Source organism: Mycolicibacterium holsaticum DSM 44478 = JCM 12374 (genome assembly GCF_019645835.1).
In the GTDB taxonomy this organism is placed as follows: Bacteria; Actinomycetota; Actinomycetes; order Mycobacteriales; family Mycobacteriaceae; genus Mycobacterium; species Mycobacterium holsaticum.
In genome coordinates this window covers 3,590,838-3,647,327 of sequence record NZ_CP080998.1, presented here as the reverse complement: position 1 = coordinate 3,647,327, position 56,490 = coordinate 3,590,838, and the positions used below count along the sequence as shown (strand labels likewise).

The window sequence follows — 56,490 nt, the reverse complement described above, 5'->3', positions numbered from 1 at the left end:
CGATGACCACCGATCCGACCGCCGTGCGGGCGTCGGACTCCGGGCCGAACGCGACGGCGAGCAGTTGGGTCACACCCAGCGCCACCGCCGCGGCGGCGAGCCCGGCCAGCATCCGCGTTTCGCGAGCGGGTTCGGCCATGTTGCCAAGGTACTGCCAGGACCGACCCGAACCGCTGAACGCAGGAGGCGGTCGGCTAAGTTGCTTTACGATTCGACGAATTTTTGGAAAGGCGGCTAGATGGAGATCGAGGGCAAGAAGGCCATCATCGTCGGTGGGGCGTCGGGCTTCGGCAAGGCGACCGCCGAATTGCTGGCCAAGCGCGGCGCGAGCGTGGCGGTGCTGGACCGCCCGCAGTCGAAGGGCAAGGAGGTCGCCGACGCGATCGGTGGGTCCTTCTACGAAGTCGACGTCACCGATTTCGAGGGCACCGAGAAGGTGCTGCAGCAGGCGATCGACCAGCTCGGCGCGCTGCACATCATCGTAACGACCGCGGGCGGCGGCGCGGCCGAGCGCACCGTCAAGAAGGACGGGCCGCACAGCCTGGACACCTTCCGCAAGTGCGTCGACCTCAACCTCATCGGCACCTTCAACATCAGCAGGTTGGCGGGCTGGCAGATGAGCAAGCAGGATCCGGTCGACGACGAACAGGAGGAGCGGGGCGTCATCATCAACACCGCCTCGATCGCCGCGTTCGAGGGGCAGATCGGGCAGGTGGCCTACACCGCGTCCAAGGCCGCGATCGCCGGGATGTGCCTGACGATGGCGCGCGACATGGGCAGCCTGGGCATCCGTGCGCTCGCGATCGCGCCCAGCCTGTTCGCGACCGGACTGACCGAGGGCATCCCCGACGAGTTCGCCAAGGCGCTGACCAAGGACGCGGCGTTCCCCAAGCGGCTCGGCAAGCCCGAGGAGTACGCGAAGCTGGTGACCGCGATCGTCGAGAACCCGATGCTCAACGGCCAGTGCCTGCGGTTGGACGCCGGCCAGCGCTTCGCCCCCAAATAGAGCGGCTTGTGTGCGTTTAGGGGCGCTCAACGCTCCTAAACGCACACAAATCGCTACCCTGGCGGCGTGGCGACCGTCGCCGAACACCTCATCCAAGCATTGCGGGTCAGCGGTGTGCGCCGGATCTACGGCCTGCCCGGGGACAGCCTCAACGGGTTCACCGACGCGATCCGCCGATCGGGCGAGATCAGCTGGGAGCACGTCCGCCACGAAGAGACCGCGGCGTTCGCGGCAGCGGCCGATGCCGCGCTCACCGGCGGGCTGGCGGTCTGCGCGGGCAGCTGCGGTCCCGGCAACTTGCATCTGATCAACGGTCTTTTCGACGCGCAGCGCAGCCGGGTGCCCGTGCTGGCGATCGCTGCGCACATCCCGCGCACCGAGATCGGCTCGGACTACTTCCAGGAGACCCATCCGCAGGAGCTGTTCCGCGAGTGCAGCGTCTACTGCGAACTGGTCAGCACCCCCGAGATGGCGCCGCGGATCCTGGAGATGGCGATGCGGGCCGCCGTCGAGGACAGCGGGGTGGCGGTGGTGGTCATTCCCGGCGAGATCTTTCTGCAGCGCGCCGACGCGTCGGCCTGGAGCACGCGGCCGATCACCGCGACGCGGTCGGTCGTGCGGCCCGACGACGAGTCGCTGCGGCAGGCCGCGGCCATCCTCAACGACGCGCGGGCGGTCACGATCCTCGGCGGTGCCGGGGTGGCAGGCGCGCACGACGCGCTGATCGACTTGGCGGGCACCCTCAACGCGCCGGTCGTGCATGCGTTGCGCGGCAAGGAGTTCATCGAGTACGACAACCCGTTCGACGTCGGCATGACGGGTCTGCTCGGTTTCGCCTCCGGCTACAAGGCCATCAAGGAGGCCGACGCGTTGCTCATGCTGGGCACCGACTTTCCCTATCCGCAGTTCTATCCCGACGGCGCGAAAGTCATCCAGGTCGACGTCCGCGGCCGCCACCTCGGCCGTCGCACCCCGGTCGATCTCGGGCTGGTGGGCACCGTCGCCGACACCGCAGCCGCGCTGCAGCCGCTGCTGCAGCAGAAGACCGACAGCCAACACCTCGACCGCTCGCTGCGCCACTACCGCAAGACCCGCAAGGCGATGGACGAACTGGCCGTCAACGACCGCGATCGCACCCCGATCCGCCCGGAATATGTTGCGGGCCTGGTGAATCAGCTCGCATCCGAGGATGCGGTGTTCACCGTCGACGTCGGCTCTCCGGTGGTGTGGGCCGCGCGATATCTCACCATGAACGGACGTCGGCGGCTGATCGGCTCCTTCAACCACGGCTCCATGGCGTGCGCGTTACCGCATGCGATCGGTGCGCAGTCCGCGCTGCCCGGCCGCCAGATCGTCGCGCTGGCCGGTGACGGCGGGCTGACGATGCTGTTCGGTGAGCTGGTGACGCTGATCCAGAACAAGCTGCCGGTGAAGGTCATCGTCTTCAACAACTCGTCGCTGAACTTCGTCGAGCTCGAGATGAAAGCCGCGGGCATCGTCAATTTCGGCACCGACCTCGTCAACCCCGACTTCGCCGCCGTCGCACAGGCAATGGGCATCTTCGGCCGCCGTGTCGAGCGGCCTGCCGATCTGCAGCAGGCGCTCGCCGATGCGTTCGCGCACGACGGACCGGCCGTCGTCGACGTGGTCACCGCGCGTCAGGAACTGTCGATACCGCCGGCCATCACCGTCGAACAAGCCAAAGGCTTTTCGCTGTACGCCATTCGGACGATCTTGGCCGGGCGCGCCGATGAACTGCTCGACCTCGTCACCACCAACGTGGCCCGGCGCATCCTCGACTGACTTTCACGCCGGTCGCGGGACCGCCGACAGCAGCGACTGGCCGATCCACTTCGGGACGGCGCGGCGCACCTGGGCCGGCCCGGACACCGCGACGCTGCCGTCGAGCAGCGCCTGCTGCCATGACACGTCGCCGCGCCAGATCTGGGTGAGGGTGCGCAGGCTGGTCTCGACCGAGCCGGCCACCTCGTAGCCGGGATCGAAGTCGCACACGTCGGCCTTCCCGTCGGCCACCACCAGCCACCATCGTGCGGCCTTCGATGCCACACCGGTCAGCCGAAATGCCAAAGTGGTCCGCTGGCGCGGCCATTCGGCGATCGGGATGGTGCGCCGCATGTCCCACATCAGCAGGTGTGGGTCGAGGTCCTGCTCGCCGAGTTGGCTGATCCAACGCAGGCCCCACGCCCCGAGCGCGTCCACGACCTCGGCGAGCTCCTGCCCGCATTCGGTGAGGGTGTAGGTGGTGCGGCCGTCGACGTCGGCGCGTTCCACCACACCGGCCCGCGTCAGCGACTTCAGCCGTTTCGACAGCAGTGCCGGCGACATCTTCGGCACCCCGCGACGCAGATCGTTGAAGTGTCTGCTGCCGAGCAGCATCTCGCGCACGACGAGCATGGTCCATCGCTCGTCGAGCAGCTCCATCGCCTTGGCGACGGGACAGAACTGGCCATATCCGGGCATGTGGGTGACCTCCGGTGCCGCAACGGGCAGTACAGATATCGAACCAGGATGGGTACAGATTTGGAACTGGATTGGCTGATCGGCGCGCGTCACGATTAAGTGCACCGCTCATGGAAGGTACCGCGATGAACAACCCTGCCACCGCCGTCGACGACGGTCAGATCGCCGCCACCCACCGGGTCATGTGGGCCTCCGGGAACTATCCGAAACTCGCGGCCGAGCTCGTGACACCGCTGGGCCCGGTCCTGGTGGATGCGGCCGGAATCGGCCCCGGTGACCGTGTCCTCGACGTCGCAGCGGGTACCGGCAACGCGGCGATCCCGGCCGCACTGCGCGGAGCGCGCGTCGTCGCCAGCGACCTGTCTCCCGAACTCCTGGAAGCCGGCGCTGCGCTGGCCGCCGAACGCGGCGCCACCCTCGAATGGCGCGAGGCCAACGCGCACGAATTGCCTTTCGCCGACGCCGAATTCGACGTGGTGATGTCATGCATCGGGGTGATGTTCGCCCCGTTTCACCAACGCGCCGCCGACGAGCTGATCCGGGTGTGCAAACCGGGCGGCAGGATCGCGCTGCTGAGCTGGACACCCGAAGGCCAGATCGGTGAACTGTTCGCCACGATGAAGCCCTACGTCGCACCGCCGCCGCCGGGCGCCCAGCCGCCACCGCTGTGGGGCGACGACGAGCACGTGCGCGCGCTGCTCGGCGACCGCGTCACCGACGTCGTCACCGAGCGACGCGCCCTGACCGTCGAACACTTCGGGAACGGCGCGGCGTTCCGGGACTACTTCCGGTCGACGTACGGGCCGACGATCGCGGCGTACCGCAACATCGAGGACGATCCGGACCGGGTCGCCGAACTCGACGCGGCGCTGGCCCGCATCGGTGACGGCTTCCTGCACGGCGGTTCGACGATGGAATGGGAGTATCTGCTGCTGACCGCGCGCAGGGCCTGACACCATGGCGGTATGTCCGACGCCGTACAACAGCTACCCACCCTGACCGACGACGACCAGAAGGCGCTGCAACGCTGGGTGCGACAACAGCGCCTGGGTGCGAAGGTCACCGACGTCGAACCGCTGACCGGCGGCACCCAGAACATCGTCGTACGCATCCGGGTCGACGGACGGCCGATGGTGTTGCGCCGGCCGCCGCTGCACCCGCGCCCGACCAGCGACAAGACGATGCTGCGCGAGATCGCCGCGCTTCGCACGCTGGCAGGTACCAACGTCCCGCACCCCGGGTTCATCGCCGGCTGCGACGACCTCGACGTGCTCGGGGTGGTCTTCTACCTGATGGAGGAGGTCGACGGCTTCAACCCCGGCAGCGAGGTCGACGACGCCTACGTCCGCGACCCGGACATGCGCCACCAGGTCGGGCTCTCCTACGCGGCCAGCCTGGCCCAACTGGGCAACGTGGCGTGGGAGGGCAGCCCGCTGGCCGAACTCAAACGCCCAGGTTCCTTCCTGCAGCGCCAGGTTCCGCAGTTTCTGCGGCTGCTGGAAAGCTATCGGCACGACCGGTACGACCCCGCATCGCTGGCCGTCGGCGAACTGGCCGAGTGGCTGGAGACCAACCGTCCACCCGACGGGCAGCCCGGGATCCTGCACGGGGACCCGCATCTGAGCAATGTGCTGCTTCGCCGCGACAAACCGGAACTGGCGGCGTTCGTCGACTGGGAGATGTGCACGATCGGCGACCCGCTGCTGGACCTCGGGTGGATGCTGATCTGCTGGCCGCTGGAGACCAATACGATCACCGCGGGCGCCGCGCTGGCCGCGCTCGGCGGGCTGGCGAGCCGTCGCGAGCTGCTGGACGCTTATCTCGACGCCGGGGGTCGCGAAACCTCAAGGCTGGATTGGTATGTCGCGATGGCGTGCTTCAAACTCGGCGTCGTGATCGAAGGCACCTGGTCGCGATTTTTGATCGGGCAGGCCAGCCGGGAGGCGGGGGAGCGGTTGCATGCCAACGCGCAGAACCTGATCGACATCGGTACCCGCGTGGCCAAGGGCGACAGTCCGTTCGGGGTCTGACGCGGCGGCATCAGCCGTAGGTGTCGAAGGCCAGCTTGACGGCCACCGCCAGACCGGCCACGCCGATGAGCACGCGCAGCGGCCCGGCGGGGGCGTGGCGGACCACGACGGGCCCCAGCCGGGAGCCGATGAGGCAGCCAAGCCCCAGCGGTACGACCGCCCACCACTGCACGGGCGCGACGAGCGCGAACACCACGGCCGCGACGAGGTTGGCGACGCCGAGCAGGAAGTTCTTGCTGGCGTTGGCGCGTGCCAGGCTGGCGTGGCCGATCCGCAGCAGCAACGCCAGCAGCAGCACACCCGCCGCCGCGCCGAAATAGCCGCCGTAGATGGCGATCAGGAAGATCGCCGCGGCCTCCAGGATCACCCTGCCCGCGCGACGTCGCCCATCTGCTCTGCTCTGTTCGGGCTTATCGCCGCGCGGCAACAGGATCGCCAGCGACGCCAGCCCCAGCAGCACCGGCACCAGGCGCTCGAAGCCCTCCGGCGGCGTCGACAACAACAGCACCGCCCCGACCGCGCCCGCCAGTGCAGCGACCGGGGTGATCCGCATCAGCCACGGACCCTGACCCCGCAACTCCGGCCGCGAACCCAGCACCGAACCGACGCCGTTGAACACCAACGCCACCGTGTTGGTCACGTTGGCGGTCACCGGGGGCAATCCCGCGACAAGTAGCGCCGGGTAGGTGGCTACCGACGCGAGTCCCGCGATGCTGCCGGTGAGCCCGCCGACCACACCCGCCGCGAATAGCAACGCCCAGTTCATCGGCGGCTCACGTTACGTCCTGCGGTCTGGGCGGGCATGTCGTGGTGGGCGCCGACACGCGACCGGAAAAGCGATTGCACTCCGGCTCGCCGAGCGTCTAGCATCGGCACCGTGCCAAGGCGACTCGTAGTAGCAACCCGCAGCGGGGTCTGATCTGGACCGACCCCTCGCTGTGGGTCGAAGCTATTACGTCGGTCACTCGTCAGAGCAGAAGACCGGCACACATGTCCTTCGCAGTCACCACACGACCTGCCCGTACCGCGGCGGCGCGCTTTCAGTGCCCGTTGCCCCGCGGCCTACGTGAGGAGGCAGACGCGATGCCGTTCGAGTCGTTTCTCGCCGAGTACTCGCCCAGCGCGGGACCGCTGCGGCTAGCCAACTGGTCGTGCGCGGACGGTAACCGTCGCGCCACCCGGATCGGCCCCCAGGCGCGCACCTACCAGGCGACCCTGGCCATCGGCGACCAGACCAGCACGTCGTCGGCGGCGGCCTCAGGCCCGGTTGCGGCACTGACGGCGATGCTCTACGACCACGGCATCGCGGTCGAGACGACGGCGTTTCACCAGGTCCCCGCGGGTGGGCGCACCGCGACGTTCATCCAGGGCTCCAACGGCGCCCGCTCAGAGTGGGCGATGGGCTTGTCGGATGACCCGACACGGTCGGCGCTGGACGCGGTGATCGCGTGCGCCAACCGGCTGCTGACGTCCGCGTGACCCCACGCCGAAACAGACTCCGGCGTGCGAACCGCGGCGTGGAACGTAACTAGTTCAGCGGGCGCAACACGATCGGCATGCCGTCCATCGGCACGGGCATGCCGGCGTAGTCGTAGCGCGGCTGGTAGCCCGGCCGGGGCAGCTCGAGGCGGTACTTGCGTAGCAGCCGGTGCATCACGGTCTTGATCTCCAGCTGGCCGAACACCATGCCGATGCACTTGTGCGCACCGCCGCCGAACGGCGCGAACGCGTACCGGTGCTTCTTGTGCTCGGCCCGCGGCTCGGCGAAGCGGTCGGGATCGAACTTTTCGGGGTTCGTCCACAGCTCCGGCAGCCGGTGGTTCATGCCGGGCCACGTCACGACGTTGGTGCCTGCCGGGATGTAGTACCCCAGCAGGTCGGTGTCGCGGACCGCTTGGCGGACGTTGAACGGCAGCGGGGTGACCATCCGCAGCGATTCGTTGATCACCAGGTCGAGGGTCTCCAGCTTCTCCAGCGCCTCGATGTCCAGCGGGCCGTCCCCGAGCCGCGCGGACTCGTCGCGGCACCGCTCCTGCCACTCCGGGTTGGCGGCCAGGTGGTAGCCCATGGTGGTCAGCGTCGACGTCGAGGTGTCGTGGGCGGCCATCATCAAGAAGATCATGTGGTTGACGATGTCCTCGTCGCTGAAGCTGTTGCCGTCCTCATCCTCGGTGTGGCACAGCACCGAGAGCATGTCGGTGCCCCCGGAGCTACGGCGCTCCTTGACCCGCTCCTCGAAGTAGTCCTCGAGCACCTTGCGGGCCCGCAGCCCCTGCCACCACTTGAACGGCGGAATGCTGGTGCGGATGATCGCGCCGCCGGCGCGGGTGGTGATGGTGAACGCCTCGTTGACCTTGGTGACCAGGTCCTGGTCGGTGCCGGGCTCATGGCCCATGAACACCACCGAGGCGATGTCGAGCGTGAGTTCCTTGAGCGCCGGATGCAGTAGGAACCGCGCGTCGTTGGCCACCCAATCGTTGGCCACCACCTTCGACGCCACCTTGTCGATGTGCTCGACGTAGCCGGTCAAGCGGGTGCGCGTGAACGCCTCCTGCATGATCCGCCGGTGGAACATGTGCTCTTCGAAGTCGAGCATCATCAGGCCGCGGTTGAAGAACGGGCCGATGACCGGGTGCCAGCCCTTCTGCGAGTAGTCCTTGTTCTTGTTCGAGAAGACGGCCTGCGTGGCGTCGGGTCCCAGCGCCGACACCGACGACAGTGCGGGCGAGTGCGAGTAGTGCACCGGGCCGTACTTGCGGTAAATCTGCAGCACATAGTCGGGTCCGCCGCGGAACGCCTCCACGATGTGCCCGAGGACCGGCAGTCCGGAATCGCCCATGACGGGTTTGAGCCCGCTACCCGCCGGCGGCTCCGCCAGCACGAACTGCGGCCACTCCCGCTCGTTCAACCGGCGCTCGATCGGGCCGAGCGGCAGGTTGTTCAACGTCGGGGTGAACCGTCGTTTGGCCTGATCGAGCAGATAGTCCTTGGTGCTGATGGTCGGCATCTGGATACTCCTGAAAAAGGCAAGCTGTGGTGGATGTCACCTGACCCCCATCCTGGTATCGTCACTTGACGCCTGTCAAGTTTGGTGCGGGTGCGCCGCGATGAAAAGGTCTTAAACCATGACGGCCGAAGTACGGCAGACACGCCGCAGTCGCGGTGATCGCCAGCGCGATGCGATCGTCGGCGCGGTACGAGAACTGCTTCAGGAAAGATCCTTCGCCGACCTGTCGGTGAGCACGATCAGCGAGCGCGCCGGGGTGGCCCGGTCGGGCTTCTACTTCTATTTCGACTCCAAGTACGCGGTGCTCGCGGTGATCCTCGCCGATGCCGGCGAAGAACTCGCCAAGCTCACCCACAACTTCGCGCCCCGGGAACCCGGTGAGTCGCTCTCCGATTACGCCAAGCGGATGGTCGGCAGCGCCGCGGCGGTCTATGCGACCAACGACCCGATCATGCATGCGTGCGCGGTGGCCAGGAACACCGACGCACAGATCCGGGAAATGATGGACGATTTCGCCGACGGCATCATCGACAAGATCGTCAGCCTGGTGGAGCAGGACGCCGACGCCCGCCCGATCTCCGACGACCTGCCCGCGCTGGTGCGCACCCTGGCGGCGACGACGACGATGACGCTGACCCACGACAGCGCGTTCATCGGCCGCGGGCGCGACCCCGCGCGGGCCATCGAGGTCGTCGAGCGGTTGTGGCTGTACGGGTTGTGGGGCGGCTCGCACCTACGCGAGGACTCGCCCGACCGGTAGGTATCCTCACCGCCATGGCGCAGCGAGGCGGTTTCACCGGGAAGCGTTGTTTTCTCACCGGGGCCGCCAGCGGCATCGGCCGTGCGACCGCGCTGAAACTGGCCGCCGAGGGCGCCGAGCTCTACCTCACCGACCGTGACGCCGACGGCCTGGAGACGACGGTGGCAGACGCAACGGCGCTCGGCGGCCACGTGGCCGAGTACCGGGCCCTGGACATCTCCGACTACGACGCGGTGGCGGCCTTCGCCGCCGATATCCACGCCGCGCACCCCGCGATGGACGTGGTGATGAACATCGCCGGGGTGTCGGCGTGGGGCACCGTGTCGACGCTGACCCATCAGCATTGGAAGTCGATGGTCGACATCAACCTGATGGGTCCCATTCACGTCATCGAGGAGTTCGTTCCGCCGATGGTCGCGGCGGGCAAGGGCGGGCACCTGGTCAACGTGTCGTCGGCGGCCGGGCTGGTGGCGTTGCCGTGGCACGCGGCCTACAGCGCAAGCAAATACGGGCTTCGTGGACTGTCCGAGGTACTGCGGTTCGACCTCGCCCGGCACCGCATCGGGGTCTCGGTCGTGGTACCCGGCGCGGTGAAAACCCCTCTGGTGCAGACGGTTCAGATCGCCGGCGTCGACCGCGACGATCCCCGCGTCAAGAAGTGGACCGACAGGTTCAGTGGGCACGCGGTGTCACCGGAACACGCCGCGGACAGGATCGTCAAGGGCGTGCGCCGCAACCGGTTCCTGATCTACACCTCGGCCGACATCCGGGCGCTGTATCTGTTCAAGCGGGTGGCCTGGTGGCCCTACACCGTCGCGATGCGACAGGCCAACGTCTTGTTCACCCGCGCGCTGCGGCCCGGCGCCCGCCGCCGCTAGCGACGGCCCCAGTCCCAGCGCGGGGCGCTGAGCAGGCCCAGCCCGTCGACACGTGTCTCGCCGAGGTCTTTGTACAGGCCGATCTCGACGGCGGACGCGTCGTTGTCGGCGTCTGCGACGGCCACGGTATCGAGGAACTGCAGCAGCGCTTTGGAATGCGTGACGACGACGACCTGCGTGGTGGTCGCGGCCGCACGGATCAACGACGCCAACGGGCGCACCAGTTCGGGGTGCAGCGAGGTCTCCGGTTCGTTGAGCACCATGAGCGACGGTGGCCTCGGGCTCGACAGCGCGGCGGCCCACAGCAGGAATCGCAGTGTGCCATCGGATAACTCGGTTGCGCGCAGGGGCCGCAACATGCCGGGCTGGTGAAGCTGCAGATCGAAAAGCCCGTCGTGCACGGCCACCGACACCGCCGCCCCGTCGAAGGCGTCCGCGACAGCGCGCTGCAGATCGTCGAAGCCTGCCTCGATAATCGTCTGGATTGCCGCAGCCAGGTCCCTGCCGTCATCGCAGAGCACGGGCGTGCGGGTACCGACCTGACGCTGTCGTGACGGCGCGGCTGCGTCCACCCGAAAACCGTCGTAGAACCGCCAGTCGCGAAGGCGATCGCGTACCGCGGCGAGTTCTGGATGCGTGCCGGGGTGGGCGTACTCGGCGAGCACGCTGCGGTAGGGCGGGAGCGCCTGGGACAGCTTGTCGAACCCCCGGCCTGATTCCGCGCTCGCCTCGGCGTAGTCGCGCGTGCGGCGCACGAGTGTCGAGCTGGTGCGCATCACCGGGCCGACGAACACCGCCTCGCGTTTGATCTCGGGGTCACGCGCGAAAAGCGAATTGTGCCCGGCCATCTGGGGCAGTCCGAGGTCGACCAGGTAGCCGAAATCGTCGGAGGCGAAGCCGAGCTCCAGCGAGACGGGGCCGGAGCGGGTGGTGCCCTCGACGCGGCCGGTCCGCCGTGCACCGCCGAGCTGTTCGGGGCCCGCCCACAGCACCGATTCCAGGCCGCCCTCGCGGGCCAGCGATCCGATCACCTCACCGCGCCCACAGTCGGCCAGCAGCCGAAGCGCCCGGTACAGCGAGGACTTGCCGGTGCCGTTGGCGCCGGTGACCACGGTGAGCGGGGCCAACGGCAACACGATGTCGCGAAGCGACCGGTAGCCGCGGATCGCGACTGTGCGCAGCATCTGTCAGTACCCACCTTCCGGCGGTGCGAGTTCCAGCCGCACGCCCAGCAGGCGCACGGGCCGGTCCAGTTCGAACTGGTCGAGCAGGTCAAGTGCGGTCGCGGTGATGGTCTGCGCATCGACGGTCGGAGCGGGCAGCTTTCGGATCTTGCTTCGGGTGTAGAAGGTTTTGGTCCGCACCGTCACCGCCACCCGGGTGACGACGCGGTCCTGCTCGACGACCTCGGTCAGCGTCTGCTGCGCCAGATCGATGACGGCGGAGTTCATTTCGGCGCGCTCGGTGAGATCGGCGGGAAAGGTGACGACGTGGCTGCGCGAGCGCGGCACCCACGGTGTCGCGCTGACGTCGGTATCGCCGCCACCCTTGGCCAGCAGCAGGATCCACAGCCCGGTGGTCGGCCCGAACGTCGAGGTCAGCCTGGTGGCGTCGGTGGCGGCCAGGTCGGCGACGGTGCTGATACCCATGGTGGCAAGCCTTTTGGTGGTCTTGGGGCCGACGCCCCACAACGCGTCGACCTCACGGTCGCCCATCACCGCCATCCAGTTCTCGTCGGTGAGCACGAAAACGCCTGCGGGCTTGCCGAAACCGGTCGCGACCTTGGCGCGCTGCTTGTTGTCGCTGATGCCGACCGAACACGACAGGCCCGTCTCGGCGGCGACGGTCTCGCGGATCCGTGCGGCCAGTTCGACGGCGTCGGCAGCGTCGTCGAGATCGGCCCCGACGTACGCCTCGTCCCAGCCCCAGACCTCCACCGGGTGGCCGAAGTCGCGCAGCAGCCCCATGACCTCCTCGGAGGCCGCGTCGTAGGCGTCGGTGTCCAGCGGCAAGAACGTCGCATCGGGACACTTGCGGGCCGCGGTGCGCAGCGGCATGCCCGCGTGCACCCCGAACTTACGCGCCGGATACGAGGCGCACGTGACGACCTTGCGGGGTTCGTGGGGAATGCCGTTGCCGCCGACGATGATCGGCAGGCCGTCGAGTTCGGGGCGACGGCGCACTTCGACGGCCGCCTGGAACTGGTCGAGATCGACGTGCAGGACCCAGCGCTTCATTGCCCGCACAGTTTGCGTGCCAGCGACTCCCACGCATCACCGAGGCTTTCCAGCGTCGCACCGCGCTCGGTGAGTTGGTGGTGCACGTAGTCGGGGTCGAGCAGGGCGAGCAGCGCGGCCGCCTGCGCATCGAGGTCTCCCGAGGTGTCCGCATTCTCTAGCAGCACGCTGACGTGGCGGTGATGCAGCGTGGCCGGCGGGCTGAACCGCGTCTGCGGATCGCGGTTGGCGTCCGACATCAAGGCGTGGTGGGTGTGGACGAACTCGAGCCGGCTGCGCCCGTAGGCCAGCAGCCGGTCCAGTGGCGGTGCGCCGGGTCCCAGCGGGGGCGGGCCGAACAGGAAGGCCGCCTGGGCGGCCTTCTCGTCCTCGTCGAGCAGCACGATCATCAGCCCAGCCCGGCTGCCGAACCGACGAAACAGCGTGCCCTTGCCGACGCCGGCGGCCGCGGCGATGTCGTCGGTGCTGATCGCGTCGGCGCCGTGTTCGGCGATCAGGCGCCGTGCGGCATCGACGATGAGCATGCGATTGCGCGCCGCGTCGCCCCGCTCGTGCGGCGCTTGGTCGGTGACCGGCAGCTCGATGAGGGGACGAGAAGCGGCCATCGCACCAGTTTAGGCCAGCCGGAATTAATCGGACTATAGTCCGGTTCTGTCGTGTGAAGATGTGGACCGACCGAAGGAGACGTGACCATGTCGGACATCACCGTGCTGGTTCTGCTGGGCAGCCTGCGTGCGGGTTCCATCAACCGCCAGTTGGCCGGGTTGGCGGCCGAAACCGCACCGGAAGGGGTGACCCTGCGGCTCTTCGACCGGCTCGGGGAGCTTCCGTTCTACAACGAGGACCTCGACAACGACGCCGAGCACGGAGGCGTGGCCGAACCGGTTGCGGCGCTGCGTCAGGCGGCTGCCGAGGCCGACGCAGCCTTGGTCGTCACACCCGAGTACAACGGCTCCATTCCGGGGGTGCTCAAGAACGCGATCGACTGGCTCTCGCGGCCGTTCGGCGCCGGTGCGCTCCAGGACAAGCCGTTGGCCGTGATCGGCGCCGCGCTGGGTCGCTACGGCGGCGTGTGGGCGCACGACGAGACACGCAAGTCCTTCGGGATCGCTGGCCCGCGTGTGGTCGAGGATCTGAAGCTGTCGGTGCAGACCACCGCCTTCGACGGCAAGCACCCGCGCGAGAACGCCGAAGTGGCCGCCAACCTGCGCGACATCGTCGGAAAGCTGGCCGCCGAGGTGGATTGACCGACCTCGACAAGGCGTCCGCCGGCCGTTCCTTCTGGACCGGCCGGCGGTTTGCTGAGCGGGGTGCGCGACGGGCCGGTGCGGCGTGTCGTGTCGGTGCCCGGTGGTAAACCGACAGGTGTGCGCGGCCGGTGGCAGGAATGTGATGTGCGACACGCCGAGGGCGGCGTGGGGCGGGGCTTACGACCTGGGAATTTCAGAAATGTCATTCAGAACATCTGGTATCCCTTCGCAATGTCGGCCACTAGGTGTAGTGTTTCGAGCACCGACAGGCCACCGCGGTACGCGTACCGCCCCGGGTCAGCCGGAGCCCCCGAATTCGGCACGGTCGGTACCCGACACTCCGAAGAGGGAGTACCGGTCAGCCAGGAATTTCGGAGGTCTGCGGGCCGCTGAAGTGTAAAACCCGACGAGTTGCCAGTCTCAGTGCAGTGACAGTTGTAGAGGAGCCGTACCGAAGATGAGCCAGCCATCGATCACCGTGTACACCAAGCCCGCTTGCGTGCAGTGCAACGCCACCTACAAGGCGCTGGACAAGCAGGGCATCGCCTACCAGACGGTTGACATCAGCCTCGACAGCGAGGCTCGTGACTACGTCATGGCCCTGGGCTACCTGCAGGCGCCCGTCGTCGTGGCAGGCAACGACCACTGGTCGGGGTTCCGGCCCGACCGCATCAAGGCGTTGGCAGGCGCGGTCGCGGTCACGGCATAGCGGCCGCATCCGCGGCACAGACATAGAGGTATCCGGATATCCAAAGGCGCAGGAAGGAGTCGAGATGAGCAACCTCGTCTACTTCTCCAGCGTGTCGGAGAACACCCACCGCTTCGTCGAGAAGCTGGGCACAGCCGCCATCCGGATCCCGCTGCACGGACGGATCGAGGTCGACGAACCTTATGTGCTGGTGCTGCCCACTTACGGCGGAGGGCGCGCCACACCGAACATCAACGACGGTGGCTATGTCCCCAAACAGGTCATCGCGTTCTTGAACAACGAACACAACCGGTCGTTGCTGCGCGGCGTCATCGCCGCGGGCAACAACAACTTCGGCGCGGAATTCGCCTACGCGGGCGATGTGGTGTCACGCAAGTGCGGCGTGCCGTATCTCTACCGCTTTGAACTCATGGGAACTCCCGACGACGTGGAAGCCGTTCGTGCGGGCTTGGAAGACTTTTGGAAGGACCAGACGTGCCCCCAACCGTCACAGATGCAGAGCCTGTAACCACCACCGGCGGCGGCCATACGCTGCCCGGGGAGACGGATTACCACGCGCTCAACGCAATGCTGAATCTTTACGACGCCGACGGAAAGATTCAGTTCGACAAGGACCGCGAAGCTGCGCATCAGTTCTTCCGCGAGCACGTCAACCAGAACACGGTGTTCTTCCACGACATCGACGAGAAGCTCGACTACCTGATCCAGCAGGACTACTACGAGCGTGAGGTGCTCGACCAGTACTCGCGCAACTTCGTCAAGACGCTGCTGGACCGTGCGTACGCCAAGAAGTTCCGGTTCCCGACGTTCGTCGGCGCGTTCAAGTACTACACCTCGTACACGCTGAAAACGTTTGACGGAAAACGTTATCTCGAGCGTTTCGAGGATCGCGTCGTGATGGTGTCGCTGACGCTGGCGTCCGGCGACACCAAGCTGGCCGAACAGCTGGTCGACGAGATCATGGACGGCCGGTTCCAGCCGGCCACCCCGACGTTCCTCAACTCGGGCAAAAAGCAACGCGGTGAGCCGGTGAGCTGCTTTCTGCTGCGCATCGAGGACAACATGGAGTCGATCGGACGCTCGATCAACTCCGCGCTGCAGCTGTCCAAGCGCGGCGGCGGGGTGGCGTTGCTGCTGACCAACATCCGCGAGCACGGCGCGCCGATCAAGAACATCGAGAACCAGTCCTCGGGTGTCATTCCGATCATGAAGCTGCTGGAGGACTCGTTCTCCTACGCCAACCAGCTGGGCGCGCGCCAAGGCGCAGGTGCGGTGTATCTGCACGCCCACCATCCCGACATCTACCGCTTCCTGGACACCAAGCGGGAGAACGCCGACGAGAAGATCCGCATCAAGACGCTGAGCCTCGGTGTGGTGATTCCCGACATCACGTTCGAGTTGGCCAAGAAGAACGAGGACATGTACCTGTTCTCGCCCTACGACGTCGAGCGGGTCTACGGTCTGCCGTTCGCCGACATTAACGTCACCGAGAAGTACTACGAGATGGTTGACGACGCGCGGATCCGCAAGACGAAGATCAAAGCGCGCGAGTTCTTCCAGACGCTGGCCGAGCTGCAGTTCGAGTCGGGCTATCCATACATCATGTTCGAGGACACGGTGAACCGCTCGAACCCGATCGACGGCAAGATCACCCATTCCAATCTGTGCTCGGAGATCCTGCAGGTCTCCACGCCCTCGCTGTTCAACGAGGATCTGAGCTACGCCCATGTGGGCAAGGACATCTCGTGCAACCTGGGTTCGCTGAACATCGCCAAGGCGATGGACTCACCGGACTTCGCGCAGACTGTCGAGGTGGCGATTCGGGCGTTGACGGCCGTCTCCGATCAGACCCACATCACGTCGGTGCCGTCGATCGAGCAGGGCAACAACGACTCCCACGCGATCGGGCTGGGACAGATGAACCTGCACGGATACCTGGCGCGCGAGCGGATCTTCTACGGCTCCGAAGAGGGCATCGATTTCACCAACATCTACTTCTACTGCGTGCTGTACCACGCGCTGCGGGCGTCGAACCGCATCGCGATCGAACGCGGCACGGCGTTCAAGGGCTTCGAGCGCTCCAAGTACGCGTCGGGGGAGTTCTTCGACAAGTACACCGAGCAGGCGTGGGAGCCCAAGACCGACAAGGTGCGTGCGCTGTTCGCCGATGCCGACATTCGCATTCCGACCCAAGAGGATTGGGTCCGGCTCAAGGAATCGGTGCAGAAGCACGGCATCTACAACCAGAACCTGCAGGCGGTTCCGCCGACGGGGTCGATCAGCTACATCAACCACTCGACGTCGTCGATCCATCCGATCGCCAGCAAGGTCGAGATCCGCAAGGAAGGCAAGATCGGGCGGGTGTACTACCCGGCGCCGTACATGACCAACGACAACCTGGAGTACTTCCAGGACGCCTACGAAATCGGCTACGAGAAGGTCATCGACACCTACGCCGCCGCGACCCAGCACGTCGACCAGGGCCTGTCGCTGACGCTGTTCTTCAAGGACACCGCCACCACACGTGATGTCAACAAGGCGCAGATCTACGCCTGGCGCAAGGGCATCAAGACGCTGTACTACATCCGGCTGCGCCAGATGGCGTTGGAGGGCACCGAGGTTGAGGGCTGCGTCAGCTGCATGCTGTGACGCGCCTCGGCGGCGAGTGTGGGCTTGTCGTACACGATTTGCGGGTTGAGCGGGCATTAAGCCAACACTGGGCGCTGACGCGTTGCATACTGCGACATGCGCTACGACGCGTTCATCTCCTACTCGCACGCGGCCGACGGTCGGCTGGCGCCGGAGTTACAGCGGGCGCTTCAGCGCCTGGCCAAACCGTGGTACCGGCGCCGGTCGCTGGAGGTCTTCCGCGACGAGACCGGGCTGGCCGTGGACCCGCACCTGTGGAATGCGATCGTTCGGGCGCTGGATGAGGCCGAGTGGTTTCTACTGCTCACGTCGCCGCAGGCCGCCGCATCGGTGTGGGTGAACCGAGAGATCGAGCACTGGAAGGCGCATCGATCCGTGGACCGGATCCTGCCTGTCGTCACCGACGGCCACTGGGAGTGGGATCCGGAGAAGGGCGACTTCACCGAAGACTCCGACGCGGTGCCGCCCGCGTTGCGGGGGGTGTTCACCGACGAGCCCCGCCACCTGGATCTGCGCTGGGCACACGAAGAGGACCAACTCGACCTGCGCAACAGCCGATTTCGCAATGCGGTCGCGGAGGTGGCCGCACCACTGCACGGCCGCACCAAAGACGAGATCGAGGGTGAGGACGTCCGGCAGCACCGTCGCACCAAGCGCATCGCCTGGTCGGCCGTCTCGGCGTTGGCCGTGTTGACCGTCGCCGCGGTCGCAGGCGCCGGAATCGCGGTCTACAACGCGAATCAGGCCGAGCAACGCCGGGTCCAGGCCGAAGCGCAGCGGCTGGCGGCGCAGAGCAGGACCGAACTCGAGCGACCCGACCTCGCCTTCCTGCTCGCCGCGCACGGCTACCGGCTGCACCAAAGCGTGCAGACCGAGGGGGCCCTGCTCACCGCCGTCGCCAACCTGCCGGAGTTCAAACAACGCATCCCCGTTGATGCACCGGTGACCGCAGTCGCCATGTCCGATGCCGCCGACCGAGTGTGGATCGGCACGGCAGGTGGCACAGTCCTAGCCCAGAGTTTCACCAGCGGAGCCGAAATCGGCCGGGCCGACGGCCAATTCGCCCGCGAGGTGGTCGCGATGGCCCCCGCCGCGGCGGGCGCCGACGCTGTGGTGGTCACCGACGGCAGCGTCGTCACCACGCTCGACAGTGCACTGCGGCCCGCCGTGGTGCGAACACCGGGCAACGCGGTCACCGCGCTGGCCGTGCAACCGTCGACGGGCCGGATCGCGGCCGGCACGGTCGCCGGTGCCGTTCTGGTATGGGATGCCGACAGTTCCGCGCCGATAACGACGTTCCCCGTCGTGCAGAACGCTCCCGGGAAGTTGTCATCGATCACCGCGCTCGCGTGGACGCCCGACGGTGGGCTCGTCGTCGCGGGGCGCGACGGTGCGATTCGACGGTTCGACATCGCCAGACCCGACCGACCCGTATGGGAGCAGTCGGAGGTCGCCAACTCCACCAACGGGGAACCGGTGAGTTGGGTGTCCGCACTTACCGTCGTCGACGACGGCACCGTCGTCACCGGCGGCAGTGACGGAACGGTGGGGTTCTGGAACGGCGCGGACGGAAGACCGACCGCCGCCGGGCTCAACGGACTTCACGCCGACGCGGTGACCGGGCTCGCCTCGACCGGCGACGGCCCTGAAGCCGGGTCGGTGGCATCGGTGTCCGAGGACGGGTTCGTCATCTACTGGAACCACCTCACCGGCTCGCCACCGCTGCCGCCGGTCAAGGTCGACGAGCAGGCCGCCACCGCCGTGGCATGGGATCCCGCCGATCCCGCCCAAGGCGTCACCGGCGGAACCGCAGGCGGAGCTTTACTTCTGGACTACGGCGAAGACCGGCGCCGCCCCCTGGCCCGACCCGTCGACGGCTGGACCGATGCGGTGGCAGTTGCCATCTCGCCCGCAGCCGACCGATTGGTCGTGGTGCGCGCGACCGTCGAACCCGCGGGATCCGGAAGCGCACAACCGCATCTGGCCACCGAGTTGACGCTGACCGATGTGGCCGATCCCGATCCCGACGGCCCGTCGGTGAGGATCGACGGCATGGTGGACCAGGTGATCTTCTCTCCCGACGGCGCCCGGGTCCTTGCCGGCACCACCGAAGGCGAAGTCGCGGTGTGGGACGCCGTCGCAAAAATGGCCACCGCCACCCGGGTTGCGCCCGGGGAGCCGGCGAGTCAGCTGGCGGTCTCACCCGACGGGGTCACGGTGGCCACGAGGTGGATGAACACGGACTCCCAGTCGTTCGAGGCTGCGCCTGTACGGCTGTGGCGGTTGGCCGGCAACGAACTCGTCGAGCAGGGCCAAATCGAGGGTCCGCCATTGGCATTCGGCTTGGCGTTCACCCCGGACGGGTCGCGTCTGGTCATCGGCGGATCCGGCGAACTGGTCATCCATCGGCTAACTGATGGTGCGAACACCACCGTGAAACTGGAGAACGATGAGGTGCGGTCATTGGCGGTCGCGCCCGACGGCAACACCATCGCGGTCAGCCTGTGGAGCGGGCCGGTTCGGTTGCTCGACACCGAGACCGGCAAGCCGACCGGAGATGATCTGCGGGTGGCCAAACGGGTGACCGACGTCGTGTTCAGTGGGAACGACGAACTGGCCACCGTGTCGGAGGACGGCGGCATCATCTTCTGGGATCTGACCAGTCGGACCAGGCTGTCCGACCGACCACTCACGGCGGTGGACCGCGGCGCCGGATCGGGCTTCGCGCTGGCACCAAGCCTGGCGCTCGCGCGCGATGTCGCCGTGACCGCCTCGGTGGCGGACCGCCGCCTGGTCCGCTGGTCGCTGAACCCGACGGATTGGATCGCCGAGGGCTGTGCGGTCCATCGGCGCGATCTGACCGACGCCGAAAAGGACCGCTACGACCTCGATGGCGCCAACCCGATCTGCGCGAAGTGAATCAGAAGAACCGGTAGCCCTCACGGCTGATCGAAAAGCCTTGGCCGGTCTCGACGTCGCGGCAGGTCATGCCCGACATCGCACTGTCGCAGCGCAACACACCGGCACTGGTGGACTGGCCGTACCCCAACGGCCCACCGCCGGCGAGCGCGGTGTCACCGGCGCAGACGAAAAGGGGTGAAGCACCGGCGTCGAGTGTCAGCCCCTGCCCGTAGTCGAGGGGGCAGTCCGGGGGTGGCGGCGGTGGCGCCCAGTCGCGTTCCCGGATATCGCACCGGACCTGCGTCGAGTCCATGATGCAACCGATGTTGCCCGACGGCGACGTGAAGCCGATCAGGTCGTCGGCGTGCGCGGCAGGCGCCGGCACGGCCAGCAGTGCGCAGGCGGCAACGACTCCTATGGTTGCGTACGTACGGCGGTGCGATGTCATGTGCGGTCCTTCGGTCGGTCTTCAGATCGAGAATTCCACGCCGACTTGTGATTCGGTGAGGGGTCCGTCATATCGCCTGGTGAACTGCTCGCCGGGCACCACCCACTGTTCGCCCCGCTCGCCCCGCACCACCCAGTCACCGTCCGCGGCGCGGGCAGACCCCTCGAGAGTGTCGACCGTTTCGCCGGCCTCGGCAGGCCTCGCCCGTACCATGCCGCGGCGCTGCCAACGGTTGCCCTCGATGTGCTGATAGGTGTCGCGGAAGATGTCGTCACGCACCGACCACCAATCGCCACCGTCGACGTCGCACACGGCCCAATCGCCCGCCTCGGCCCGCATGGTTTCGCCGGAACCCGTCGTCCAGGTCCACGCGGTATCGCGCTGTTCGGCCACGACGTGACCCGTGCGGCGAAAACGCCGCCACACATGTTGGTTTCGGGCCGGACGGGACCGATAACCCAGCTCCCGAAGCCTCGACAGGGTGGCCGCGAGGCTGCCGAGCGCCGCCTTCATCAGGTCCGGGTCCGCTTCGATGCTCGCCCAATCCACCAGTTTGTCGTGGATTTTGTGGGCATCGTCACGCTGCGGGCCGTAGCGCCAGCCCGCGGCACGGTAGAAGCGGCACCAGTCCTCGTGTTCGGCGCGAGCCATCGCGATCGCCTTGTCGCGCTCAAACTCCAACAGCCGCAGCTGCTCAAGTGGTGGTAACCCGCGAAGGTTGGGCGTTTCCATGTCATCGGCCGTGGCGTTCCCTGCGTTCCACGTGTGACCGCCGATCTTCTCGACCATCCACAGGGCATTGCGGACCTGACGGCGATTGGATCCGCGATAGAACTCGTCGAGCTCGGCCCACGGACGGCTGGCGGCGTTGTGATGGCCGGCCTCGGCGGCGTAGCGGTCGTGGATCAGCCGAGCGGCGCGTTCCCAGGCGTCTTGTGCCTGACCTTCCGGCAGATCCATGCTCAGGCGGTAGGTCCGTAACTTGCCGACCAACGAAAGCCGGTCTTCGGTGACCCGGGCGGTCGCGTCCCACGCATAGATCGGTGTGGTGGGAAACCGGGCGGCCAACCGGGTGCCGGTCGTCGAGTCGACCGACGAGGCGGTGGAGCTGTCCCGGTCCACGAAAACCACTGCGGTGCCGTCCACGTCGTCGTCGGCGAGCAACGACGCCAGCAGCGGCACCGATGCGGTCTCGGCCACCGCCTCGACCCGCATACTGCGTGCCGACAAGCCCAACCGTCGCCGCGACAGCGCGAAATCCTGCTGGTATTCCTCGGCGTTGTCAGCGATGAGGACCAGGCGGGGCAACGGCTTGTCGTCCTGGGCGGCGTAATAGTCTCGCTCCAACTGGCGCTGCGCCATGTTCGAGCACAACGCCAGCGTGAGCGGAGAGGTACCGTTGATCAAGATCCGCCCCGCGCCGTCGGTCGAGATGATCCGGTCCAGCAGCCGACGAGCGGTTACCTCGTACTTGCCGACGGCATCGGCGGCCCACCGGGTGTCAGAGCCACCGAAATGCATTGCCCGCCAGGACTCGGCCTGCCACGGGTCATCGATGCGAACGATCAACGGCAGACGCTGTTTTCGGCTGACCTCAGCCAGCCGATCCGCGATGGTCTTCAGCCGCAACAGATTACTCGACGGGTCTGCCGAGAGCAGGTACAGCCGGTCGAGCTTGCGCCACACGGGCAACGCCCGCAGGGTGTTCGGCCGGTCGAAGTCCACCGCAATGACCCGTGCGCCGTGGTTGCGCGCCTCGGGCACACAGGGATGGTCGAGGCTGCTGGTGATCAGCACCAGCGTGCTGCGCCTGTCCACCGTCCGGGCGATCGCGCTGACCATGCTCAGCGTGTCATCGTCGACGTCCACCACCGCGGTGACCGACCGGGCGAAATACCCGCGCAGCCGGTCGGATCGCGACCTGAACAGCGCTGCCGCCACGCCGACGACACTCAGGAAGATGGCTGCCAGCGCCGAGAGCCGCGCGATCTCCAGCGCCACCGGGGTAGGCGACGGGCATGTCTGGCCACCCAGCGATTGATCGCCCGTGCCGCCCTTGACCACCGATGCGGTGAACATCAGGGGCCGAAAGAAGCGCGGATGCTCGTCGTCGTGGCAGTCCCAGTAGGACGCCAGCCCGAGCACGGCGCTGATCAGCGCCAGTCCGGCCACGATCCCCACGGGAGCCCCCGGGCGCCGCACCCCCTGCGAACGGACGAGGAGCGCACCGAGCAACACCAGAACCGCCACCACGATCGCGATCGTCCGGGCAGACCCGGGGCTCCCGAACCACTGCACCGGCACCGGTGCGCGGTCTCTGAGCTGCGGGACCAACGCCAAAGCCCCGAGGTAGCCGAGCATGAGCAGCGCGATCACCGACGCGGTACGAACAGCGGCGACACCGACCGTGCTGCGCAATGCGACCTCCCCCCGTCCGGTTCTTCCGGTAAGTGTCGCGTCAGCGCGCCGCGAACGCCTGAAGAATCCGCCGAACTGCCCGCAGCCTCCTCAAGAGGTAAGCCTTGCCTAATCGAACCGCGCGCCTTACATTAGCCGCAAAGATTTCCTCTAAATAGAAAGCCGGTCGATTGAACGTTCTGCGCATCGCAGCGGCGACGGCGATCGCCGCCGTGACGGTCCTGGCAGCGGTGGCGCCCGTCGCGCACGCTCAACCTGGGTTCGACCAGGATTTTGCGATCAGTTCCGAGGTGCCGTCGCTGTCCGAACTCGACGCGCAGATCCGGCTGCTGGTGGCCACCCCGGCGCCGGACTGGGTGAAGGCCGCCCAACTCGAGGGCGGTGACCGCGCCGTGGTGGTGCCCAAGATGGTCTACCGCATCGGCTTCTTTCGCCCGCCGCGCGGATCGAGCGTGGTGACCGGCCCGGAGACACACGAGGCCGACCGTCACACCGCCGTCATCAACGCCAACCGGCAGGGCGCCCCGACGGTCCAGGTGACCGCCGAATGGCGGCGCATCGACGGCCGGTGGAAGCTGGCGAGCAAGTCCCTGTGCAACGGCATCAAGACGTTGGGCCTTCCGATTCCGTGCAACTTTCAGTGATCCACCGATGATCCAAACTCGGGGTTTGACAAGGGCTTTCGGTGACCGCCGCGCCATCGACGATGTCACAGTGGACTTCCCCGAAGGTAGCGTGACCGCGCTGCTCGGCCTCAACGGTGCGGGCAAGACCACGCTGCTGCGCCTCATCGCCGGGCTGGACCGGCCCGACGATGGCACCGTCACGGTGTGCGGTCAACCCCAGCGCGATGACCCGCGGCTGCTCGGTGTCCACCTCGGCCCCGAGGCCATGGACCCACGCCACTCCGTCCTGCGGCATCTGTCCTGGCTGGCTGCGTTGTTCGGGGGCGAGCACGCGCACGTCGAGGAGGTGCTGGTCGACGTGGGCCTGAAGGATCACCGCCGCGAGCGCATCGGCAGCCTGTCGCTGGGGGCGCGCCAACGGCTGGCGATCGGCTCCGCGCTGATCGGCCAACCGCGGGCGTTGTTGTTCGACGAACCCCTCAACGGCCTCGACGTGCCCGGCATCGTCTGGTTCCGCACGCTGCTGCGCCGACTCGCCGACGCGGGCTGCACCGTGGTGGTCGCCACGCACCTGCTCGGTGAGGTGGCGCTGACCGCCGACCGGATCGTGTTGCTCGTCGACGGCCGCCTGCGGGCGGTGGGGGAGCTGCACCAGCTGGCTCCCACCGGCGCCGACACCCGGGAATGGCTGGAGACGACCCTGCTGGAGTGCGCATGAGCACCGCGCCCACGTACGTCGGGCGCAGCCTGCGGGCGGAGTACATCCGCACTGGGGGCCGCAGCCGGCTGTGGACCGTCGTGATGCCGGCGGCCGCGGCGATACCGATGGTGATCACCTTCGGCATCGCGGCCGTCGCCGAGTCCTTCGCCCGCATCCCCGGGCAGATCTCGGTGCTGGGCGTGTCAACGTCCAACGCCGCCTACTGGGTGATCATCATCACCGTCGTCTTCGGCGCCGTCGCCGGTGCCGACGGTCAGGCCAGCGAAACCCGTTATCGTGCAGGACAATACGTTCGGCTCGCGATACGCCGAGCCTGGCCGGTGCTGGCCGGCCGCTGGCTGTTCTACGGTGCGGTGGCCGCGGCGGTCGCAGCGGCCACCCTCGTCGTGGTGCTGCTTTTGCTTCCGGTCATCTCACCGCTAGTGTACGGCACGGTGTCGCTGACGGATCCGGTCGGCCTGCGACTGCTGTGGACCGTGCCGCTGCTCGCCTTCTTCGCGGCCGGCGCCGGGGTCGGCGTCGGTGCGCTCATCCGCTCACCGATCGGCGCGGTGGGCGCCATCCTGCTGTGGGCCTACGCCGTCGAATCCGCGGCCGGATACCTGCCCAGTGGGGCGTCGCTGCAACGCTTCATGCCGCTGCTCAACGCGGTGTACGCGACGGGACAAGACAGCGTCCTCATCCCACCATGGAGTCAAAATATCGCGCTGCTCTACGCATGCGCTCTGTTCACGACGATCTTCACGATCGCCGCCGTCGAAAGGACAATACGGAAATGACCACACGACAGAGCCTTCCGCTCGCCGAGCGCTCAGACGCCGACCTGCCGGGCCACTGGCTGCTGGCTCGTCTGGGCAAGCGGGTGTTGCGTCCCGGCGGCCTGCAGTTGACCACCCGGCTGCTGGCCGCAGCGCGCGTCGGCGGCGCCGACGTCGTCGAGCTCGGTCCGGGGCTGGGCCGCACCGCGCGCGACATCGTCGCCCTCGCGCCGCGCTCGTACGTCGGCGTCGACGACACCGCCCCGGCGACCGAGGCCGTGCGGGCTATCGTTGAACCGGTCGCCGGAACCGTCGTGGTCGCCGACGCGTCCGAGACCGGGTTGCCAACCGACAGCGCCGATGTCGTGATCGGGGAGGCGATGCTGACCATGCAGAGCGACAAGGCCAAGCGGGCGATCGCCGCCGAGGCCTTCCGCGTCCTGCGCCCGGGCGGCCGGTACGCGATCCACGAACTGGGGCTCAAACCCGACACGATCCCGCAGGAGACCAAGGACGACATCCGCAAGGACCTGGCGCGCTCGATCAAGGTCAACGCCCGCCCGCTCACCGCGGCCGAGTGGGCGCAACTGCTCACCGAGGTCGGCTTCACCGACGTCACCATCGACTACGCCCCGATGGCGCTGCTGAACCCGGCGCGGGTGCTGGCCGACGAAGGACTGGGCGGAGCGCTGCGGATCGTCGGCAACCTGATCCGTCGCCCTGCCGCCCGGCGCCGCGTCGTCGGCATGCGTCGTACCTTCCACCGTTACCGGCGTTCGCTGACCGCCGTCGCGGCCGTCGGTGTCGTGCCCTCGCAGTGACACACTGAAGGGATGTCAGTGCAGCACCACCGAGTCGGTGCGCCGTCGCAGCGGCCGGCCGGTCAGCAGCGTCAGCGGGTTCTGGGCCTGCTGCGGACTGCGGACGGGCCCGTCGATGCCCGCCACGTCGCCGACGAACTGTGCATTCACGTCACCACGGCGCGGTTTCACCTGACCGCGCTGGAAGCCCAGGGGGTGATCCGGCGCGGCGGCGGGATCAAAGCCGGCCGCGCCGGACGGCCCCGGCTCACCTACGAGTTGGCGCCCAAGCTCGACTACGCCGACATCGTCTCGCTGTTCGCCGCCCACCTCGGCGGCACGGCCGAGGAACGCGAACGACGGGCGCTACGGATCGGTGCGGACCTGGCGCACCGGGTGCAGGTGGCGCGCAGGCGTGAGGAGACGACGGTGGCCGACCTGGTGGTTGCGACGCTGGGGGAGTTGGGGTTTCAGGTACGTTCGGTGCTCAACTCGTTCGGCGAGGTGACGGTGCAGATCTGTACCTGCCCGCTGGCCCAGGTCGCCGCGACCGCACCAGAGGTGGTACGCGGCATTCAACAGGGCCTGATCCAGGAGGTCATCGAGCGCAACGCCGAGGTGATCGGTAAGCGTTACCACGCGTCGGTCACCCCGGATCCTCACGCGGGTTCCTGCGAGATCAGCCTGGTGCTTCGGCCGGGGTGATCGTCAACGTGCCGTCGTCGTTGATCGTCCAGTGCGGGTTGACGGCGACCTCCCAGACATGGCCGTCGAGGTCGGCGAAATAGCCGGAATACCCGCCCCAGAACACCTTTTCGGCGGGTTTGAGGATGGCGGCGCCCGCGGCCTGCGCCTGGGCGAGCACCGCGTCGACGTCGGCCTCGGTGCGCTGGTTGATCGCGATCGTGATGCCGCTGAACCGGCCGTCGATGCGATGACGGGCGTCTTCGGCAAGGTCGTCGCGGCCGAACAGGGCAAGCGCGACACCGGGCAACTGGTAGAAGACCACACCCTCGGCTGACTGGGTGGGCGTCCAGCCCAGGCCCCGTTCATAGAAGGCGCGGGCCCGCGCCACGTCGTCGACGCCGAGCGTGATCAAGCTGATTCGTTGTTCCACGCCGAGCACGTTACGCGCGCCCGGTGACACGTCGAGGCGCTACTTGACCGTGTGTTGTGGGCCTTGGGCCTTCTTGTAGAGCGCCTTGAGCATCCGGTCGCGGAACTGGGCGTTGTCGATGAGCTTGACGCCGGCGTTGGCGACCTTGGGATACCCGAGCATCTTGTGGAAGTAGCGCCCGCGGCGGTACTCCCTGCCCCACGCCGCCTCCATCCGCTGCGCGTAGTTGGTGAAGTCGTCGGGCCCGCCGTTGGTCAACGCCGCCATTGCGCATTCGCCTGCAGCCAAACCGGATTCGAGCGCCTTGGAGATACCCGCCCCCGACGCGGGCTTGCCCGCGCCCAGCGAATCGCCTGCGAACAGCACACCCGGGCGCCACGGCGGCCAGGCAGTGAAGCCCATCGGCAGCCGCCACGCGCGCACGCTTTTGTTCTTCTTCAGCTCCTCGATCGGCGGCAGCTCCCACTCCGGCGGCAGCGTGCGCAGGAACTCGCCGAGGAACTGGGTGGCGTTGATGGACTGCCAGTTCTTGTAGCTGTTGACATAACCCAGCCCGATGTTGAACCGGCCGCTGCCCATCGGGAACACCCAGCCGTAACCGGGCAGCTGGTCGCCGTTGAACACGAGCTTGAGGTAGATGTCCAGGCTGTCGGAGTCGGGCCGGTTGGCATACATCTCCGAGCGGATCGCGATCGCCGAGTAGCCGTTGTACTCCGAATCGATCTTCAGCGCCCGCTTGATGGGGGAGTAGGCGCCGTCGGCCGCGATCACCGCGTCGCCATACACCTTCTCGCCGCTCTTGAGCGTCACGCCGACCACGCGGCCGTTCTCCACGATCGGCGCGGACACCTCCGCGGACTGGCGCACCTCGGCGCCCGCGGACTCGGCGTGCTTGAGCAGCAGCGTGTCGAGTTGGGTGCGGCTGACGGTGTGGCCGTGATCGGGCATGCCGGGACGACGGGGGAAGGACAACTCCCACTGGCTGGGGCTGAACACCGTGACGCGGTCGACCCGGTGGAACTTGGCGACCTCGTCGGCCAACCCCATCTTCTGCAGGTAGCTGACCGCGCGCGCGGTCAGGCCGTCACCACACGGCTTGTCGCGCGGGAACTCGGCTTTGTCCAGGACCACTACCTTCGCGCCGGTCTGCGCGGCCTGCCACGCCGCGGCTGAGCCCGAGGGCCCACCACCGGCAATGACCAGGTCGTATCGCTGCGTCATAATCTCGTCTCGTCGATCGGGTGTCGACGCGATATTACCCGCGCCGGCGCGGTCCTTCTCGTCGGAGGAATATCGCGCGACGACGCCGGGCCACGCCGTCTGCGGCGGGGTCTGAGCAGGTCAGCGGGTGCGCGGTACAGTGATCGGGTGCGACGAGGGGCAAGGCCGCGCCCGGCGGGCGAAGCGGGTGTGAAGGTGGACGCCCGCAGCGAACGCTGGCGCGAACACCGCAAGAAGGTGCGGGCCGAGATCGTCGATGCCGCGTTCCGGGCGATCGACCGCCTCGGGCCCAACGTGAGCGTGCGGGAGATCGCCGAGGAAGCAGGCACGGCCAAGCCCAAGATCTACCGCCACTTCGTCGACAAGTCCGACATGTTCGCCCAGATCGGTGAACGGATGCGGGACATGCTGTGGGCGGCAATCATTCCGTCAATCAACGTGGAGACCGACTCCGCGCGCGAGATCGTCGGACGCGGCGTGCAGCATTACGTCGATCTGGTCGACCAGCACCCCAACGTCGTGCGGTTCCTGTTGCAGGGCCGGTTCGCCGATCAGTCCGCAGCCGCGATGACCACGGTCAACAAAGGTCGCGACATCACGCTGGCCGTCGCCGACATCATCAGCAGCGAACTCGAGGACATGGCCCTGGACCCGGCTGCATTCGAGTTGGCGGCGTTCGCGATCTTCGGGACGGCGGCTTCGGCGACCGACTGGTGGTTGGGCGCCGACGACGACAGCCCGCGCCGCATGCCCGCCGAGGCATTCATCGCGCACATGACCACGATCATGATGGGCGCCATCAACGGCACCGCTGAGCTGCTCGGCGTCAAGATCGACGTCAACGAGCCGCTGCATACCGCGGTGCGCCAGCAGCCCGTCGCCTGACGCTGATTGCTCACCGCCGAGTGTGGGGTTTTGACACGCTTCGAGGCGCCGGACTGTGTCATAAGGCCACACTCGAGAGCTGACGCACGTTGACACCCGCGGCCGTGGCCCGGAGACTGGAGTAAGTACCCGGTACCGGCGTTCCCAGGAAAGAGGCCCATGATGACGGTGGCCGAGCAGGCGGCCCATACGACGGCCGCCAAACCTGTGCACACCCGCACATTGATCATCGGTACCGGATTTTCCGGTCTCGGGATGGGCATCGCGCTGCAGAAGCGCGGTGTCGAGTTCCTGATCCTGGAGAAGGCCGACGAGATCGGCGGCACCTGGCGCGACAACACCTACCCGGGGTGTGCATGCGACATCCCGTCGCACATGTACTCGTTCTCCTTTGAGCCCAAGCCGGACTGGAAGCACATGTGGTCCTTCCAGCCGGAGATCTTCGACTACCTCAAGGGGGTGGCCGACAAGTACGGACTGCGCCGGTATGTCCGGTTCAACTCCCACGTCGACCGCGCGCACTGGGACGAAGACGAGATGCGCTGGCATGTGTTCACCAAGGACGGCCGCGAGTTCGTCGCGCAGTTCGTGGTATCCGGCGCCGGCGGGCTGCACATACCGCTGATCCCCGACTTCGAGGGGCTCGACGAATACCAGGGCGCCGCTTTCCATTCCGCGCAGTGGGACCACAGTGTGGACCTCACCGGCAAACGGGTTGCGGTGATCGGAACCGGTGCCAGCGCGATCCAGATCGTGCCGGAGATCGTCAAAGATGTTGGTGCGCTGCAGCTTTACCAGCGCACCCCGGCATGGGTGATGCCGCGCCCGAACAACCCCATCCCGGAGTGGATGCAGCGGACGTTCACCTATGTGCCCGGTACCCGCCAACTGCTGCGTGCGGCCATCTACTGGGGTCACGAAGCCGTCGGCTTCGCGATGACGCGCCAGCCCCGACTGCTGAAAATCGGTGAGCTGCTGGGCAAGTGGAACATCAACCGATCGATCAAAGACCCCGAGTTGCGCCGCAAGCTGACCCCGGACTACCGGGCCGGGTGCAAGCGGATCCTCAACTCTGACACCTATTACCGCGGTATCGCCAACCCCAAGACCGAGGTGATCACCGACGGCATTGCGCGGTTCACCCCGCGGGGCATCGTCACCGCCGACGGTACCGAGCGCGACGTCGACGTCGTCGTATTCGGCACCGGCTTTCACGTGACCGACTCCTACACCTACGTGCACATCAAGGGTCCTCGCGGCGAAGACCTGGTGGACCGGTGGAGCCGGGAGGGCATCGCGGCGCTGCGCGGCATCACGGTCGCCGATATGCCCAACCTGTTCTTCCTGCTCGGGCCGAACACCGCGCTCGGGCACAACTCGGTCGTATTCATGATCGAGTCGCAGATCCGGTACGCCGCCGAGGCCATCGCCGCGGTCGACCGGGCCGGTGTGCAGGCGTTGGCGCCGACGCGCGAGGCCCAGGACCGCTACAACGACGAGTTGCAGGACAAGCTGGCGGGCACCGTGTGGAGCACCGGTGGCTGCCGGAGCTGGTATCTGGACGAGCACGGCGTCAACCGGACATTGTGGAGTGGGATGACGTGGCAGTACTGGCTGGCCACCCGCCGGTTCGACCCGTCGGAGTACCGGTTTTTGGACCGCCCGCGCGACACGCCAACACAAGATGTCGCGGTTCCAAACGTTGTCGCACCCCAGGGGTAGTGTCCGGGTATAGGTTTCCAACGTTCCAAGGTGGGTGCTGTGAGCGAAGGCGTGAAGCTGATCGATCGGGTTTCGGCGATCAACTGGAACCGCGTGCAAGACGAGAAGGATGCTGAGGTCTGGCACCGGCTGACCGGCAACTTCTGGCTGCCGGAGAAGGTGCCGGTGTCCAACGACATCCCGTCGTGGAACACGCTGACGGCTGCGGAAAAACAGCTCACCATGCGGGTGTTCACCGGCCTGACGCTGCTGGATACCATCCAGGGCACCGTGGGCGCGGTCAGCCTGATCCCCGATGCGATCACCCCGCACGAGGAAGCGGTCTACACCAACATCGCGTTCATGGAGTCGGTGCACGCCAAGAGCTACAGCAACATCTTCTCCACGCTGTGCTCCACGGCCGAGATCGACGACGCGTTCCGCTGGTCGGAGGAGAACCCGAACCTGCAGCGCAAGGCCGAGATCGTCATGCAGTACTACACGGGTGACGAACCGCTCAAGCGCAAGGTGGCCTCCACGCTGCTGGAGAGCTTCCTGTTCTACTCCGGCTTCTATCTGCCGATGTACTGGAGCAGCCGGGCGAAGCTGACCAACACCGCCGACATGATCCGGCTGATCATCCGCGACGAGGCCGTGCACGGTTACTACATCGGCTACAAGTACCAGCGCGGCCTGGCCGGCGAGGACGCCGCCAAGCAGCAGGACCTCAAGGACTACACCTACGAGTTGTTGTTCGAGCTTTATGACAACGAGGTCGAGTACACCCAGGATCTCTACGACGGGGTGGGCCTGACCGAGGACGTCAAGAAGTTCCTTCGCTACAACGCCAACAAGGCGCTGATGAACCTGGGCTACGAGGCGCTGTTCCCGCGCGACGAGACCGACGTCAACCCGGCGATCCTGTCGGCGTTGAGCCCCAACGCCGACGAGAACCACGACTTCTTCTCCGGCTCGGGGTCCAGCTACGTCATCGGCAAGGCCGTCAACACCGAAGACGAGGACTGGGAGTTCTGACCTCAGCGTGCGCGCCGAGACCGCTTCGTAGCGTGGACCTTCGGACGGTCACCGGACGTGACACGCGGCCAATGACGCCGCCGCGATGATCGCCACACCGTCGGTGCACATCCGGATCCGCAGCTGCTCGATCGTCGACCTCAGCAACCGTGATACGTGCACCTGTGAGACGCCAAGGCACTGGGCGATGTCGCGCTGCTTGAGGCAGTCGTAGAACCGCATCCGCAGAACGGCACGCTCTCGATCGGGAAGCTCGCGCAACAGCTCGGCCAGGACCGTGAGGTCTTCGACGCGAGCGAAGCCGGCATCTTCGACACCCTGAACCGAGCTTCGCAGCCGGGGGCGGCCGTCCTCGGTGGGCAGGTCCTCGTTGATGGACAGTGGTCGATAGGCCCGCCGCGCTTCCTCGCTTTGGCGGATCTCGTCGGGTGTGACACCGAGTTCACTGGCCAGGTCCTGCACGGTCGGCATGCGACCGTTGCGCTGCGCCAGATCATCGACGGCTGCACGGACGGCAAGCGTCGACTCCTGGTAGCGGCGTGGCACATGCACACCCCAGGTGTTGTCGCGGAAGTGTCTGCGGATCTCCCCGAGCACTGTGGGCACCGCGAAGGATACGAAGCGGCCCTTGTTGCGGTCGTACCGGTGAACGGCCTTCACCAGCGCCAGCCGCGCCACTTGAAGCAGATCCTCCCGGGATTCGCCGCGGTTGACGAACCGGTAGGCGATGTGGTCTGCCAGTGGCAGGGCCTTCTCGATGATCTTTCGGCGCCAGTAGCTCCTGTCGTCTTCGGTCTGCGCCTCTTCCAGATGCGCGTACAACCCCTCGACCTCGATGTAGTCATCGGTCTCGTCGGGCGGGGCGGCAGCGTGGCCAACGGATGACTCGATCGTGGTCATGAGGCCGACAACCTCCCGGCCGGGAGGCTCATAAGTCGATTCACTTCGTATCCTCACATCGCTCTTGTCCGGCCCGAACAGGGCGGTACAGACCGGTCTGTACCGTGGTTAGCCGGACAGCGGGCGTCCAAACCGATACAACCCAAGAACTTGCTGATGGTTCCGCCCGGCGCGAGCGATATTCGAGGCGACGGCGGACGCTAACGCAGCGCGGCCGCCAGCGCCTGCACTGTATGGACGGCCCGGCGGCCGGACAACTGAGCGATCTGCGTACGGCAACTGAACCCGTCGGCCAGTACGAGGGTGTCCGCGCCGGCGCCCCGCACGGCGGGCAGCAGTTTGTATTCGGCGCAGGCGACGGACACGTCGTAATGGCCGCGTTCGAACCCGAAATTTCCGGCTAGCCCGCAACATCCGGCGTCGAGCACCCGCGCGGACACCCCGGCGGACTCCAGCAGGTCTTTCTCGTCGGTGAAATGCAGGACCGCGTGCTGATGGCAGTGCGGCTGAACGATGGCCTCCGCCGGATGCTGCGGCGGTGACCACTCCGGTGCCAGCTTGGCCAACGCCTCACCGATCGTGTAGGTCTGGTGGGCCAGCCGGTGGGCATCCTCGTCCCCGTACAGCAGGTTGGTCAGGTCCGAACGGAACACCGCGGCACAGCTGGGCTCCAGCACAACCACCGGGGTGCCCGACCGCAGCGCAGGGCGCAGGATCCTCAGCGTCCGGTGCAGCACCTTCTTGGCGACACCGAGCTGGCCGGTCGAGATCCACGTCAGGCCACAGCACACCGCAGGTTTGGGCACCTCGACCTCGAAGCCCGCGGCCGCCAGCACGGTTACTGCGTCACGGGCGATGTGGGTGTCGAAATTGTTGGTGAAGGTGTCGGGCCACAGCACGACCTTTCCCCGCCGCGCCGACGTCGACTTCGGTTGGCTGCTGTGGAACTCGGACGAGAACCGCTGGGACGCCAACGTCGGGATGTCGCGCTGCTCGGCGATCCCGCCCACTTTCTTCAGCAGCGTGGAAACCCCCGCGGTGTGCGCCGCGGCGTTCAGCGGCCCTGGCATCACCGCGGCCACGCGCGCCAACAACGGCAGCCAGCCCATCGAGTAGTGCGCCATCGGCCGCAGCCGGTGCCGGTAGTGATGGTGCAGGAACTCGGCTTTATAGGTGGCCATGTCCACGTTGACGGGGCAATCGCTCAGACAGCCCTTGCAGGCCAGGCACAGATCCAACGCGTCCCGTACCTCGGTGGATCGCCAGCCGTCGGTGATGACCTCGCCTTGCAGCATTTCGAACAACAAGCGGGACCGGCCGCGCGTGGAGTGCTCCTCCTCACCGGTGGCGCGGTAGCTGGGACACATGACCCCGTCCTCCTCGCCCCGGCACTTCCCAACGCCGACACAACGATTGGCCGCCTTGCTGAACCGGTGGTTCTCCTCGGGGTAGGAAAACGCGGTCCTGGGCTCCAACGGCAGATACGACGTGCCGAGGCGGAGATTGTCGGTGACTCGGAACGGGTGGACCACCTTGCCCGGATTCATCCGGTTGCCGGGGTCGAACAACGCCTTGGTCTCCTCGAAGGCGCGAACCACCCTCTCGCCGAACATGATCGGAAGAAACTCCGCCCGAGACTGGCCGTCGCCGTGCTCACCGGACAGTGACCCGCCGTAGTCGACCACGAGTCGCGCGGCGTCCTCGACGAAGTGCCGATAGCGGTCGATGCCCTCGGCGGTGCGCAGGTCGAACGGAATGCGGGTATGCACACAGCCCTGGCCGAAGTGGCCGTACAGCGACGCGGAACCGTAGCCGTAATGTTCCAGCAGCTTGTGGAAGTCACGCAGATAGTCGCCGAGCCGATCCGGTGGTACGGCGGCGTCCTCCCACCCTTCGTGGGTGTCCGGGCCATCCGGCGGATACGCGGTGGCGCCGAGACCGGCTTCGCGGGCGGCCCAGACCTCGTTCTTGCGGACCGGGTCGTCGAACACTTTGGAAGAGATCGACGCGGTCTTCTCCAGATGCCGGATCATCTCCTGGGCTTTGCGGTCGGCATCGTCCTGGTCGTCGCCGTTGATCTGGATCATCAACCACGCGTTACCTTCAGGGAGATCGCGTAGCGCCTTCTCGGCGAGCCGGCGGCTGTGTTCGAGCGAGATCAGCCGGTCATCGATGCCCTCGAGGGCCGCCGGTTGGTGTTCGAGCACGGCGGGCACCGCGTCGGCCGCGGCGGCGATGTCATCGAAGCCCAGAATCGCAAGGGTGCTCGCGGCGGGAACGGGTACCAGATCCACTTCGGCGCGAAGCACGGTCACAAGGGTGCTCTCGCTGCCCACCAACGCCTTGGCGAGATGAAAACCGTTCTCCGGCAACAGCGAATCCAAGTTGTATCCGGACACCCGGCGGGGAATGTGCGGGTAGTTGGTGCGGATGTCGTCTGCGTAGCGGGCGACGATGTCGCGCAGGCCGCGGTAGATCGCGGCCCGTCGGCCGCCCTCGGACTCGATCCGGCCCAGTTCGGCGTCGTCGGCCGCACCGACCCACAGACGCAGACCGTCGTAGGTGAGGATCTCCAGTCGCCGGATGGAATCGACCATTTTCCCGTAGGCCTGCGCCGTCGATCCACATGAGTTGTTGCCGATCATCCCGCCGATCGTGCAGCTGACATGGGTCGAGGGTTTCGGGCCCACCATCAGGCCGTGCGGCTTCAACTGGCCGTTCATCTGGTCTAGCTTGATGCCCGGTTCGACGATCGCGGTGGCCGCCTCGGTGTCGACCGAGACGATCCGCGTGCAGTACTTGCTCCAGTCGAGAACGACCGCGGCATTGCAGCACTGGCCGGCCAGGCTGGTTCCGCCACCGCGGGACAGCACGGGAACGTCGTACTCGCGACACACCGCGACGGCTTCCTCGGCGCCCTCCGGTGTGGCGGGCACCACCACGCCGATCGGGATCTGACGGTAGTTGGACGCATCGGTTGAATACGCGGCGCGTGAACCGGGGTCGAACCGCACCTCTCCGCACACCCGCTTCGCCAGGTCGTTGGACAACGACTCGAACAGGGTCGGTGTGTGGCCGTGCGGCCGTTGCAGTGAAGTCACCTGAATTCCTTTGGCAATCAGTGGGTTCGGAACTGCTCGACGGCGGGGACACGGAGCTCGAGGCCGTGTCCTGGCGCCTCGGTGTCGGGGCGTAACGCGCCGCCGACGGGATCGCGCGCTCCGTCGAAGATCATTTGTTCGATCCGGACGTGGTCGTGAAACCATTCCAGATGACGAAGGTTCGGCGTGGCCGCGGCAACGTGCATGTGCAGATACGGGGCGCAATGTCCGGACACTTCGAGCCCGTACGCCGCCGCCACCGCGGCGGCCCGCAGCCATTCGGTCAGCCCACCGCACCGCGTCGCGTCGATCTGCAGGCAGTCCACCGCCCGCGCCTCGCACATGCGACGGAAGTAATACAGGTCGTAGCCGTACTCGCCGGCGGCCACATCCGCATCGACGGCGTCGCGCACGGCGCGCAAACCGTCGAGGTCGTCGGAGGACACCGGCTCCTCAAACCAGCGCACGTCGAACTCCGCGGCCGCACGCATCACCCGGACGGCCTGTTTACGTCCGTATCCGCCGTTGGCGTCGACGTAGAGTTCTGTGGCATCGCCCACCGTCTCGCGCGCCATGCCCATCCGGGCCAGGTCCCGTTCCGTGCGCCTGCCCCACGATTCGCCGATCTTGATTTTTACGCGGGGTATGCCGAGCCGGGTCCACCGCGTGAGCTGAGCACGCAGTTGCTCGTCGTCGTAGCTGGTGAAGCCGCCGCTGCCGTAGACGGCCACCTCGTCGCGTACCGCGCCGAGCAGGCGGTACAGCGGTACCCGCAGCATCCGCGCCTTGAGGTCCCACAACGCGACGTCGACCGCCGAGATCGCCTGCCCGGCAACGCCGTCCCGGCCGATATTGCGGATCGCCGCGACCATCGCGGTGAAGCACGACCCGATGTCGAGTGCCGGGCGCCCGACCACGATGTCGGCGAGCTTGCGCGTGACCAAGTCGGCCACCACGCTGGCACCGTAGGTCCAGCCGATACCGCAGCAGCCGCCGGCCCTGGCCTCGACGAGGATCAACGTGGTCGAGTCCCAACTCAGGGTGCCATCCGCCTCCGGCGTGTCGGTGGGAATGGTGTAGGCCGCCGCGCTCACCGACTCCACCGGGGCGCCCTCGACGCTCGCCCGGTCCGCGGTCATCGGCATCGACGTCAGCTGTTCTTGTGCGGCAAGAACTCTTGCGCCTTGGTCTTGACACCCTCGACGATGAAACCCCAGCGATTCTCGTCGCCCTTCAGCACCGCCGCCGCTGCGGCCTTGGCCTGATCCCACTCCGCGTGCGGCGGAATCGGCGGCATGTCCGGGTCGGTGAACACGTCGAGAACGGTCGGACGGTCCGCGGACAGCGCATCGCGCCACGCATCGTGCAGCTCCTCGGGATCCTTTATCGCCATCGCGTTCAAACCCAGCCCGGCGGCAAACGCCGCGTAGTCCACATCCGGAAGTGACTGGGACTCCACGAACTTCGGTGCGCCGGCCATCGCGCGCATCTCCCACGTCACCTGGTTCAGGTCGTTGTTGTGAAGGATCGCGATGATCAGTCGCGGGTCGCTCCACTCGTGCCAGAACCGTTTGACGGTGATCAGTTCGGCCAGGCCGTTCATCTGCATGGCGCCGTCGCCCTCGAACACGATCACGGGGCGGCCGGGGGCGGCGAACTTGGCGCCGATGCCGTAGGGCACCCCGGGCCCCATCGTCGCGAGCGTGCCCGACAGCGACCCGCGGATGTCATCACGGAAACGCAGCTGCCGGGCATACCAGTTGGCCGCGGAGCCGGAATCGGCGGCCACGATCGCATTACCCGGCAGCTGCGGGGACAGCTCGGCGAAGAGCCGCAACGGGTTGATCGGGTGGGCCGACACCATGGCCTCCATGTGCATGGTCTCCCACCACCGCGCCACCGTCGACTCGATCGTTTCCCGCCAGGACCGGTCCTGTTTGCGCTGCAGATGCGGAATCAGCGCGCGCAACGCGACTTTGGCGTCGGCCACCACGTTGACCTCATAGGGGTAGCGCATGCCGATCATCTTCGGGTTGATGTCGATCTGGACGGCGCGGGCCTGGTCGAACTGCGGTAGGAACTGCGTGTAGGGGAAGCTCGAGCCGACGGTCAGCAGCGTGTCGCAGTCGCGCATCAACTCGTACGACGGCCGTGTGCCCAGCAGCCCGATCGAACCGGTGACCCAAGGTAATTCGTCGGAGAGCACATCCTTACCCAGCAGCGCTTTCGCCGCGCCCGCGCCCAGCAGGTCGGCGACCTCGGCGAGCTCTTCGTGCGCTCCGCGCGCACCGGCGCCGACGAGAATCGCCACCTTCTCGCCCGCGTTGAGCACCTCGGCCGCGCGCGCGATCGCCGCGTCGTCGGGCGCAGGTGTCGGCCAGTCGATTCCGAGGCTCGACGGCACCATCTTGAACGCGTGCTGGGGCGGTGAGTACTCGAGCTCTTGAACGTCGGACGGGATGATCACCGCGGTGGGGGCACGTTCGCTGAGCGCGACGCGGATGGCGCGGTCGAGCACGTTGGGCAGCTGTTCGGGCACCGTCACCATCTGGACGTACTCGCTGGCGACGTCCTTGTAGAGGCTGAGCAGGTCGACTTCCTGCTGGTAGGAGCCGCCCATCGCGCTGCGGTTGGTCTGGCCGACGATCGCCACCACCGGGACATGGTCGAGCTTCGCGTCGTACAACCCGTTGAGCAGGTGGATGGCACCCGGGCCCGACGTCGCCATACAGACCCCCACCTTGTCACCGAACTTCGCGTACCCGACGGCTTCGAACGCGCTCATCTCCTCATGCCTGGACTGGATGAACTGCGGTTTGTTGTCGGCGCGGCCGAACGCTGCCAGGATTCCGTTGATCCCGTCACCGGGGTATCCGAAGACATGCTCGACGTCCCACGCCCGCAGCCGTTCGAGCAGGAAATCGGCGACGTTCTGGCTGGACATGAAAGTCTCCCTTCGATTCGCGGCATGTCGCATCGGCCGGTGCCCGCGACAACCTCGCGAACCCGGGTGGCGGTATACGAGCGCGGCGGGTACGCGGCCTACCCGAGCGTCGTACCCGTTCACCGCGCGCTCATACGTGACGATCCCTGTGCATTGGCTGGGAGTCGACGCTCACTCGGGGGACGGGCAACAGCGGCTGTCTTCCACGTATCACAGCGCCCTCGCTGGGTAGTCGTGGAGAACGAACCATCGAGGGAACACAGGAGTTTCGACATGACGAACGCGAGCTCGACTGTGGTGGTGACGGGCGCGAGCGCGGGCATCGGCCGGGCCGTCGCGAGGGCCTTCGGAGCCACCGGAGCGCGCGTCGCGCTGATCGCACGGGGGCGTGCCGGGCTGGAGGCGGCGGCCGCCGACGTCCAGAAAGCGGGCGGCGTCGCGCTGGCCGTGCCGGTCGATGTGGCCGACGCCAACGAACTGGATGCCGCCGCGGACCGGATCGAGGACACGTTCGGTCCCATCGACGTGTGGGTGAACGGCGCATTCGCCACGATTTTCGCGCCGTTCGACCAGATCACGCCGGAGGAGTTCCGACGGGCCACCGACGTGACCTATCTCGGTTTCGTGTACGGCACGATGGCCGCGCTCAAGCGGATGAAACCCCGCAACCGCGGCACCATCATCCAGGTCGGCTCCGCGCTGGGAATGCGGTCGATCCCGTTACAGTCGGCGTACTGCGGCGCCAAACACGCGATCAACGGGTTCACCGAATCGTTGCGCACCGAGTTGATGCACGACCACAGCAAGGTCAACGTCACCGTCGTGCAGATGCCGGGAGTCAACACCCCGCAGTTCTCCTGGGTGCGGTCGAAACTGTCGGGACACCCGCAGCCGGTGGCGCCGGTGTACCAGCCGGAGATCCCGGCCAGGGCGGTGGTGTACGCCGCCAAACACCCCAAGCACAAGCAATATTGGGTGGGTACCAGCACGGTGCTGACGCTGATCGGCCAGCGGATGGTGCCCGCGCTGCTCGACCGGTACCTGGCCCGCACCGGCTTCTCCTCGCAGCAGACCGACGACACGATCGACGGTCGCCCGGGCAACCTGTTCGAACCACTCGACGGCGAAACCGGCACCGATCATGGGGCCCACGGCGTGTTCGACGCCAAAGCGCACGCCCACAGCCCGGAGTGGTGGCTGCGAAGCCACGCGCGCCCGCTGGCGGCGGCGGCGGTCGCGGGCTCCGTCGGGGCGGCCGCCGGCCGCACCCTGCGGGACCGGCGCGGAGCGCGCGAGCGATGACCCAGATGGCGATGGTGCGTGCGGCCTACGGGGTGGCGCTGCTGACCGCTCCGGAAGCGTTTCACGGGCGGCCCGACATCGAGCGGCTGACCACCGCCACCAGGCGGTCGATGCGCGTTCTCGGGGCACGGCAACTGTTCGAGGCGGCGGTGTGCGGCGTCGAACCCTCCAGGTGCCTGCTGCGAATGGAGGCGGTGGTCGATGTGATCCACGCCGGAACGATGATGGTCGTCGCCGCCGTGACGGATCACGCGAGCACCCGTCGCGCCGCGGCGCTCAACGTGGCGGCGGCAGCGGTCTTCGTCGGGGCGGATGCGCTGGCCGCGCAGCGGTTTCGCGCGGATCGCTCCGGTCCCGCCAGTGCGAACACGTTGCTGCTCACGCGGGACCGGGTCGCCGAGTGGTTCTGTCGCGCACTGCCTTATCCGGTGGGGACCAGATGACCGGATCCATCGCCGAGGCGCGCTCAGGCGCTGCGGCCCCGTCCGTCGACGGTGTGTTCCTCGATGAGGCGGGCCGCGATGCGTTTGGCCCGCCGAGCGGAGTCGACGTCGCCCTCGGCAGCGCCGACGATGCTTCCCTTCAGCAGAATGTTCAGGGACCAGGCCAGATCCTTGGGGTCGCGCAGGCCGGCCTGTTCGGCGCGGTCCCGAAGGATGTCCCGGATCGCGTCGAGGTGGCCGATGCAGGCCTTTCCGACCCGACCCTGGGCGCCGACCTCGAACAGGACTTTGACAAAGGAGCAGGCTTCGTAGTCCGAGCGGCGGTGGAACCATTCGTCGAGACCGTCGAACACCGCCAGCAGTTGCTCCTTCGGATCGTCGGTGCGCTCGCGGGGTTTTCGATCGATGAGTTCGCCCGTCCACATCTCGGCCCGCCGCTCCAGGAAGGCCAGCACCAGATCGTCTTTGGAGGGGAAGTGGCGGTAGAGGGTGGCTTTCGCGACGCCCGCCGTGGCCACGACCTCGTCGACACCGACGTCGCCGATCCCGCGGCGGGTGAACAGTTCGTAGCTGGTGCTGATGAGCCGCTCGCGGGCGCTGGGTCCGTCATTGTTCGCCATGTCGGCTCACTTTCTCAGCACCGGCTGGGCTCGGGGGTTTAGAGACAGAGCGGTCTGTCTACAGATGATGCATGGGCGCGGTCGTGTCGAACAAGGAAACCAGAACGCGCGGTGTTCCCCCGTGGTCCACCCGGGGCGCCCGATGTACGAGGCGGGAGTGTGGCGATGCCTGAAGTGGAACTGCATCACGACGGACACCCGGCGTTTCGGCGCCAGGTGCGTTTCGACTGGACCAACCTGCCGGTGCACTGGGTGCCGGGCAACCCGTTCTGCACCCACATGATCAATGTGCTGCACCTGCTGCTGCCCGAGGGTGAACGCCATTTCATCAAAGCGGTGCTGGAGGCCTCCTCACTGGTCGACGATCCGGAACTGGAGGCGGCCATCAAGCCGTTCATCCAACAGGAGTCCTGGCATGCATGGGCGCACCAGGTCGTATTGGACCGGTTGGCCGAGCAGGGCATCGACACCGCTGCCTACACCGAACGGCTGGGCCGAACGTTGTCGCTGACGCTGGGGGACCCGCCGAGATACTTCCCGGCACCGTTGAAGCGCTGGTGGCTGTATCGCCGCTTGGCCGACGTGGCATCCCTGGAACACTTCACCGCCGTGTTGGGCCAGTGGGTGCTGCAGAACAAGGGGCTCGAACGCGCCGGTGCGCACCCGGAGATGCTCGATCTGCTGCGCTGGCACGGCGCCGAGGAGGTCGAGCACCGCTCGCTGGTGTTCGACGTCTACCAAAACGTATGCGGAAGTTACTGGATCAGAGCGTTTTCGATGTTGATGACCGCGCCGCTGTTTGTCGCGTGGTGGATCGCCGGTGCGCGCTACCTGATGGACCACGACGCATCGATCGATACGAAATGGCGCTGGCGAGACTGGCGTCGGGCCGCCCGCCAGGATCTGTTGCCCGACCCGTGGAACTTCTTGGTGACGGTTCCGCTGAGATACATGCGCCCCAGCCACCACCCCGGCCCCGAGGCGGACACCCAGATGGCGCTGGACTACCTGGCGTATTCGCCGGCGGCCCGCGACGCCCGTGAGCGCGCCGCAGCACACGAACGGTCAGCCGTCGTACAGGCGGCCCACAGCTAGTTGGGATACGACAAGCGGCCACGGCAGTAGGAGCGGCGATGAAGGTTCTGGTGGATCTCGACACCTGCGACGGCAACGGCGTCTGCATGAGCATTTGCCGCGAGGTGTTCGACGTACGAGAAGACGGCCTGCACCTCCTTCAGGAGCAGCCAGGCGAGGAACTGCGCACCAAACTGGTTGGTGCGCAGGTGTCCTGCCCCACCGGCGCGATCACCGTGAAGGACTGAGCCATGCCGCCGGATGCTGGGCTGAACAAGGTGGTCGTCGTTGGGGGCGGGGTGGCGGGTGCCATGGCCGCGCAGACGCTACGCGCCGAGGGGTACGACGGGGAGTTGACGTGGGTCGGCGCCGAACGGTGCGCCCCCTACCACCGGCCGGCCCTGTCCAAGAAGCTGCTCACCGGTGAGGTGCACCGGGCAGGCATCGACATGGCGCCGCAGAACGAGTTCGACGCGCGGGTGCTTCGAGGCGCCCGTGCCATCGGCATCGACATGGCGTCGCGCACCGTCGGGGTGCGCGACGGTGACCGCGAGCGGGCCTTCGAGTTCGACGGCCTCGTGATCGCCAGCGGCGCTGACGTACGCCGCTGGTCCGGCGGACCGGTGCCCGACGGTGTCCTGACGCTTCGCACGGTCGACGACTGCCTGGCTATCCGGTCCAGGCTCGGCCGACGCAGTCGCGTCGTCGTGATCGGCGGCGGCTTCATCGGCACCGAGGTCGCCGCGAGCCTACGTTCGTTGGGCCTCAAGGTGACGCTGATTTCGCGGGCCGATGCGCTGCTGCAGGGCGCAGTCGGTGCGGAGATGGGTAACTTCTGGACCGATCTGCACCGCAGCCACGGGGTGGACGTGCGGGTCGGCGTCGACGTCGCGGGGTTCGTCGGCGACGGTCACGTGAAGGCCGTTCGGCTGAGCGACAATTCGAAGGTGAAGGCCGACCTGGTGCTCATCGGGCTCGGGGTCGAGCCGGTCACCGACTGGCTGTGGGGCTCCGGGATCAAGGTGGACCAGCGCGACAAGGGTGTGGTGTGCGACGCCACCGGTGCCGCGGAGGGCACGACGGGCGTCGTGGCCGCAGGCGACGTCGCGCGCTGGTGGCATCCCCTCTACCGGGAAAATCTGCGGATCGAGCACTGGGATCACGCATCCCGACAGGGGATCACCGCGGCACGGAACCTGCTGGCTGGACCCGAGGACGCCCAGCAGTATGACGCGGTGCCGTACTTCTGGTCCGACCAATACGACGTCAAACTCCAATTAGTCGGTGTGCCAACAGGATACGACACCGTGACGGTCGTCGAGGGGGATATGCGCCAGGGGGAGTTCGTTGCCGCGTACGGGAAGGACGGCCGAACGATAGCGGTCCTGGGCACCGTCGCGGATCGGGTGAAGGACTACCGCGAGGCGATCACCGACGGCGCCGGCTTCCCGCCGCGCCTGCAGAAGCAACCCGCTTAGCGACCTCGATCGGCCGAGTTCAGGGGAAACCGGCCTGTGACGATCAGCGCCGTGAGACCATTTCCGGCGCAAGGTGATGGCGCGGACGGAGACGACATGATTCGGCAGGCAGTGACCGCTTCGGCGACGGCCATTCTGGGTGCGCTGGTGCTGGCGCCGCCGGCGGCGGCCGCCTCGGGGCAGCAGGTGCTGCTGAATTCCGGTGCGGTGCGGTGCGAGCTGAGCGCGGATAACTACTCGTTCGGCGGCGGGCCGGTGGCGGTTTGTGCGCTGACCAACGGACAGCCGTGGGGCACAGCGCCCTTCGAGACATCCAAGTGGAACCAGCGCCTGAACCTCGCCGTGGTGCTGGGCACCGGCCAGTTCTACTGGGACCGAGGCGCGCTGCCCGATCCGGCGTCGGCGCCGGTGTCCGTCGACGGTGGGGCGTACAAGGTCAACGGTTGGACCGTTCAACCGGAGGGGCTGCGCACCCGGCTCACCTACGACGCCTCCGGCCACGGAATCTTCGTCACCCCGGCCGATATCCGCGGCTTCTGATCAGCTCCGCAGCGACGCGGCGTCGATCACGAACCGGTACCGCACATCGCTGGCCAGCACGCGCTCGTAGGCCTCGTTGATGTATTCGGGCGCGATGACCTCGATCTCGGGTTGCACGCCGTGCTCGGCGCAGAAGTCGAGCATCTCCTGTGTCTCGGCGATGCCACCGATCAGCGAGCCGGCCAGGCGTCGCCGCCCGAAGACCAGGGCGCCCGCGGGTACCGCCATCGGGTTCTCCGGCATGCCGAGTTCGACGAGCGTCCCGTCGAGCGCGAGCAGGCCGAGGTAGCTGCCCATGTCGAGGTTGGCCGACACCGTGTTGAGGATCAGGTCGAACGATCCCGTCAGCTTGGTGAACGTCTCGGGGTCCGAGGTGGCGTAGTACTCGTCGGCGCCCAGACGCAGGCCGTCCTCCATCTTCTTCAGCGACTGGCTCAACACCGTCACGTGGGCGCCCATCGCGTGGGCGAGCTTGACTCCCATGTGGCCCAACCCGCCGAGGCCGACCACCGCCACCCGGGTGCCCGGACCCGCGTCCCAGTGGCGCAGCGGCGAGTACAGCGTGATGCCCGCGCACAGCAGCGGCGCCGCAGCCTCCAGCGGCAAGCTGTCGGGAATCCGTAACACGTAGTTCTCGTCGACCACGATCGCGCCGCTGTAGCCGCCCTGCGTCGGCTCACCGTCGCGGCCTACCGCGTTGTAGGTGCCGACCATTCCTTTGGCGCAGTACTGCTCGTCGCCGGCGCGGCACTGCGCGCACTCCCGACAGGAATCGACGAAGCAGCCGACGCCGACGCGATCACCGACCCGGTACTTGGTGACCTCGGCACCGACCTCGGTGACGACGCCGGCGATCTCGTGCCCGGGCACCACCGGATAGCGGGCACGACCCCATTCGTCGCGCACGGTGTGGATGTCGGAGTGACAGATTCCACAGAAGTGGATGTCGAAGGCGACGTCACGCGGGCCGACGTCGCGGCGGGCGATGGTGGTCCTGGTCAACGGTTCGGTCGCCGACGGCGCGGCGTATGCGGTAACGGTGCTCATCACAATCCTTTTCAGGCCTCTTCAGCTTCCAACGACTCTTCGACTTCTAACGACTCTTCAGCTTCTAACGACAATGGGAAAATCCGCCGCCGACAGTGCGGCCGAACCCGAAGGGACAACGAGCGAGCGCGCCCCGATGATTCCGTCTGACGCTGTGAGGTTGCTCCTAGAGTCCGGGTGCCCGGAACGCGCCGTTGAACGATTCCCGTTCGTAGCGGGCGACACCGGCCACCGTGTACGGATCGCGGTCGACGATGTCTTGTGCCTGCTCGACGCCGATGTCGCCGGTGATCAGGACCGCGCCGGACTCGTCTTCGCGGCGCCCGGCCAGCACGATTCGACCCGCGGCAACCTCACCACCGAGCCACTCCAGGTGGGCGGGACGGGTCTGGTTCATGACGTCCGGCGGTTGCAGGTACGTCGATCTGAGGACGTGGAACACGCCCGCGAGACTAGTTGATCGGCGCGTTGATCCAGCGCAGGTCGTCGAGCACGCCGCGGGCGGCGACGATGCCCCCGCCGGTGTGCCAGACCTCGTTGTTGACCGCGAACACCCGGTTGTCACGGTTGGCCGACAACTTCTTCCACGCGTCACTTTCCAGCACGGTCTCGGCGTGCTCCTTGGCCTCGCCCGAGGCGAACGCGATGTAGACGATGTCACCGTCGGCGGCCGACAGATCGGGTGAGGCGGACAGGTCGGCGTCGGTGATGCCGATCTCGATGTAGGGCTTGTCGGTGAAGCGTTGGGCCGCAGGGCGATCCACACCCGCGTCGGCCAGCACGCTGCCCGCGAAGTTGTCCGTGCCGTAGACCCGCATGGTGGTGTCGGTGAACTGGACCACCGAAGCCTGAAAATGGGCGGCGTCGTTGTCGGCGCCGGTCTTGTCCGCGGCCGCCATGAAGCCCTCGATCAGCCCGTTGGCGGCATCGACGCGTCCGGTCGCCGCACCCACCGTGCGCAGGTTGTCCTGCCACGCGGGGCCGGGCGCACCGGTGAACACGGTCGGCGCGATCTGCGCCAACGCGCCGAACGCCTCGGGCGTCAGCGCCTGCGACCCCAGGATCAAATCGGGCGAGGCGGCCCGGATGCCGTCCAGATCGGGGGCGCTGCGCGTCCCCACGCCCGGCACGTCGTGGAGAACGGTGCCGAGGTACGACGGCTGGTCGGGGGAGCCGTCCGGCAGGGCCGCGGCCACCACGCGTGACTGCAGGCCCAGCGCGCACAGCGCGTCGAGCTGATCGCCGGAGAGCACCACGATGCGCTGCGGATCTGCGCGCACCTCCGTTTCGCCTGCGGCGTGGCGGACGAGACGGTCCGGCGGGCCCTGGTCGACGGCGGCGGGTTCGGGGGCGCAGGACTCGTCGGGGCGACGCTGGTTTCCGAGCACGCCCGCACCAGCAATCTTCGTCGTGCTGGTGATGACCGACTCGGCGTCGGGCGCCGGCGCGTCCCCGCCGACCCCACCGCACCCGCTGATCAGCGTCGTCGCCACGGCGGCCGCGATGAGAGGCGCCGCGGATCGGGCCGCCCGCACGCCTGCGCGCGCTCCGCTGATCAGCACGTCGCCGACGGTAACATCTGGGAGTTCCGCGCTGGTCAACCGCCGTCGCGAGCCATATACGACGGTTTGTAGGACCACCCCGCGTCCCGGCTTTTAGAGAAGCTAGGATTCATCGTTGATGACTGCGGGGAAGCCCCGACCAGACGTATGGAGGACCTGTTGGTAGCGCAAGCGCCCCCGATCGGACAACTCGAGGCTCGCCGTCCCTTTCCGGAGCGGATGGGACCCAAGGGCAACCTGCTCTACAACCTGATCACGACCACCGATCACAAGCTGATCGGCATCATGTATGTCGTCACCTGCTTCATCTTCTTCTTCATCGGCGGGTTGATGGCACTGTTCATGCGCACCGAGTTGACGGCGCCGGGGCTGCAGTTCCTGTCCAACGAGCAGTTCAACCAGCTGTTCACCATGCACGGCACGGTGATGCTGCTGTTCTACGCGACCCCGGTCGTGTTCGGCTTCGCCAACCTGGTGCTGCCGCTGCAGATCGGTGCGCCCGACGTGGCGTTCCCGCGGCTCAACGCGTTCTCGTACTGGCTGTTCCTGTTCGGCGCACTGATCGCCCTGAGCGGGTTTGCCACCCCCGGTGGGGCGGCTGACTTCGGCTGGACCGCGTATGCGCCGCTGTCCAACGCGCTGCACTCCCCGGGCGCGGGCGGTGACCTGTGGATCCTCGGCCTGGCGGTGGCCGGCCTGGGCACCATCCTGGGCGGGGTCAACATGATCACCACCGTGGTGTGCATGCGCGCCCCGGGGATGACGATGTTCCGGATGCCGATCTTCACCTGGAACATCCTGGTGACGTCGATCCTGGTGTTGATGGTGTTCCCGCTGTTGACCGCGGCGCTGTTCGGGCTGGCCTATGACCGGCACCTCGGCGGGCACATCTACGACCCGGCGAACGGTGGTGTGTTGTTGTATCAGCACCTGTTCTGGTTCTTCGGCCATCCCGAGGTGTACATCATCGCGTTGCCGTTCTTCGGCATCGTCAGCGAGATCTTCCCGGTGTTCTCCCGCAAGCCGGTCTTCGGCTACACCACCCTGATCTACGCCACCATCGGTATTGCAGCGCTGTCGGTCGCGGTGTGGGCACACCACATGTACGCGACCGGCGCCGTGCTGCTGCCGTTCTTCTCGTTCATGACGTTTTTGATCGCGGTGCCGACCGGGATCAAGTTCTTCAATTGGATCGGCACGATGTGGAAGGGGCAGTTGACGTTTGAAACGCCGATGCTGTTCTCGATCGGCTTCCTGCTGACGTTCCTGCTCGGTGGCCTGTCCGGTGTGCTGTTGGCCAGCCCGCCGCTGGACTTCCACGTTCACGACTCGTATTTCGTGGTGGCGCACTTCCACTACGTGCTGTTCGGCACGATCGTGTTCGCCACCTATGCCGGCATCTATTTCTGGTTCCCGAAGATGACCGGGCGGATGCTCGACGAGCGATTGGGCAAGCTGCACTTCTGGTTGACGTTCATCGGTTTCCACGCCACGTTCCTGGTGCAGCACTGGCTGGGTAACGAGGGCATGCCGCGTCGTTACGCCGACTACCTGCCCACCGACGGGTTCACCACGCTCAACGTCGTCTCCACGATCGGTGCGTTCATCCTGGGTGTGTCGGTGCTGCCGTTCACCTGGAACGTGTTCAAGAGCTGGCGCTACGGCGAACCGGTCACCGTGGATGATCCGTGGGGCTACGGCAACTCGCTGGAGTGGGCGACCTCCTGCCCGCCGCCGCGGCACAACTTCACCGAGCTGCCCCGGATCCGTTCGGAGCGGCCCGCGTTCGAGCTGCACTACCCGCACATGGTGGAGCGGATGCGCGCCGAAGCACACATCGGACGTGCCCATGAACCGGCGGACGCGCGGCTCGTCGACCAATCCAGTTAGGGACACGGTGTTTCGGCGATGAGCGTGCCGAAAGTGGGTTTGCCGGTCGAGCCTCCCGACGGGCGGCCGTGACCGGCCAGGCGCGCAACCGCTCATCGCTGTTGATCACCGTCACAGGACGTGATCAACCCGGTGTCACGTCGGCGTTGTTCGAGGTGCTGTCGCGGCACAAGGTCGAGCTGCTCAACGTCGAACAGGTCGTCATCCGCGGCCGGTTGACGCTGGGTGTGCTGGTCGCCGCGTCCGTCGGCGTCGCCGCGGGCACGCAGTTGCGCGACGAGGTGACGGCCGCCATCCACGGCGTCGGCCTGGACGTCACCATCGAACCCAGCGACACCCTGCCGGTGCTGCGCGCACCATCGACCCACACCATCGTCGTGCTGGGCCGACCGATCGCCGCTGAAGCGTTCGGCGTGGTGGCCCGCGAACTCGCGGCGCTCGGGGTGAACATCGACACCATTCGCGGCGTATCCGACTACCCGGTAACGGGTTTGGAGCTGCGGGTGTCGGTGCCGGCCGACGGCGTCTACGGGCAGCTGCAGAAGGCGCTGGCCCGCGTCGCGGTCGCCGAGAAGATCGACATCGCGCTCGAGGACTACAGCCTGTCGCGACGGGCCAAGCGGCTCATCGTGTTCGACGTCGATTCCACCCTGATCCAGGGTGAGGTCATCGAGATGCTCGCCGCGCGCGTCGGCGCGGAGGCCGCGGTCGCCGAGGTCACCGAGGCGGCGATGCGCGGCGAACTCGACTTCACCGAATCGCTGAACCGTCGCGTCGCGACGCTCGCGGGTCTGCCGGCGTCGGTGCTCGAGGACGTCGGCGAGCAGATCGAGCTGACCCCCGGTGCGCGAACCACGTTGCGCACGCTGCGCCGCCTCGGCTATCACTGCGGCATCGTGTCCGGCGGCTTCCGGCAGGTCATCGCGCCGCTCGCACACGAGTTGATGATGGATTTCGTCGCGGCCAACGAACTCGAGATCATCGACGGCAAGCTGACCGGGCGGGTGGTCGGACCCATCATCGACCGGGCCGGAAAAGCCAAGGCCCTGCGCGATTTCGCCCAGCAGGCCGGTGTGCCGATGGAGCAGACGGTGGCGGTGGGCGATGGCGCCAACGACATCGACATGCTGTCGGCTGCGGGGCTGGGCGTGGCGTTCAACGCCAAGCCGGCGTTGCGGGAGGTCGCCGACGCGTCGCTGAGCTATCCCTACCTGGACACTGTGCTGTTCATCCTCGGCATCACCCGCAGCGAGATCGAGGCGGCCGATGCCCGCGACGGCGTGATGCGCCGCGTCGAGATCCCCGACGACGAGTAGCCGCCCGGTTCTGCTCGCACCGAAGACAAGCTAGACCACCACGGTCGTGGGTTGGGGGGCTGCCGAGCCGGTCACGCTGTGCCATGCGCGGGCGAGCAGTTCGACGGCGGTGTCCAGCTGTTCCTCGGGCAGGGTGTAGGGCACGCGGACGAACCGCTCGAGTGTGCCGTTGACGCCGAACCGCGGACCGGCGGGCAGGTCGAGGCCGAGCCGGGAGGCCGCGGCCGCCAACGCCGTGCTCATCGGCGCGGGCAGCCGCACCCACAGCGACATGCCGCCGACGCCGTGGCCCGGCTCCCAGTCGGGCAGGTGACGGTGCAACAGGATCAGCAGGTGCGCCCGCCGGGCGCGCAGGATCTCGCGGCGCTCGGGCAGCAGTTCGTGGTGGCGGACGAGAAGTCTTGCCGCCGCGCATTGTTCGAATACCGCCGTGCCCATGTCGATGGACGGGCGCAACGAGGCGATGGTCGCGATGGTGGACCGTTCGGCGCGGATCCAGCCCACCCGAAGCCCGCCCCAGAACGACTTGGACATCGAACCGATCGTCAGCACCAGGTCACGCCGTGAGGTCACTTCGGCCGCCAGCGGAGGGGGTACCGGCTGATCCAGCCACATGTCCATGATCGATTCGTCGATGACGGTGCGGGTGCGGGTCTCGGCGATGATGCCCGCCACCTGTTTCCGCTGCGGCACAGGCATCGTCAGCCCGGTGGGGTTGTGGTTGTCCGGGATCAGGTAGGCCAGGTTGGGCGACAGTTGGTGCACGGACGCCTGCAGCGCGTCGAGGTCCCAGCCGTCCTCGGTCATCGCGACCGGAACGGGTCGCGCCCCTGCGGTGGTGATCGATAACAGCGCACCGTGGTAGGTGGGCTGTTCGACGAGCACGCGGTCCCCGGCCTGCACGTAGGTGGTGAGGATCAGGCCGATCGCGTGCTGCGCGCCCGTGGTCACCATGATCTCGTCGGGTTCGGTGGGAAGCCCGCGTTCGCAATACCTTTCGGCGATGGCCTGACGGAGCGCGGGAACGCCGATGAGTTCGTGGCCCGGTACGTGCAGATACGGCGTCACGTCATGGGTGGCCTCCGCGAACGCCTCGGCGACGGCGGCCGCGGGTGCGGCCAGCGCCGCCGCGGCCAGGCTCACCGACGCCGCCGCGGCCTCGGTGCGCACGTCGGGGGTCACGGGAAGCGCGGTCGTGCTGCGCGCACCGCGGCGCGCGTTGAGGTAGCCGTCGTCGCGCAGCTCGGCGTAGGCGGCGGTGACCGTGGTGCGTGACACCCGCAGCGCCTCGGCGAGCGCACGTTCACTGGGCAGTTGCGCCCCGACCGGCAGACGCCCGTCGACGATCAGCAACCGGATGGCGTTGGCGAGCCCCTGGTACGCGGGTCCGCTGCGACTGGATGTGCGCCAGTTCCCCAGAGTGCGGGCCAAAAGGCTCGCGTTGAGCGCCTGCGCGGGCATATCAACGGTCATTTGCAGGCCAGTATCTGCTAACTGGCTATTGAATAGCAAGCCAGTTGGCCACCACGATCGGGTGATGACAACGAATTGGGCTTCGCGGCTGGGCCGGGAACTGAGCAAGCTGTTCAGTTGGCAGCCGCCCAGCGGTTGCGTCGATTTCGCCGATCGCGACGCTGAGCGGATCGCCCGCGAACTAGAGCTGATCCGGTTGCGCTTCCCGCACCACTCCTGAGGGATTTCGGTGTAGTTGGTCACGGTGAGCGTGACCAACTACACCGAAATCACTTGACTACGATGGGCGGGTGCCAGTCACCGACGATGCAGCCGACCCCGACCTGCTGATCGATTTCGCCGAGGTCTCGCTGCGCCGGGGCGGCCAGGTCCTCGTCGGACCGATCACCTGGTCGGTCGAGCTGGACGAACGCTGGGTGATCATCGGCCCCAACGGTGCGGGTAAGACGTCGCTGCTGCGTATCGCCGCCGCGATGGAGCATCCGTCGTCGGGCACCGCGCACGTGCTCGGTGAGCGGCTCGGCCGGGTCGACACCTTCGAACTGCGGTCGCGGGTCGGCCTGAGCAGCTCGGCGCTGGCGCAACGGGTGCCCGGCGGCGAACTGGTGCGTGACCTGGTGGTGTCGGCCGGCTACGCGGTGATGGGCCGGTGGCGCGAGAAATACGACGAGGTGGACTACCACCAGGCCGTCGAGATCCTGGAAAGCGTGGGGGCCGAGCACCTGGCCGACCGCACCTACGGCACCCTGTCAGAAGGCGAGCGCAAGCGGGTGCTCATCGCGCGGTCGATGATGACCGACCCCGAGCTGTTGCTGCTCGACGAACCGGCCGCCGGGCTCGACCTCGGCGGGCGCGAGGAACTGGTGGCCCGGCTGGCCGACCTGGCCGCCGACCCGGATTCACCGGCGCTGGTGCTGGTGACGCACCATGTCGAGGAGATCCCGCCCGGCTTCACCCACTGCCTGATCCTCGCCGAGGGACAGGTGGTCGATTCGGGGCTGCTGCCCGACGTGTTGACCGCGCAGAACCTGTCGAATGCGTTCGGGCAGTCGATCGCTGTCGATGTCATCGACGGGCGTTACTTCGCCCGCCGCACCCGCTCCCGGGCGGCCCATAGGAGACGTGCATGACCGAACAACCAGCCGAACCACCTCTGACACCGCGGCCCGCTTCGACCGTGATGCTCATCCGCGACAAGGTCCCGCACGCGGGTCGGGGAGTGGAAGTGTTTCTGATGCGGCGGCATTCGGCGATGGAGTTCGTCGGCGGGGTGATGGTCTTTCCCGGCGGCGGGGTCGATGACCGTGACCGCAACGCCGACATCGCGTGGATGGGTCCGGGACCGTCGTGGTGGGCCGAGCGGCTCGGTGTGGACGTCGAGCTGGCCGAGGCGTTGGTGTGCGCGGCCGCCCGCGAGACGTTCGAGGAATCCGGTGTGCTGTTCGCCGGTGCCGCCGACGACTCCGACGTGCTCGTCGACGACGCGTCGGTGTACCGCGACGAACGCCAGGCGCTGGTCGACCGGTCGCTGTCGTTCGCCGACTTCCTGCGCACCGAGAAGTTGGTGTTGCGTGCCGATCTGCTTCGTCCGTGGGCGAACTGGGTGACACCGAAAGAGGAGCGCACCCGCCGCTACGACACGTACTTCTTCGTCGCGGCGCTTCCGGATGGGCAGCGGGCCGACGGGGAGAACACCGAAACCGACGCCGCGGACTGGATCACCCCCGAGGAAGCCCTTCAGGACTTCGCCGACTCCAAGACGTTCCTGCTGCCCCCGACGTGGACGCAGCTGGACTCGCTGGCCGGCCGGACGGTCGCCGAAGTGCTTGCCGTGGAACGCCGGATCGTTGCCATCGAACCGCATCTGGCCGCCAGGAACGGCAACTGGGAGATCGAGTTCTTCGACAGCGACCGCTACAACGCCGCCCGCAACCACCGGGCGCCCGACAACTACACCCCGGGTGCACCGCTGGCATGAGCGAGTTCGTCAGCATCCACACCGGTGATCAGCAGCCCGGTATCGCCACGCTGCTGCTGTCGCGGCCCCCGACCAACGCGCTGACCCGTCAGATGTACCGCGAGCTCGCTGCCGCGGCGGCCGACGTCGGCGGCCGCGACGACGTGCGCGCCGTCGTCGTGTTCGGCGGACACGAGATCTTCTCGGCAGGCGACGACGTCGCAGAACGGCGCACGCTGAACACCGCCGAGGCCGCCGTCGCCGCCAGGGACTGCCGCGCCGCCGTCGACGCGCTGGCCGCGGTCCCCAAACCGACGGTGGCCGCCATCACCGGGTACGCCCTTGGCGGCGGGCTGACCCTCGCGCTTGGCGCGGACTGGCGGGTGGCCGGCGACAACGTCAAGTTCGGGGTGACGGAGATCCTCGCCGGGCTGGTGCCCGCGGGCGGCACGTCACGGCTGACCGACGCCGTCGGCGCGAGCAAGGCCAAGGATCTGGTGTTCAGCGGCCGGTTCGTCGATGCGAAGGAGGCGCTGGCGCTGGGCCTGATCGACCAGATGGTCGCACCCGACGGTGTCTACGATGCGGCGGTGGCATGGGCCGCCCGGTTCGTCGAGCATTCGCCCCAGGTACTGGCTGCGGCCAAGGCCACCTTCGCCGTCTAGGCTGCCTGCCATGAGTCTCGACGAAACCGGCGCACGCGAGCCGGCTCCTAATCCGCACGCCACCGCGGAGCAGGTAGAGGCGGCCCGCCACGACTCCAAGCTGGCGCAGGTGCTCTACCACGACTGGGAAGCCGAGAGCTACGACGACAAGTGGTCGATCTCCTATGACAAGCGTTGCGTCGACTACGCGCGCGACCTGTTCGATGCCACGGTGCCCGAGCAGGAACTGCGCAACCTGCCCTACGACCGGGCGCTCGAACTCGGCTGCGGCAGCGGGTTCTTCCTGCTCAACCTGATCCAGGCCGGCGTCGCGCGGCGCGGCTCGGTGACCGACCTGTCCCCGGGCATGGTCAAGGTCGCCACCCGCAACGGCGAGAACCTCGGCCTGCAGATCGACGGCCGGGTGGCCGACGCCGAGGGCATCCCGTACGACGATGACACGTTCGATCTGGTTGTCGGACACGCGGTGCTGCACCACATCCCCGACGTCGAGCTGTCGCTGCGTGAGGTGGTGCGGGTGCTCAAACCCGGTGGCCGGTTCGTGTTCGCCGGTGAGCCGACGAATGCCGGGGAAACCTACGCCAGGCCGTTGTCGACGTTGACGTGGCGGGCGGTGACGAACGCGACCCGGCTGCCCGGACTCGGCGGCTGGCGCCGACCGCAGGCCGAGCTCGACGAGTCGTCGCGCGCGGCGGCGCTGGAAGCAGTTGTCGACCTGCACACGTTCGACCCGGCCGATCTGGAACGGATGGCGCAAAACGCCGGTGCGATCGAAGTATCCACCGCCACAACCGAATTCACTGCCGCTATGTTGGGCTGGCCGCTTCGCACGTTCGAGGCCGCGGTACCGCCGGGCCGGCTGGGTTGGGGCTACGCCAAGTTCGCGTTCCACAGTTGGATCACGTTGAGCTGGGTCGACGACAACGTCTGGCGTCGCTTCGTCCCGAAGAGCTGGTTCTACAACGTGATGGTGACCGGGGTCAAGCCGTCCTGAAGTTCGGCCTCGAGCACGTCGGTTACCTGCGCAGCGGCGCCGGAGCGCAGGCGTTGGGCGAGATCGCCGCGCGCCCGCTGACCGATTCCACCCTGGTCGCCGATATCGCTTGGGCGCGTGAACGTTTCGGTGTGCACGCCGCGGTGCTGGTGGAAACGACGATGTTGCGGCGCAAGGCCGCGACCAAACTCGCCCGCGCCGGGGACTGGCTGTTCACCGACGAGGCGCTGCAGCAGGCCACCGCCGAACCGGTGGCGCGGCATCGCGCGCGACGTCTGGTCGGCAGACGCGTGCACGACGCCACCTGTTCGATCGGCACTGAGCTTGCCGCCCTTGCCGATTCGGCAGACACCCTGCTCGGCAGCGATATCGACCCGGTGCGGCTGGCGATGGCCCGGCACAACGTGGGGGGTGTCGAGTTGTGCCGCGCCGACGCGCTGCGCCCGATCACCCGCGGTGCCGTCGTCCTGCTTGATCCCGCGCGGCGCCGCGGCGGACGACGCCGATTCGACCCGCGGGACTACACCCCGGCGCTGGACGCCCTGCTGGCGGTGTACCGCGGTTCCGATGTCGTCGTAAAGTGTGCCCCCGGAATAGACTTCAGCGCGGTGCGCGACCTCGGCTTCACCGGCGAGATCGAGGCGACGTCGCTGGCGGGCAGTGTGCGGGAGGCCTGTCTGTGGTCGGCGGCGCTGGCCGCGGCGGGGGTCACCCGGCGCGCCACGATCCTGGACACCGGTGAGCAGCTCACCGATGCCGACCCCGCCGACTGCGCGGTGGCGCCGGCCGGGCGCTGGATCGTCGACCCCGACGGCGCCGTCGTGCGCGCGGGCCTGGTGCGGCATTACGCGACGCGGCACCGGTTGTGGCAACTCGACCGCGACATCGCCTATCTGTCGGGGGATCGGTTGCCCGACGGGGTACGCGGTTTCGAGGTGCTCGAGCAAATCGGCTACAGCGAACGGCGACTGCGCCAGGCGCTTTCGGCGCGCGACATCGGGGCGCTGGAGATCCTGGTACGCGGCGTCGACGTGGACCCCGACGCCTTGCGGTCGAGGTTGCGGCTGCGCGGATCGACACCGGCTTCGGCAATCATCACCCGCATCGGAACCGGGCCGGCAAGCCGGGCAACGGCATTCATTTGTCGTCCGTCGCGGTGAGCGGTTACGTACGCTGTTCCTGACGCGCCGGTGCGGTTGCCGGGGCCTGCTGCAAGGATGTTCGACGATGCGCATTCTCACAGGAACTGCTCTGCTGGCAGCAGCTGTCTTCGTCGGCTTCATCGGCGCCCCGGTCGCCGGGGCACAAACCGCGTGCCAAGACCTCGGCGGTGTGCTGGAACCCGACCAGACGTGTCGGGTGCACGCCGAGGGACCCACCTACCAACTGGACTTCACCTTTCCCAACGGCTACCCCGATCCCGCGCCGGTGGTGGCCTACCTGACCCAGGCCCGAGACGGCTTCGTCAACGTCGCGGGCATGCCCGATTCCTACAACCTGCCGTACGAACTGGACGCGACCGGCACCAGCTACCGGTCGGGGCCGC

At 67.4% G+C, this 56,490-nt stretch carries 55 protein-coding genes (2 of these 55 running past the window's edge); 35 read left to right on the top strand and 20 right to left on the bottom strand.

Translation table 11 applies throughout. The annotated features are described in order from the left end of the window. Positions 1-139, bottom strand: the 5' portion of a protein-coding gene (locus K3U96_RS17735) for a molybdopterin-dependent oxidoreductase (protein ID WP_220690572.1). The gene continues 1,397 nt to the left of window position 1, outside the view; 139 of the gene's 1,536 nt are visible here — the first part of the coding sequence; the start codon lies at positions 137-139; its stop codon lies off the left edge, out of view. A 99-nt stretch (positions 140-238) separates the two neighbouring features. On the opposite strand from K3U96_RS17735, the gene K3U96_RS17730 reads away from it, so the two are divergent. Together K3U96_RS17730 and poxB are read left to right on the top strand one after the other, a co-directional pair. Further along, positions 239-1,006, top strand: a complete 768-nt coding sequence (locus tag K3U96_RS17730) for an SDR family NAD(P)-dependent oxidoreductase (protein WP_069406119.1) — start codon at positions 239-241, stop codon at positions 1,004-1,006. A 66-nt stretch (positions 1,007-1,072) separates the two neighbouring features. Then, on the top strand, positions 1,073-2,809 hold the full coding sequence (gene poxB, locus K3U96_RS17725) for a ubiquinone-dependent pyruvate dehydrogenase (RefSeq protein ID WP_220690571.1): 1,737 nt from the start codon (positions 1,073-1,075) through the stop codon (positions 2,807-2,809). A 3-nt stretch (positions 2,810-2,812) separates the two neighbouring features. Here poxB and K3U96_RS17720 read toward each other — a convergent pair whose 3' ends face one another. Next, a complete protein-coding gene (locus K3U96_RS17720; RefSeq protein WP_069406121.1) occupies positions 2,813-3,487 on the bottom strand; it encodes a winged helix-turn-helix transcriptional regulator in 675 nt (224 codons plus the stop codon). 125 nt (positions 3,488-3,612) lie between these two features. Between K3U96_RS17720 and K3U96_RS17715 the strand changes: the two genes are divergently transcribed. Beyond that, positions 3,613-4,440 (top strand): class I SAM-dependent methyltransferase, encoded by an 828-nt coding sequence (locus K3U96_RS17715; protein ID WP_220690570.1) that lies wholly within the window; start codon positions 3,613-3,615, stop codon positions 4,438-4,440. Positions 4,441-4,452: 12 nt separating this feature from the next. Next, a complete protein-coding gene (locus K3U96_RS17710; protein ID WP_220690569.1) occupies positions 4,453-5,517 on the top strand; it encodes a phosphotransferase family protein in 1,065 nt (354 codons plus the stop codon). Between the two features lie 10 nt (positions 5,518-5,527). Here K3U96_RS17710 and K3U96_RS17705 read toward each other — a convergent pair whose 3' ends face one another. Then, complete coding sequence (locus K3U96_RS17705; RefSeq protein WP_220690568.1) at positions 5,528-6,283, bottom strand: sulfite exporter TauE/SafE family protein; 756 nt, start codon at positions 6,281-6,283, stop codon at positions 5,528-5,530. A gap of 224 nt (positions 6,284-6,507) precedes the next feature. Between K3U96_RS17705 and K3U96_RS17700 the strand changes: the two genes are divergently transcribed. Then, on the top strand, positions 6,508-6,996 hold the full coding sequence (locus K3U96_RS17700; RefSeq protein ID WP_220690567.1) for a 2-isopropylmalate synthase: 489 nt from the start codon (positions 6,508-6,510) through the stop codon (positions 6,994-6,996). A gap of 49 nt (positions 6,997-7,045) precedes the next feature. Here the strand turns inward: K3U96_RS17700 and K3U96_RS17695 are convergent, their stop codons facing one another. Continuing rightward, a complete protein-coding gene (locus K3U96_RS17695; RefSeq protein WP_220690566.1) occupies positions 7,046-8,524 on the bottom strand; it encodes a cytochrome P450 in 1,479 nt (492 codons plus the stop codon). A 118-nt stretch (positions 8,525-8,642) separates the two neighbouring features. On the opposite strand from K3U96_RS17695, the gene K3U96_RS17690 reads away from it, so the two are divergent. Together K3U96_RS17690 and K3U96_RS17685 are read left to right on the top strand one after the other, a co-directional pair. After that, positions 8,643-9,284, top strand: coding sequence for a TetR/AcrR family transcriptional regulator (locus tag K3U96_RS17690; protein ID WP_220690565.1), 642 nt, complete (start codon positions 8,643-8,645; stop codon positions 9,282-9,284). 14 nt (positions 9,285-9,298) lie between these two features. Beyond that, a complete protein-coding gene (locus K3U96_RS17685; protein WP_069404387.1) occupies positions 9,299-10,162 on the top strand; it encodes an SDR family oxidoreductase in 864 nt (287 codons plus the stop codon). Here the strand turns inward: K3U96_RS17685 and K3U96_RS17680 are convergent. From K3U96_RS17680 to K3U96_RS17670, 3 genes are read right to left on the bottom strand one after another with little or no spacing between them, the layout of a single operon-like run. Further along, positions 10,159-11,346: an AAA family ATPase gene (locus K3U96_RS17680; RefSeq protein WP_220690564.1), complete on the bottom strand. Its 1,188-nt coding sequence runs from the start codon at positions 11,344-11,346 to the stop codon at positions 10,159-10,161. The genes K3U96_RS17685 and K3U96_RS17680 overlap by 4 nt on opposite strands. A 3-nt stretch (positions 11,347-11,349) precedes the next feature. Beyond that, on the bottom strand, positions 11,350-12,399 hold the full coding sequence (locus tag K3U96_RS17675) for a DNA polymerase IV (protein ID WP_220690563.1): 1,050 nt from the start codon (positions 12,397-12,399) through the stop codon (positions 11,350-11,352). After that, on the bottom strand, positions 12,396-13,004 hold the full coding sequence (locus K3U96_RS17670) for a TetR/AcrR family transcriptional regulator (protein WP_220690562.1): 609 nt from the start codon (positions 13,002-13,004) through the stop codon (positions 12,396-12,398). The genes K3U96_RS17675 and K3U96_RS17670 overlap by 4 nt, the downstream gene beginning before the upstream one ends. A gap of 87 nt (positions 13,005-13,091) precedes the next feature. On the opposite strand from K3U96_RS17670, the gene K3U96_RS17665 reads away from it, so the two are divergent. The 5 genes from K3U96_RS17665 (at position 13,092) to K3U96_RS17645 (ending at position 19,926) form a co-directional block, all read left to right on the top strand. Next, a complete protein-coding gene (locus K3U96_RS17665; RefSeq protein ID WP_220690561.1) occupies positions 13,092-13,646 on the top strand; it encodes an NAD(P)H-dependent oxidoreductase in 555 nt (184 codons plus the stop codon). A gap of 460 nt (positions 13,647-14,106) precedes the next feature. Then, on the top strand, positions 14,107-14,358 hold the full coding sequence (locus K3U96_RS17660) for a redoxin NrdH (RefSeq protein WP_069404383.1): 252 nt from the start codon (positions 14,107-14,109) through the stop codon (positions 14,356-14,358). Positions 14,359-14,422: 64 nt separating this feature from the next. Beyond that, positions 14,423-14,866 carry a class Ib ribonucleoside-diphosphate reductase assembly flavoprotein NrdI gene (nrdI, locus tag K3U96_RS17655; protein WP_220690560.1) on the top strand — a complete coding sequence of 148 codons (444 nt, stop codon included), beginning with the start codon at positions 14,423-14,425 and terminating at the stop codon, positions 14,864-14,866. Beyond that, positions 14,833-17,007 (top strand): class 1b ribonucleoside-diphosphate reductase subunit alpha, encoded by a 2,175-nt coding sequence (gene nrdE, locus K3U96_RS17650; RefSeq protein WP_084222985.1) that lies wholly within the window; start codon positions 14,833-14,835, stop codon positions 17,005-17,007. The genes nrdI and nrdE overlap by 34 nt, the downstream gene beginning before the upstream one ends. A 96-nt stretch (positions 17,008-17,103) precedes the next feature. Next, a complete protein-coding gene (locus K3U96_RS17645; protein ID WP_220690559.1) occupies positions 17,104-19,926 on the top strand; it encodes a TIR domain-containing protein in 2,823 nt (940 codons plus the stop codon). A gap of 1 nt (position 19,927) precedes the next feature. Here K3U96_RS17645 and K3U96_RS17640 read toward each other — a convergent pair whose 3' ends face one another. Then, the gene (locus K3U96_RS17640) at positions 19,928-20,356 is read right to left on the bottom strand and encodes a DUF6636 domain-containing protein (RefSeq protein WP_069407288.1); all 429 of its coding nucleotides are present in this window, start codon (positions 20,354-20,356) and stop codon (positions 19,928-19,930) included. A 21-nt stretch (positions 20,357-20,377) separates the two neighbouring features. After that, complete coding sequence (locus K3U96_RS17635) at positions 20,378-22,774, bottom strand: hypothetical protein (protein WP_220690558.1); 2,397 nt, start codon at positions 22,772-22,774, stop codon at positions 20,378-20,380. Positions 22,775-22,953: 179 nt separating this feature from the next. Here K3U96_RS17635 and K3U96_RS17630 point away from each other — a divergent pair, with 179 nt between their 5' ends. The 5 genes from K3U96_RS17630 to K3U96_RS17610 are packed head-to-tail and all read left to right on the top strand — an operon-like array spanning position 22,954 to position 26,384. Then, positions 22,954-23,418, top strand: a complete 465-nt coding sequence (locus tag K3U96_RS17630) for an MTB12 C-terminal domain-containing protein (protein ID WP_110917431.1) — start codon at positions 22,954-22,956, stop codon at positions 23,416-23,418. A 7-nt stretch (positions 23,419-23,425) separates the two neighbouring features. Then, entirely contained in the window at positions 23,426-24,118 is a 693-nt protein-coding gene (locus tag K3U96_RS17625; protein WP_220690557.1) for an ABC transporter ATP-binding protein, read from the top strand. Further along, positions 24,115-24,900, top strand: coding sequence for an ABC transporter permease (locus K3U96_RS17620; protein WP_220690556.1), 786 nt, complete (start codon positions 24,115-24,117; stop codon positions 24,898-24,900). The genes K3U96_RS17625 and K3U96_RS17620 overlap by 4 nt, the downstream gene beginning before the upstream one ends. Continuing rightward, a complete protein-coding gene (locus tag K3U96_RS17615; RefSeq protein ID WP_220690555.1) occupies positions 24,897-25,700 on the top strand; it encodes a class I SAM-dependent methyltransferase in 804 nt (267 codons plus the stop codon). Before K3U96_RS17620 ends, K3U96_RS17615 begins: the two co-directional genes overlap by 4 nt. A 12-nt stretch (positions 25,701-25,712) precedes the next feature. Then, the gene (locus K3U96_RS17610) at positions 25,713-26,384 is read left to right on the top strand and encodes a helix-turn-helix transcriptional regulator (protein ID WP_220690554.1); all 672 of its coding nucleotides are present in this window, start codon (positions 25,713-25,715) and stop codon (positions 26,382-26,384) included. On the opposite strand, the gene K3U96_RS17605 is transcribed toward K3U96_RS17610, so the two are convergent. Both K3U96_RS17605 and K3U96_RS17600 read right to left on the bottom strand, forming a co-directional pair. Next, positions 26,359-26,796, bottom strand: a complete 438-nt coding sequence (locus K3U96_RS17605; protein ID WP_220690553.1) for a VOC family protein — start codon at positions 26,794-26,796, stop codon at positions 26,359-26,361. The two genes, K3U96_RS17610 and K3U96_RS17605, sit on opposite strands and share 26 nt — an antisense overlap. Before the next feature lie 39 nt (positions 26,797-26,835). After that, on the bottom strand, positions 26,836-28,017 hold the full coding sequence (locus K3U96_RS17600; protein ID WP_069407293.1) for an NAD(P)/FAD-dependent oxidoreductase: 1,182 nt from the start codon (positions 28,015-28,017) through the stop codon (positions 26,836-26,838). A gap of 147 nt (positions 28,018-28,164) precedes the next feature. Between K3U96_RS17600 and K3U96_RS17595 the strand changes: the two genes are divergently transcribed. The 3 genes from K3U96_RS17595 to nrdF all read left to right on the top strand — a co-directional run bounded on the left by K3U96_RS17595 (position 28,165) and on the right by nrdF (position 31,638). Continuing rightward, on the top strand, positions 28,165-28,902 hold the full coding sequence (locus tag K3U96_RS17595) for a TetR/AcrR family transcriptional regulator (protein WP_220690552.1): 738 nt from the start codon (positions 28,165-28,167) through the stop codon (positions 28,900-28,902). A 162-nt stretch (positions 28,903-29,064) separates the two neighbouring features. Next, the gene (locus tag K3U96_RS17590; RefSeq protein ID WP_220690551.1) at positions 29,065-30,624 is read left to right on the top strand and encodes a flavin-containing monooxygenase; all 1,560 of its coding nucleotides are present in this window, start codon (positions 29,065-29,067) and stop codon (positions 30,622-30,624) included. A gap of 39 nt (positions 30,625-30,663) precedes the next feature. Beyond that, complete coding sequence (nrdF, locus tag K3U96_RS17585; protein ID WP_220690550.1) at positions 30,664-31,638, top strand: class 1b ribonucleoside-diphosphate reductase subunit beta; 975 nt, start codon at positions 30,664-30,666, stop codon at positions 31,636-31,638. Positions 31,639-31,686: 48 nt separating this feature from the next. Here the strand turns inward: nrdF and K3U96_RS17580 are convergent, their stop codons facing one another. The 4 genes from K3U96_RS17580 to K3U96_RS17565 form a co-directional block, all read right to left on the bottom strand. Continuing rightward, positions 31,687-32,538: a SigB/SigF/SigG family RNA polymerase sigma factor gene (locus K3U96_RS17580; protein ID WP_220690549.1), complete on the bottom strand. Its 852-nt coding sequence runs from the start codon at positions 32,536-32,538 to the stop codon at positions 31,687-31,689. Between the two features lie 200 nt (positions 32,539-32,738). Beyond that, positions 32,739-35,639: an FAD-binding and (Fe-S)-binding domain-containing protein gene (locus tag K3U96_RS17575; RefSeq protein WP_230982182.1), complete on the bottom strand. Its 2,901-nt coding sequence runs from the start codon at positions 35,637-35,639 to the stop codon at positions 32,739-32,741. Positions 35,640-35,656: 17 nt separating this feature from the next. Beyond that, entirely contained in the window at positions 35,657-36,778 is a 1,122-nt protein-coding gene (locus K3U96_RS17570) for an enolase C-terminal domain-like protein (RefSeq protein WP_220693570.1), read from the bottom strand. An 11-nt stretch (positions 36,779-36,789) separates the two neighbouring features. Continuing rightward, positions 36,790-38,583: a thiamine pyrophosphate-requiring protein gene (locus K3U96_RS17565; protein ID WP_220690548.1), complete on the bottom strand. Its 1,794-nt coding sequence runs from the start codon at positions 38,581-38,583 to the stop codon at positions 36,790-36,792. 273 nt (positions 38,584-38,856) lie between these two features. Between K3U96_RS17565 and K3U96_RS17560 the strand changes: the two genes are divergently transcribed. Then, a complete protein-coding gene (locus K3U96_RS17560) occupies positions 38,857-39,885 on the top strand; it encodes an SDR family oxidoreductase (protein ID WP_220690547.1) in 1,029 nt (342 codons plus the stop codon). Continuing rightward, entirely contained in the window at positions 39,882-40,328 is a 447-nt protein-coding gene (locus tag K3U96_RS17555; RefSeq protein ID WP_220690546.1) for a hypothetical protein, read from the top strand. Before K3U96_RS17560 ends, K3U96_RS17555 begins: the two co-directional genes overlap by 4 nt. Positions 40,329-40,351: 23 nt before the next feature. On the opposite strand, the gene K3U96_RS17550 is transcribed toward K3U96_RS17555, so the two are convergent. Beyond that, positions 40,352-40,948, bottom strand: coding sequence for a TetR/AcrR family transcriptional regulator (locus K3U96_RS17550; protein WP_220690545.1), 597 nt, complete (start codon positions 40,946-40,948; stop codon positions 40,352-40,354). 165 nt (positions 40,949-41,113) lie between these two features. Between K3U96_RS17550 and K3U96_RS17545 the strand changes: the two genes are divergently transcribed. The 4 genes from K3U96_RS17545 (at position 41,114) to K3U96_RS17530 (ending at position 44,040) form a co-directional block, all read left to right on the top strand. Continuing rightward, positions 41,114-42,043, top strand: coding sequence for a metal-dependent hydrolase (locus tag K3U96_RS17545; protein WP_220690544.1), 930 nt, complete (start codon positions 41,114-41,116; stop codon positions 42,041-42,043). 38 nt (positions 42,044-42,081) lie between these two features. Next, a complete protein-coding gene (locus K3U96_RS17540; protein WP_220690543.1) occupies positions 42,082-42,270 on the top strand; it encodes a ferredoxin in 189 nt (62 codons plus the stop codon). 3 nt (positions 42,271-42,273) lie between these two features. Further along, complete coding sequence (locus tag K3U96_RS17535; protein WP_220690542.1) at positions 42,274-43,500, top strand: NAD(P)/FAD-dependent oxidoreductase; 1,227 nt, start codon at positions 42,274-42,276, stop codon at positions 43,498-43,500. 96 nt (positions 43,501-43,596) lie between these two features. Then, positions 43,597-44,040, top strand: a complete 444-nt coding sequence (locus tag K3U96_RS17530; RefSeq protein ID WP_220690541.1) for a hypothetical protein — start codon at positions 43,597-43,599, stop codon at positions 44,038-44,040. Here K3U96_RS17530 and K3U96_RS17525 read toward each other — a convergent pair whose 3' ends face one another. From K3U96_RS17525 to K3U96_RS17515, 3 genes are all read right to left on the bottom strand, one after another. After that, positions 44,041-45,087 carry an NAD(P)-dependent alcohol dehydrogenase gene (locus K3U96_RS17525; RefSeq protein WP_220690540.1) on the bottom strand — a complete coding sequence of 349 codons (1,047 nt, stop codon included), beginning with the start codon at positions 45,085-45,087 and terminating at the stop codon, positions 44,041-44,043. Positions 45,088-45,253: 166 nt separating this feature from the next. Then, positions 45,254-45,529 carry a YciI family protein gene (locus K3U96_RS17520; RefSeq protein ID WP_069405108.1) on the bottom strand — a complete coding sequence of 92 codons (276 nt, stop codon included), beginning with the start codon at positions 45,527-45,529 and terminating at the stop codon, positions 45,254-45,256. 10 nt (positions 45,530-45,539) lie between these two features. Then, complete coding sequence (locus K3U96_RS17515) at positions 45,540-46,649, bottom strand: iron-siderophore ABC transporter substrate-binding protein (RefSeq protein WP_220690539.1); 1,110 nt, start codon at positions 46,647-46,649, stop codon at positions 45,540-45,542. Between the two features lie 159 nt (positions 46,650-46,808). Between K3U96_RS17515 and ctaD the strand changes: the two genes are divergently transcribed. Together ctaD and serB are read left to right on the top strand one after the other, a co-directional pair. Then, entirely contained in the window at positions 46,809-48,539 is a 1,731-nt protein-coding gene (gene ctaD / locus K3U96_RS17510; RefSeq protein WP_220693569.1) for an aa3-type cytochrome oxidase subunit I, read from the top strand. A gap of 68 nt (positions 48,540-48,607) precedes the next feature. Then, entirely contained in the window at positions 48,608-49,855 is a 1,248-nt protein-coding gene (serB, locus tag K3U96_RS17505) for a phosphoserine phosphatase SerB (RefSeq protein ID WP_220690538.1), read from the top strand. 30 nt (positions 49,856-49,885) lie between these two features. Here the strand turns inward: serB and yczR are convergent, their stop codons facing one another. Next, positions 49,886-51,328, bottom strand: a complete 1,443-nt coding sequence (gene yczR / locus K3U96_RS17500; protein ID WP_220690537.1) for a MocR-like transcription factor YczR — start codon at positions 51,326-51,328, stop codon at positions 49,886-49,888. Positions 51,329-51,392: 64 nt separating this feature from the next. Between yczR and K3U96_RS17495 the strand changes: the two genes are divergently transcribed. The 7 genes from K3U96_RS17495 to K3U96_RS17465 form a co-directional block, all read left to right on the top strand. Further along, complete coding sequence (locus K3U96_RS17495; protein ID WP_220690536.1) at positions 51,393-51,548, top strand: hypothetical protein; 156 nt, start codon at positions 51,393-51,395, stop codon at positions 51,546-51,548. A gap of 70 nt (positions 51,549-51,618) precedes the next feature. Further along, positions 51,619-52,458, top strand: a complete 840-nt coding sequence (locus tag K3U96_RS17490; protein ID WP_220690535.1) for an ABC transporter ATP-binding protein — start codon at positions 51,619-51,621, stop codon at positions 52,456-52,458. After that, positions 52,455-53,306, top strand: coding sequence for an NUDIX hydrolase (locus K3U96_RS17485; RefSeq protein WP_220690534.1), 852 nt, complete (start codon positions 52,455-52,457; stop codon positions 53,304-53,306). The genes K3U96_RS17490 and K3U96_RS17485 overlap by 4 nt, the downstream gene beginning before the upstream one ends. Next, complete coding sequence (locus K3U96_RS17480; protein ID WP_220690533.1) at positions 53,303-53,950, top strand: enoyl-CoA hydratase; 648 nt, start codon at positions 53,303-53,305, stop codon at positions 53,948-53,950. Before K3U96_RS17485 ends, K3U96_RS17480 begins: the two co-directional genes overlap by 4 nt. A 10-nt stretch (positions 53,951-53,960) precedes the next feature. Then, a complete protein-coding gene (locus tag K3U96_RS17475; protein WP_069405101.1) occupies positions 53,961-54,944 on the top strand; it encodes a class I SAM-dependent methyltransferase in 984 nt (327 codons plus the stop codon). After that, positions 54,941-56,104: a class I SAM-dependent methyltransferase gene (locus K3U96_RS17470; protein WP_420915468.1), complete on the top strand. Its 1,164-nt coding sequence runs from the start codon at positions 54,941-54,943 to the stop codon at positions 56,102-56,104. The genes K3U96_RS17475 and K3U96_RS17470 overlap by 4 nt, the downstream gene beginning before the upstream one ends. A gap of 67 nt (positions 56,105-56,171) precedes the next feature. Next, positions 56,172-56,490: the 5' portion of an esterase gene (locus K3U96_RS17465; RefSeq protein WP_069405100.1), read on the top strand. 377 nt of this gene lie beyond the right edge of the window; only the first 319 of its 696 coding nucleotides appear in the window; the start codon lies at positions 56,172-56,174; the stop codon falls past the right edge of the window.

Bases quoted from the DNA above. Each gene is read 5' to 3' on its own strand.
- K3U96_RS17535 (WP_220690542.1), top strand. From the start codon at position 42,274: ATGCCGCCGGATGCTGGGCTGAACAAGGTGGTCGTCGTTGGGGGCGGG.
- yczR (WP_220690537.1), bottom strand. From the start codon at position 51,328: ATGACCGTTGATATGCCCGCGCAGGCGCTCAACGCGAGCCTTTTGGCC.
- K3U96_RS17615 (WP_220690555.1), top strand. From the start codon at position 24,897: ATGACCACACGACAGAGCCTTCCGCTCGCCGAGCGCTCAGACGCCGAC.
- K3U96_RS17715 (WP_220690570.1), top strand. From the start codon at position 3,613: ATGAACAACCCTGCCACCGCCGTCGACGACGGTCAGATCGCCGCCACC.
- K3U96_RS17525 (WP_220690540.1), bottom strand. From the start codon at position 45,087: ATGAGCACCGTTACCGCATACGCCGCGCCGTCGGCGACCGAACCGTTG.
- K3U96_RS17645 (WP_220690559.1), top strand. From the start codon at position 17,104: ATGCGCTACGACGCGTTCATCTCCTACTCGCACGCGGCCGACGGTCGG.
- K3U96_RS17555 (WP_220690546.1), top strand. From the start codon at position 39,882: ATGACCCAGATGGCGATGGTGCGTGCGGCCTACGGGGTGGCGCTGCTG.
- K3U96_RS17600 (WP_069407293.1), bottom strand. From the start codon at position 28,017: ATGACGCAGCGATACGACCTGGTCATTGCCGGTGGTGGGCCCTCGGGC.
- K3U96_RS17485 (WP_220690534.1), top strand. From the start codon at position 52,455: ATGACCGAACAACCAGCCGAACCACCTCTGACACCGCGGCCCGCTTCG.
- K3U96_RS17730 (WP_069406119.1), top strand. From the start codon at position 239: ATGGAGATCGAGGGCAAGAAGGCCATCATCGTCGGTGGGGCGTCGGGC.
- K3U96_RS17540 (WP_220690543.1), top strand. From the start codon at position 42,082: ATGAAGGTTCTGGTGGATCTCGACACCTGCGACGGCAACGGCGTCTGC.
- K3U96_RS17530 (WP_220690541.1), top strand. From the start codon at position 43,597: ATGATTCGGCAGGCAGTGACCGCTTCGGCGACGGCCATTCTGGGTGCG.
- K3U96_RS17565 (WP_220690548.1), bottom strand. From the start codon at position 38,583: ATGTCCAGCCAGAACGTCGCCGATTTCCTGCTCGAACGGCTGCGGGCG.
- K3U96_RS17620 (WP_220690556.1), top strand. From the start codon at position 24,115: ATGAGCACCGCGCCCACGTACGTCGGGCGCAGCCTGCGGGCGGAGTAC.
- K3U96_RS17710 (WP_220690569.1), top strand. From the start codon at position 4,453: ATGTCCGACGCCGTACAACAGCTACCCACCCTGACCGACGACGACCAG.
- K3U96_RS17670 (WP_220690562.1), bottom strand. From the start codon at position 13,004: ATGGCCGCTTCTCGTCCCCTCATCGAGCTGCCGGTCACCGACCAAGCG.
- K3U96_RS17560 (WP_220690547.1), top strand. From the start codon at position 38,857: ATGACGAACGCGAGCTCGACTGTGGTGGTGACGGGCGCGAGCGCGGGC.
- K3U96_RS17720 (WP_069406121.1), bottom strand. From the start codon at position 3,487: ATGCCCGGATATGGCCAGTTCTGTCCCGTCGCCAAGGCGATGGAGCTG.
- K3U96_RS17495 (WP_220690536.1), top strand. From the start codon at position 51,393: ATGACAACGAATTGGGCTTCGCGGCTGGGCCGGGAACTGAGCAAGCTG.
- K3U96_RS17550 (WP_220690545.1), bottom strand. From the start codon at position 40,948: ATGGCGAACAATGACGGACCCAGCGCCCGCGAGCGGCTCATCAGCACC.
- K3U96_RS17665 (WP_220690561.1), top strand. From the start codon at position 13,092: ATGTCGGACATCACCGTGCTGGTTCTGCTGGGCAGCCTGCGTGCGGGT.
- K3U96_RS17640 (WP_069407288.1), bottom strand. From the start codon at position 20,356: ATGACATCGCACCGCCGTACGTACGCAACCATAGGAGTCGTTGCCGCC.
- K3U96_RS17700 (WP_220690567.1), top strand. From the start codon at position 6,508: ATGTCCTTCGCAGTCACCACACGACCTGCCCGTACCGCGGCGGCGCGC.
- K3U96_RS17680 (WP_220690564.1), bottom strand. From the start codon at position 11,346: ATGCTGCGCACAGTCGCGATCCGCGGCTACCGGTCGCTTCGCGACATC.
- K3U96_RS17705 (WP_220690568.1), bottom strand. From the start codon at position 6,283: ATGAACTGGGCGTTGCTATTCGCGGCGGGTGTGGTCGGCGGGCTCACC.
- K3U96_RS17660 (WP_069404383.1), top strand. From the start codon at position 14,107: ATGAGCCAGCCATCGATCACCGTGTACACCAAGCCCGCTTGCGTGCAG.
- K3U96_RS17695 (WP_220690566.1), bottom strand. From the start codon at position 8,524: ATGCCGACCATCAGCACCAAGGACTATCTGCTCGATCAGGCCAAACGA.
- K3U96_RS17475 (WP_069405101.1), top strand. From the start codon at position 53,961: ATGAGTCTCGACGAAACCGGCGCACGCGAGCCGGCTCCTAATCCGCAC.
- K3U96_RS17580 (WP_220690549.1), bottom strand. From the start codon at position 32,538: ATGACCACGATCGAGTCATCCGTTGGCCACGCTGCCGCCCCGCCCGAC.
- K3U96_RS17480 (WP_220690533.1), top strand. From the start codon at position 53,303: ATGAGCGAGTTCGTCAGCATCCACACCGGTGATCAGCAGCCCGGTATC.
- K3U96_RS17570 (WP_220693570.1), bottom strand. From the start codon at position 36,778: ATGACCGCGGACCGGGCGAGCGTCGAGGGCGCCCCGGTGGAGTCGGTG.
- K3U96_RS17690 (WP_220690565.1), top strand. From the start codon at position 8,643: ATGACGGCCGAAGTACGGCAGACACGCCGCAGTCGCGGTGATCGCCAG.
- K3U96_RS17675 (WP_220690563.1), bottom strand. From the start codon at position 12,399: ATGAAGCGCTGGGTCCTGCACGTCGATCTCGACCAGTTCCAGGCGGCC.
- K3U96_RS17685 (WP_069404387.1), top strand. From the start codon at position 9,299: ATGGCGCAGCGAGGCGGTTTCACCGGGAAGCGTTGTTTTCTCACCGGG.
- nrdI (WP_220690560.1), top strand. From the start codon at position 14,423: ATGAGCAACCTCGTCTACTTCTCCAGCGTGTCGGAGAACACCCACCGC.
- K3U96_RS17610 (WP_220690554.1), top strand. From the start codon at position 25,713: ATGTCAGTGCAGCACCACCGAGTCGGTGCGCCGTCGCAGCGGCCGGCC.
- K3U96_RS17625 (WP_220690557.1), top strand. From the start codon at position 23,426: ATGATCCAAACTCGGGGTTTGACAAGGGCTTTCGGTGACCGCCGCGCC.
- K3U96_RS17545 (WP_220690544.1), top strand. From the start codon at position 41,114: ATGCCTGAAGTGGAACTGCATCACGACGGACACCCGGCGTTTCGGCGC.
- K3U96_RS17590 (WP_220690551.1), top strand. From the start codon at position 29,065: ATGACGGTGGCCGAGCAGGCGGCCCATACGACGGCCGCCAAACCTGTG.